Source organism: Psychromonas antarctica (genome assembly GCF_022267535.1).
GTDB classification, from domain to species: domain Bacteria; phylum Pseudomonadota; class Gammaproteobacteria; order Enterobacterales; family Psychromonadaceae; genus Psychromonas; species Psychromonas antarctica.
Genome location: NZ_JAHNZV010000014.1, coordinates 1 through 57671, shown reverse-complemented (window position 1 = coordinate 57671; position 57671 = coordinate 1). Strand labels below are relative to the sequence as shown.

The following is a 57671-nucleotide window of genomic DNA, read 5'->3' as shown; positions in this document are numbered from 1 at the left end:
TCGTTACTCTTTGAGTGATTTTTCTCCATACCGCTTACCTTTAATCACTTTATTACTCTCTGCGGGTGCGCTTTATATCGCTTCTGCATTGATCAGTAAACTGCTTCTCGACACAAAAAATAGGCGGTTTATTGCTGCTGAATGTAAAATATTGATGGTCGTTAAGGAGTTATTAAGCGTTAGTTATGTGCTGTGTTTACTCTTTATTGGCTCTCTCGTCAGTTATGACTATTACCTTAATAGTGTTCCCTTGCTTAGTTTGTTGCTTTTGCACCTTGCGGCAAAAGATAAATTAAAGTTTACAGAGTTACTCGCGTGGTTATTAATGTTGCCACTATGCGTACTTGTCGCATTCGCTATTTCGGATGTCGGTAGTGGCAGTTTTAGCGTGCAGCCTTTATATGCTCAATTAGCACGAATCGAGTTATTTGTTAGTCTGTTAACTGCCTACTACTGGTATAAACGCACTTTTGCAGACTCAAAAATAATTAAATTAGCCTATTACTTGCAGTTGCTTTGTTTTATTGTACTGCCGCTTCTTTTCTTGCCCAAAGTATTGCTCCATTTTACTGGATATATCAGTATAGCCGTGTGGATTAGCTGTTTTATCAGTCTAGCGTTAGCGCGATTTGTTCGCCACCGGGCATTAATTGTGCAAGGGAAAATTCTTACCTTAGTGGCGATTGTTCTTACTGCCGCTACTTGCCTAGCAGAAATCTGGACTGGGCTTGTTGCACTAATGCTGGGCGCTATCTTTATGGCTATACTGGCCTATAGATATCTGCAGATGGCTATCCTATCTCGCCTTGTTCTGAGGTTGCAGTGGCAGCTGGCGCCGTTCTATTTTGCACTGCTGATTGGCGTAATGGTGCACACTGCAATGAGTTTCTGGCAAGCCAATTGGGCTGTCGTTGCCGGCGTACTTTGTAGTTATTTTGCTTTGCTTATTAGTCGTCGACCGGTGCCAAAGGTACTGCATGCTGGCTATGCAGCAGCTTACGCTCTGCTATTTGTTTGTGCGATTGCTCCTTTACTGATGCACACTCAACGGCACTTTGGGATAAATACGCAAAGTCTGCTGTATATATTATGCGAAGTGAGCACGTTGACTATTTTGGCTAAACTAATTATTCATCGCGGTGCTGCGATCCGTTTACACCGAAGAATGTTGTCGTTAACACGGCTACATTGGGGATGGCATATTTTCTTGTCGTTAAATTACCTGCTTTGGAGTTATCAGCTCACAGACCTTATTGCAGCGCCACTTAGCGCTATTTTATTGGTTACCCATGCCAGCTGGTTGATGTTTATTAGTTTAAGACCTGAATATAGGCAAAGCTTCAAGCTTGCGGCGGGGGTGTTCGCCGTTGCTTGCATTAAGGTCTTATTGATTGATATGGCAAACTTTGAAGCTGTACAAAAAGTGATCGCTTTTATAATGATTGGTTCAATATTGTTAAGTGTTTCTTACTTTTACCAAAAGGCGCGGCAGCGCTTAGCGGCGTCCAGATGAAGCATCTCGAGACATTATGGGCGTAGACTTTGCATTATTTGTGCGGCTTTTATTTCCAGTTGCAAGTATTGCTCTTCGCTTAACAGCTGCTCAGCGGCCAGCATAAACGCGCTCTGAAATTCTGCCCTGTTTTTTGCTGAGTGTTGCAGTTTATTAAGCCCTTTATTATTGGCTTTTATGTCTCCAAGCCTGACTCTTACAATTTCCCGCTCCTCAGTTAAGAAAGAGATCCTGTCTTTCATTTTTCGGATGCGTGTTTGCCGTTCTCGTCCGCGCGCCATATTCTCAGCAGGCTCACTCGAAAGTTGGCTTAATGCGGATTTAATTGCGCGTTTATCAGCATCAATTGCAGACAATAGCTGTTTTAACGCAATAGGATCATAACCTGCATCCAATAATTTTTGCGTAAATACTTGTGACATGAAATCCCTCCGTTATTTTATCTATAATTTGCAAAACGTTAAATACGATAACCTATGAGTTGTGGATACGATTTTTTGCTTAATAGCGTATTAGACGAAGAATTACGCTCATTACCTATGTTAAGTTTAGTATTATTTGTAAGAGCGGTTAAAAATAACTATCTCTGACGATAGGGGGGTAAAGAAAAGGTACTTTAAAAAAAGTGAATAGTCAGTCAATATTTGCTTACGGGCGTCAACAGCTTTAATGCCTTACAATTGATAGATCTTATCAGTACAATGACAATAAATCAATAATAGGAATCATTATCATATTGAAAGATGCTAATAGCGAAACGATCAACTGGCAGTGGCTTGTTGAGCAGGCCAAAGTGCATAAAAAACGACTGATCTGGGCGAATATTATTGCCCTTGTCGCGACTGCTATGAGTGTGCCTATTCCACTATTGATGCCGCTAATGGTGGATGAAATCCTGCTTAATAAGCCAGCGGGTGGTGTTGATTTCATTAACCATTTTTTACCACTATCAGTGCAGCAGCCGGCTAACTATATCATTGTCATTTTTCTCTGCGTGATTGTCATGCGCACCCTCAGTCAGTTGCTCAATATCCTGCAAAGTCGTCAATTTACGCTGGTTTCTAAGACTATTACCTGCACTATCCGTCAGCGCATGATCGATAAATTAGGGCGGATCAGTATTCGCGAATATGAAACCCGAGGCAGTGGTGGGATCAATTCGCATATAGTGACCGATATCGAAACCATTGATAAATTTATCGGTAGTACCTTAAGTCGCTTTATTGTGAGTTTATTAACCGTTGCCGGCACGGCGGCTATTTTATTATGGATAGATCTTTACTTAGGGCTGTTTATTGTCTTAGTTAACCCTTTTGTGATCTACTTTTCACGTAAGTTAGGCGCACGGGTAAAAACCCTAAAGACAAAAGAGAATCAAGCCTTTGAAAAGTTTCAAAACCGCTTAATTGAAATTTTAGATGGTATTTATCAGCTGCGTGCTTCTAACCGAGAAAAAGATTTTTTAAAGGCGCTTAAAACAGATGCGGATGATATTCGCAGCAGTGCAGACAAATATGCTTGGCAAAGTGAAGCCGCTAGTCGTAGCTCTTTTTTATTATTCCTGTTGGGATTTGAGCTATTTCGTGCGACGGCGATGTTAATGGTGCTATTTAGCGACTTAAGCATCGGAGAGATCTTTGCGGTTTTCGGTTATTTGTGGTTTATGTTATCGCCGGTGCAGGAATTGTTAAGTATTCAATTTTCTTGGTACAGCGCTTCGGCTGCGATGAAACGTGTTAATTCGTTGCTGCAACTCGAAGAAGAATTGCGCCTGCCAAGTAAAGTGAACCCCTTTATTAATGGCCAGCCAGCAGAGGTCATTATTCGTCATCTGAATTTTGCTTACGATAATGAAAATCGGGTATTAAACGATTTGTCTCTAACTATTCCAGCCGGTCAAAAAATTGCGTTAGTGGGTGCCAGCGGCGGTGGAAAATCGACCCTGATTCAATTGTTGATTGGGGTTTATCAGCCAAGCAACGGGGATATTTTATTTAATGGTGAAAAAAGCAGTGATATTGGTTTTGATATCATTCGTGACAATATTTCAGTGGTGTTGCAGCAACCGGTATTATTTAACGATACTTTACGTCATAACCTCTCTTTAGGTGTGGATTATACGGATGCGCAGTTATGGCAAGCACTGCAGGTTGCACAGCTTGATGATGTAATGGCGCAACTCAGTGATGGATTAGATACTCAGCTTGGCCGTCAAGGGATCCGTCTTTCTGGCGGACAGCGTCAGCGCGTTGCCATTGCGCGTATGGTATTAACTGATCCTAAATTTGTTATTTTAGATGAAGCGACTTCGGCGCTCGATACTGCCACCGAAAGTGCACTGCATAGTGCGCTTAATAGTTTTTTATCCGGGCGAACGACATTGATTGTTGCTCACCGCCTATCTGCTGTAAAACAGGCCGATATTATTTATGTACTTGAGGATGGTCAAATAAGTCAGTCCGGCAGACACAGTGAATTAGTCGAAAAGGACGGTTTATATCAGACTCTCTATGGCACAGTTCAAACCTAATGGGTGTAGTTCTTTTGAATCGACGGAATGTGTTGAATAAACGCACAGAAAAAATTGCGCAACCATGCTGGCACAGGCTTATTTTTTGGGGCGCGGACTTCAGTCCGCTTACTTTAATTCTTTATTGGGTGGACTAAAGTCCACGCCCCTTATTTTGCGTTTTGGAGCGGAAAGTATTAATTGTCCCATTAATGGAGTGCATATCATTACAAAAATTCGCGTTTTTATAACATGAAATAGCGATTATCCAACTAATTGCAAGGGACTAGCGTCGATTCAAAGGAACTACACCCAAACCTAATAACAGGTTGTTTTTGCAGGGATTTGCTAAAGCTTATCAGGTCAGCGATAAAGATTTAGTTGATTTTACAGGCATTTTACATAAAAACTGAAAAGCACGACTACTACACAATTCACTCCACCTCAAAATACCAGCTAACTTTTCAGTGAGTACTTAGTTTGAGATACTTTTGAGGGGCTTTGTAAGATCGCTCTTTTGTTGAAGTATCGGCCTAATAAGGGCGGTAATAAGGAAGCTAATAACATGCAAGCCATCAGCGAATACTGATAAACGCTAAAAGACTCATTCACTAATAATAACCCCATTATTACCCCTGCTATCGGGTTACTGATGCCCGCAAAGGTAAACTCAACGACTGTCATTCGTCCTAATAACCACACATATAAAGAATAGGCCAATGCAGTATTTAATATAATTAGCCAGATCAGGCCGAAGCCGTTTAAAAGACTCAAATTGTTCCAGACAGTTATATATTGAGCAGGGGAAACCAAAGCTTGAAATATTGACACGATGGCTAGTAAGAGACCTCCTAAAATTAGTTGCCAGCATAAAATAGTCCACCAATGAACTCTATTGGTCAATGCTTTAATAATATTGCTGCCCAGCACAATGCAGCTAATTGCTGTTAGCATCGCCAGCATACCTATTGTACTTAGTTCAAGTTGGCGAGGATCAAACAATAACCCAGCACAAAATATCAATAATGCCCCAGAAAAAACTTGTATGCGTGAGGGCGATTTTTTGTTAAATATCCAGTGAAATAACATTGCAAAGACAGGTACTGAAATCATCCCCACACCCGATATGGCAGAAGGTAATGTTTGTGCCATGACAAAGAGCAAACTAAAAAATAACGCAATATTAATGCCGCCTAAACGCAATAACATCGCCCAGTCACGACGTTTAGGCTTATTAGGCTTTATCGCGAATAATAATAAACCTGCAGGCAACGCGCGTAGTGCGCCGAGTAATAAAGGTGGCCAGCCGGCGAGGCTATACTGAGTGACCGCGTAAGTGGTTCCCCATAAAAATGCTGCTAACATGGCTAATACTATATTCATTTCATTCGCTATATATCTTTACGTAAAGACAAATATTCTGCGCGCATTCTCGCTTTTTGTAAAGTATCTTTATGTTAAGATAATTTAAAAGAGAGATTAAAATAAGGAAGTAACCGTTTTGGATAAATTAGATCGGGTAGTTGAGCAATGGCAGATTGAAAAACCGCATCTGGATACCCAGCCCATGGCATTAATAGGGCGTTTATTACGCTTAAGTAAATATTTGCAAATAAAAATAGCACAATGCCATAAAAGCTTTGGATTAACATTAGGTGAGTTTGATGTCTTGGCCACACTGAGACGAGCGACTCCCGATGCGGGCTTAACGCCCTCTGAATTGATTAATGCCATGATGTTAACCTCTGGCGCCATGACTAACCGACTTGATAAACTTGAATGTAAAGCATTAATTAGTCGAAAACTGAGTCAACTGGATAAGCGTAGTGTCACGGTTTCATTAACTGGTTCAGGAAGGGAATTGATTGACAGTGCGATCGAAGCGCATGTGGCTATGCAGCATGAACTGCTGTGTTCATTTAATACGCAACAAAAGGCGCTGCTAAATGAGATCCTAAAAACTTGGTTGATACCATTTGAATCGAATGATTTATAGCCGCGGCATTAAATATGTTATGACGGCAGTAACTCATTCTGTCTCACTTTGTTGATGACTACCGGTTTCCGTTGCCGGTAGTCAAGAGCGTTTATTTTTAGTTGTGCTCTAAATACTGCTGGGTAAGGCGATTAAGACGCATTTTTTCGTCGTCAGCAATAAAACTGGCTTCGATGGCGTTAAAGGTAAATTGTGTAAGTTCAGCTTTACTCATTGGGTGTGCTTCACTGACGGCTAAAAAATTATCGCTCATATAACCGCCAAAATAGGCGGGATCGTCAGAGTTTATGGTGACACAAAGTCCTTTGCGCAGGAGTACCACTATATTGTGGTCTGCCATCTGCGCAAATACTTTGAGTTTAATATTAGAAAGTGGACAGACGGTTAGCGGAATGCGTTGTGTGACCAGTTTTGCTAGCAGAGCGGGATCGTCTGTGCAACGTACGCCGTGATCAATGCGGCTTATCTGCAATAGGTCTAAGGCATCGCTTATATTGCTTGCAGGTCCTTCTTCTCCTGCGTGCGCCACGGTTAAAAATCCTTGCTTAATCGCTTCTGTAAAAACACCTGTAAATTTTTCTGGTGGGTGGCCCAATTCGCTGGAATCCAGGCCGATAGCGAAGATCTTGTCTTTCTCAGTTTGTGCTTGTGCCAGAGTGGCAAATGCAGCGGTTTCATCTAAATGGCGTAAAAAGCACAGGATCAGCTTGCTGCTGATGCCGAGCTCAGTCACGCCTTTTTTCAGTGCTCGATCAATTCCATTAACCACCGTCGCAAATGCAATGCCGCGCTGTGTGTGAGTTTGCGGATCAAAAAATAGTTCCGTATGCAGGACATTATCTGCTTGGCAGCGCTGTAAATAGGCCCATGTGAGATCAAAAAAATCCTGCTCATGGATAAGTACATTGGCGCCTTGGTAATAGATATCTAGAAAAGATTGCAGATTATTAAAATTATAAGCTTCTCGGACCTCTGCAAAAGAGTTAAAAGGGAGTGTGATATGGTTACGTTTGGCCAGTTTAAACATAAGTTCAGGTTCAAGGGTGCCTTCGATATGGACATGTAGTTCGACTTTGGGCAGACAACGAATAAATTTTTTCATGATTCAGCTCTTAATAAATAAAAATTTTACTAAGTACTTTTCTTGTGGATAAAGAATAATAGCGACAAAGAGAAAAGCACTAACGTACTAAACTCTTCGTAATCAGGAATTAATGGCTCCTGGTAGAGACCCCCAATCCATATTATTGGGGTTATACGAAGGCAAGCTTATTAATACTCAATCTAATTGGTATAACAGGTATTACCCTTAATAAACTTAAGTTTGATATTAACGCAGTGCGTTTTACAAGTCCATCCTTGAAAGATTAGCTTACAGATGATTTTAACTGCGCTTGATATTGCTCTTTAAATTTAATCATTTTGGGGGTTATCACCATGGCGCAGTAGCCTTGTGCTGGATTTTTAACATAATAGCCTTGATGATAATCCTCCGCAGGATAAAAAACCGTTAAATTATCTAGGGTCGTCTTAATGGTATCGCTATAAACCTTTGCATCTGTAAGCTGCTCAATAAAATCTTCGGCTTGTTTTTTTTGTTGTTGATTGTGATAAAAAATAGCAGAGCGGTATTGGCTACCAATATCATGACCTTGGCGGTTAAGTTGGGTCGGATTATGGAGGCTAAAAAACAGATTCAGTAGTGCTTGATAACTTATCTGTTGATCGTCAAATTCGATTTGCACTGCTTCTGCATGGCCGCTCGTCCCAGTGCATATATCCTCATAAGAGGGCGCGTCAGTGAACCCGCCTGTATAACCGGAAAGAGCATTTTTTACGCCGTTTAAAGAGTTAAATGCTGCTTCTAGGCACCAAAAACATCCGCCTGCAAAGGTCGCTGTGGAAATTGTCATTTTATACCTCATTAAAAATTTAAATTTATTGCATTCAATAGTTCCAACAGGCTGTTTTTTAGTATTTTTATTTACTACGCCTTATCAGTTCTCCATTATTCGTACACAATTAAGGTTCATAATACTTACACTAAAAGTGATTTAACTGTTTAAGATATTCTACCGCCCATGAAAGTGACGGGTTGCTGCTGTTTTTTTACTGGTCAGAAATTGAACATCTAAATTTAGTATAACATTGGGAATAAAATAATGAGTAAGCAAATTTTTCTGCTGGTATTTTTTACGCTGACATCCTCGCTACTGCCTTCTATTAGCGTTGCCAAGGATCGCATTGTGGCCGTTTACACGGATACCGTACAGTATCACCAGCTCTCGCAAACCTTGTCACTGATCGGTAAGTTAGAGTCACATCAGTTTGTCAGTATTGCCTCGCAGGTGACGGGGAAGGTGAATAATATCAATGTGATTGCCAATCAGAAGGTAAAAAGCGGTGAGCTGCTTGTCTCTCTCGATGATGCTAAAGCGCAAGCCGCATTATTGGAGGCCACGGCTTATCTCTCCGATGAGCAGCGTAAATTAAAAGAGTATGTTACGTTAGTTAAAAAGAATGCGATCACTAAAACGCAGCTCGATGCACAGTCTGCATCGGTCAATATTGCACTGGCTAGATTAATGGCTGCGACCGCGGTTGTGGAAGACCATCATTTACGTGCGCCGTTTTCAGGCTATGTCGGTTTGATCGACTTCAGCCTAGGTAAAATGGTCAGCAGTGGTACTGAGCTGTTAACCTTAGATGACCTCTCTACTATGCAGTTGGATCTGCAGGTGCCTGAGCGTTATCTCTCACAGTTATTAATCGGTATGCCCGTTACAGCTAAAAGTAATGCTTGGCCCGAGGTTGTTTTTACTGGGCAAGCGGTGGCAATCGATTCTAGAATTAACCCAGAAACCTTAAATCTACGCGTCCGTATTAAATTTGATAATCCGCAAAATAGACTAAAGCCGGGAATGATGATGGCCGCAGTTATTGCTTTTCCTGCACTTAATGAGCCCATTATACCAGTACAAGCGTTAGAGTATTCCGGCAGTAAACGTTTTGTTTATCTTGTTAACGAGGCGGGAATAACCGCACGGCGTGAAGTGATTTTAGGCGCACGTATTGAGGATCAAGTGGTGATTGAAAAGGGGGTAAATGTCGGCGATAAAGTAGTAGTGCAAGGGTTGATCAATATGAAGGATGGCTTAAAAGTTAAAGATCTTGCTACTCAGGGCGATGCGGCAAAGGAGCACAACTAAATGTGGCTTTCGGATACTGCGGTTAAACGGCCGGTTGTGGCTATCGTTCTAAGCTTACTGCTTTGTGTTTTTGGTGGGGTTGCTTTTAATAAGCTGGCAGTCAGGGAGATGCCCGACGTTGAAAGTCCAGTTGTCACGGTGATGACCCGTTATGAAGGAGCCGCTGCCGTCATCATGGAAAGTCAGGTTACCTCGGTATTAGAAGATCAGATCACAGGTATTAGCGGCATTGATGAGATAACCTCCGTTACACGCAATGGTATGTCGCGTATCACGGTGACCTTTAATTTAGGTTGGAATCTCACCGCAGGGGTGAGCGATGTGCGTGATGCAGTGGCTAAAGCGCAGACCTCATTACCGGATCAGGCTGACGATCCTATCGTGGCTAAAAATAATGGTTCAGGTGAAGCGTCACTGTATATCAATTTAAATTCATCAAAGATGGATCGTACGCAGCTAACCGATTACGCGCAGCGCGTTTTACTGGACCGGTTTAGTTTAGTTTCGGGGGTGAGTTCAGTGGATATATCCGGTGGATTATACAAAGTGATGTATGTAAAACTTTTCCCCGATCAGATGGCGGGCAGGGGCGTGACCAGTAGCGACATTGTTACGGCGTTAAAAGCAGAAAATGTTGAAAATCCCGCTGGTGAAGTACGCAACGATACGACTGTGATGTCGGTGCGCACTGCGCGTCTCTATTCCCAGCCGCAAGATTTTGACTACTTAGTGGTGCGCACGGCGAGTGATGGCTCCCTTATCTATTTAAAAGATGTTGCTCAGGTTTATGTGGGGGCTGAAAATGAAAGTTCCTCCTTTAAAAGTGATGGTGTGGTGAATATCAGTTTAGGGATTATTCCCCAATCCGATGCCAATCCTCTTGAAGTGGCCGATGCGATGCGTAAAGAGGTTGATAACATGCAGAAGTTTCTGCCTGATGGTGCACACTTAACCGTGGACTATGACTCGACGGTCTTTATCGAACAATCGATTAAAGAAGTTTACAATACCCTGTTTATTACTGCCGGGTTGGTTATTCTGGTGCTCTATTTCTTTATCGGTCAGGCTCGCGCGACCTTAATTCCGGCCATCACGGTTCCCGTTTCATTGATCTCATCTTTTATCGCCGCTTACTATTTCGGCTTTTCAATTAATTTAATCACCCTGATGGCACTGATTTTATCGATCGGCTTAGTGGTCGATGATGCGATTGTTGTGGTGGAAAATATATTTCACCATATTGAACGCGGCGAAACGCCGCTGGTAGCTGCTTATAAAGGGGCTCGCGAAGTCGGCTTTGCGGTGGTTGCGACGACACTGGTGTTAGTCATGGTCTTTTTACCTATCTCATTTATGGATGGCATGGTGGGGTTGTTATTCACGGAGTTTTCAGTGCTGTTGGCGATGTCTGTTATTTTCTCTTCGCTAATAGCCTTAACGCTTACGCCAGTGCTGGCCAGTAAAATATTAACAAATAATGCAAAAAAAACGCGCTTTAATCAGCTAACAGATTCTTTATTTGTTCGCTTAGAGTGTTTTTATCGCTGTTTGCTGATGCGATCAATGAAATTTCGCCTACTTGCCCCCTTAATTATTTTAGCTTGTATCGGTTTGAGCTTTCTACTGATGCAGCAGGTGCCTTCACAATTTGCACCACAGGAAGATCGTGGCGTGCTGTTTGCCTTTATTAAAGGCGCTGAAGGCACTAGTTATAATCGTATGAGTGCCAATATGGATATCGTTGAAGAGCGTATTTTGCCTCTGCTTGGACAGGGAGTCATTAAATCTTTTAGTACCCAAGCACCTGCTTTTGGCGGTAATGCAGGCGATCAAACTGGTTTTGTGATTATGGTGCTAGAAGATTGGAATAAGCGCTCGGTGAACGCGCAGCAAGCCTTAAAGATTATTTCTACCGCGTTAAAAGATATTCCTGATGTGATGGTACGACCAATGATGCCCGGTTTTAGGGGGGGATCCAGCGATCCGGTGCAGTTTGTACTGGGGGGATCTGATTATAGTGAACTGCAAAAATGGGCGCAGTTATTACAGCAGAAAGCCGAAGCTGGTGGTTTCTTGCTGAGCGGTGATCTCGATTACTCTGAAAAAACACCAGAGTTGCTGGTCAGCATCGATAAAGCGCGCGCAGCGGAACTCGGGATTAGCGTAACAGAGGTCTCTACGACATTAGAGATAATGCTCGGTGGTCGCCGTGCCACAACGTATATTGACAGGGGGGAGGAGTATGATGTTTACCTGCGCGGTGATGAGCGAAATTTTAATAATGTCTCTGATCTCAGTCAGATTTATATGCGCTCGCAAACCGGTCAGCTGATAACACTGGATACGATCACCCATATCGAAGAAGTCGCCTCGGCGAACCGACTTTCACATAATAATAAACAGAAATCGATCACCTTAAGTGGCAGTATTGCCGCCGGGTATACATTAGGTGAGGTGCTTGATTTCTTAGATAATCAAGCGATTACATTACTGCCGGGAGATATTTCTGTAAGTTATGGAGGGGAGTCGAAAGATTATAAAGAGAATCAAAGCAGTGTCTTGATTGTGTTTGCCTTGGCATTGTTAGTGGCTTATTTGGTACTGGCTGCACAGTTTGAAAGCTTTATTAACCCACTGGTGGTTATGTTTACTGTGCCGATGGGGGTCCTAGGTGGATTTTTAGGGCTTTATCTTATGCAGCAGGGACTCAATATTTACAGCCAGATAGGAATGATCATGCTAATCGGCATGGTGACAAAAAATGGTATCTTAATCGTGGAGTTTGCCAATCAGCTACGCGATCGCGGTATTGTCTTGGAACAGGCGATTGTAGACGCTTCTATCAGAAGGCTGCGGCCTATTTTAATGACTGCATTGACTACCTTAGCAGGTGCTGTTCCGCTAATTCTATCCAGCGGCGCGGGATCTGAAAGCCGTATCGCGGTGGGGACGGTGGTCTTCTTTGGAATGGGGTTTGCGACATTAGTAACGCTGTTAGTGATTCCTGCTATGTACCGGTTGCTTTCGGGGAAAACGCATTCTCCCGGTTTTGTTGAGGCACAATTGCTGCAGGAACTCGATAAGCACAGTTAATCACCGCAAAATAATGGCACTTATATTGTTTTTAATAAAATAAGTGCCAAGCGTAATAAATATCGGTTAACTTGGATACAATCATTTTCTGCTGAGGACAGACAGTGTGGAAAATGGTTACTTGAAAAATCCACCTATTGAGGAGATTGGCCAAGGTGAGTGGCTTTATTTAGTTTGATGTTGTTCTACTCGGTTCCGCCCATTATGTTTGGCCAAGTAAAGAGCGGCATCAGCTTCTGCAATCATCTCTTCTAATGATTTGTTTTTTTCGAAGCGAGCAGTGCCAATGCTAACCGTTACTTGAATCTTTTGTTGTCCACAAATAATCGGAGATTGGTTCACGCACTCACGAAGACGTTCACAAATCATCAGAGTTTGCTGTTTATCCACATTCGGAAGTATCAAGGCGAACTCTTCGCCGCCATAACGGCATAAACTGTCAAATGTGCGCAGTGTTCTTTGTAAACGCTGTGCCAGCTCCTTCAGTACTTCATCGCCAATTTGGTGTCCATAAGTATCGTTAATCTGTTTAAAGTAATCGGCATCAATCATTGCCAACCCCAACCCCCAGTCTAAACGGCGACAGCGTGAGACATCCTGAACTAACTGATCGGAAAAAAACTTACGATTAAATAGGCCAGTTAAATGATCATGAGTGCTAATTTCCTGTAAATCCAGTGCCTGCTCGGTGACATTTTCGAGTAGGCGTTGAGAGATCGCGATTTCAGTCACATCATAGATAGCAATACCGACCGCGATGGTGGTGTTATCACTATTTTTAACGGGGAAGTAGGTACAGTTTTGATACATAAAATCGACATCATCGATAGAATACTGAGTACTCGGCAACTTAAGGAGATAAGCTCTTTGCTCCCAGGAAGTCACTGCTTGATTATTAAGTACCAATGTTGAACGGATCTTTTTACTTAACCACGCTTCATTGACATCAGGAAAAAAGCTGGTAAGTTTGCGATTGATGATTTCATTGGATTTTATATGGCTGTGCAGTTCCATAAAGCGATTCCAGAAGATCACATTCATACGTCTATCTAGAATAATAAAACCGATGCTCGACAGTTCCTGCAGCAGCTTGGAAAACTCAGTAAACTGACCGCTACCTTCCATTAAAGCAACCTTTCAAGAGCAACACGCAGATTTTTTAAGCTGCTTATTTTTAGTGAGATAATATTGTCGCAGTACAAATCAATATCTTTAATAAAAAACTTAATTTCAAATAATAAAGTCTGGTGTGTCTGTTGATCTTTTTGTTTAAAGAAAAAATCTTTTAATTCTATATTTTCCTTATTAAAGGCAATGATAGAGGGGTTGGTCAGTTCAATATCAAGTGTAAGTTGCTCCGCTAACCCCGATAGGCACGCACTATTTACCGCATTTGATATATCAAGTAACATCTCTTTCTGGCGCCTTTCATCAACAGCATCACTTTCTTCATAGCCAAGGATTTCTACCAAATCGGTAAAGTTATGACCACCAATTATAAACGTTGACCGGCCTTCAATATCACCGATAAAAGCTTGCTGGATAATGTTGATAATGGGACTATTCGATTCAGCTTTGCGCGCTAATGAATCGAGCTTATCCGCATCGACCATTGCCACATTAGGAACATTCAGTGTTACCCTATGCTCAAATACCTCAGACAATTTTGCGCCAGCTCGGCCCATCCCTATATTCGCCAACTCTTTTAGCGCATCAATTTGATAATCTGTAAATGTCTCTATAATCACCATTAAATCACCTCATGATATTTCAGCATGGAAAGTAAAGTCTCTGTTGTAATAGGTTTAGGAAAAAAATCAACTGCGCCTCGTTCTTTGGCTATTTGTTTAGAGCTTTCTTGAATATCGGCTGAAATAATAAATATACGGCTCTGGTAGCCGCGTTCATTAAGTGTCTGTAATACATCTAGACCATCTATATCTGGCATGGTCAGATCTAGAAAAATAATATCAAATTGTTGCAGCTGACAGACTTCTAGCGCTTCTTCGCCGCAGATCACTTCTGTCACCTCAACATCCCATTCAGAGGGGAGTGCTCGTTTAATCATATTTCGGGAAAAAGTTGAATCATCAACAATTAATAAGGATGTGGGCATCACTTGTCTCTCTCTGGTCGCTATATTACATATTATTGTTGGCTAGCTTATTTAAGCTGTCGGTTTCACCGCAGCTTACCTATTACATGACGGCTGCTATCAATTTTTGGCAAGAATGTGGAAATATATAGGCAATAGAGCGGGTGGTCAAGAATTGCCCTTAGCCAGTATGATCTGGAACAAGATAACTCGGCAATAAATAAAATGAGGCATTTACAGCGATCTGGCTACCCTGTTGTATGTTCCTTTTGTGGTGATTCTACAAAGGTGAAATATAGGATAATGCGTTGTTTTGTTAAGACAAGTTTTAGTGAATTGGTTATGATAATGTTTTAACCATCACAAGAGGTCGACAAGATGGTCAGTAATAGTCATTTTTCACAAGCCGCTACAGAATTGTTAAATCGCCGAGTGGCTAATACCAAATTGCCAAGTTTAGAAGAAAATATTCGCCCTCAATCTATTGAAGATGCATTAGCGATACAGACAGAAATGATGATGCAACGCACTGATTCTATTGGTGGTTGGAAATGTCTTTTGCCGCCAGCAGAAACTCAGTTAGTCGTTGCCCCTATTTTTGCCAATACCATTAATCAAGGGGCAACGTGTCGTTTGTTTGCTGATAATGGAGTGGCACGAATAGAGCCGGAAATCGCTTTTGTTTTAGGTCAAGATCTGCCCGCAAGAGAGCAAGATTACACGCCAGCCGATATTGATAATGCGCTATCAAGTTGTTATATGGCGCTGGAGTTGATGCAGGATCGTTTTCAAATAAACAGTGGTGTTGAGTTTCCTGAAAAGCTAGCTGATTGTTTAGTTAATCAAGGATTATATATCGGCCCGCAGATAGATAAATCGCTTGCTTACAAAGCCAGTGAAATCACGATTAATGTCTCGCAAGCAGCTAAAGCGCAGTGCTTTTCGGGTAAGCATCCCAATCAGTTACCACAACTACCACTTTACTGGTTGATCAATTTCATGAGCAAACGAGGCATTGACTTTACAGCAGGACAAGCGATTATTACTGGATCTTATGCGGGTATCGTTGAGGTGCTTTTTGATTGTCAGACGGAAATAGAATATGTCGGTTTAGGTAAATACTCCGTGGAATTTAAAACATTAGTTTAAAAATAAAAAGTAACCGCTTGTTATCGCATCAGAACTGTAAAGTACGCCGTTTTTTATTGCGTAATAATATTTTTTGTTAAAAATAAGGAGTTTACATTATGTCTGCTTCAGCCGTTGTCTGCCAACAGACAGCCAGTAAAGAACAATACCAACCGCAGCCATTTGTCGAGCTTAGCCATCCGCATTGGATTAAAAATGCGACTATTTATGAGGTAAATATTCGCCAGTACACGCCGCAAGGTACATTCAATGCTTTTATTGAACATCTACCGCGTTTACAAAAGTTAGGTGTGGATATTCTATGGCTAATGCCGATTCATCCCATTGGCGAAAAGAACCGCAAAGGGACGATGGGCAGTGCTTATTCAGTAAAAGACTATAAAGCGGTGAATCTCGATTACGGTACGTTAGCTGATTTAAAATACTTAGTAGCGCAGGCACACAGCCTAGGGATGTATGTTATTTTAGATTGGGTCGCCAATCACAGTGCATGGGATAATGTACTCACTAAAACACATCCAGAATGGTACAGCAAAGATCATAAAGGTAATTTCCAGCCAACTCCTTGGTGGGATTGGTCAGATATTATCGACTTTGATTATTCCAACGCACAGATGCGTGAATATATGACCGATGCAATGAAATATTGGCTGGAAGAGGTTGATATTGATGGTTACCGTGCAGATGTAGCGGGCGGGGTACCGACTGATTTTTGGGATAATGTGCGCCGCGAGTTAGATGCAATTAAGCCCGTTTTTATGCTAGCGGAATGGGATCAGCGTGATCTACATCGGAAGGCCTTTGATATGACCTACGCATGGTCATTACATAATGTGATGGAAGAAGTCGCTACGGGCAATAAAAATGTCTCAACTCTCTTTGTCTATTTTGCGAATCTTCTAAATTCATGGCCTGAAAATGCAATTTTAATGAATTTTGTTGATAACCACGATAAAAACGCTTGGGATAACACCATGTTTGCACGCTTTGGTGATTATCTGCATGTCTGTATTGTTTTAACGGCAACAATTGAGGGAATGCCGCTTATTTATGGTAGCCAAGAAGCTGGTTTAGATAAATCGTTAGCATTTTTCGATAAAGATCAGATCATTTGGCAGGAGCATCAAATAGGAACCATATATCAACAACTTTTCGCTTTAAAACACAATAACCAAGCTCTATGGAATGGTGACTGGGGCGGTAAAATGATCCCCGTCATTCATGATCAGCCTGATGCTGTTTTCTCCTTTGTGCGTGAAAAAGAGCAGGACAAGGTGTTTGTGCTGTTAAATTTCACTGACAAAGTGCAAAAAGTTAACTTTGTCAGTGATATTCAATATGGTTGTTATCAGGAGTTATTTAGCCAAGCTGAGGTGACTTTCGATCTGGGATCCGTTGACACTATAGAAGCGTTTGGCTATCGGGTTTATGTTAAAAAAAGCTAGCCGTTATTGGGTTGATTTAGGGCTTCCATATCAGCCCCGCTTTTTCTTATTACACGGTCGACATCTCGTTGATTAAGGATTTTAAATGCAAAACAGGATATTGCCTTTTATATTAATTTCTACCTTATTTGCTTGTCAATTTGTGCAGGCAGAAACTATTTCCCGATTACAAGCAGAGACGTTAATGGCTCAGTGTCATGTGTTTCGTAAACAACAAATACAGCCGTATAAAGAGCTTGAAATTGATAAGTGTATTAACAAACAGGGTAAAGAAGCTGATTACTGTGCCCGATTTTATAGTGGATACGGTGAAACTCAAAGCGATTCAAACGGGCAGTTACAAATAGGCCTTTTCTGGGGTTCTCCGATATGCGATAAAGCACTTATTGTTGAAAAATATTTTCAAATGTACCCGGGAAAAGACAAATATGAATATGAAAAATAGAGTGAACAGAGGGTCGAAAGGCTTTTAGTAGAAGAGTGCATTGGTATTAAATAGCTGATCATCGCATAGTAAGAACCTAAGCATTGTGATCACTTATGTAAACCTTGGCAATACACCATCTATCAGAAAATAGCCTATATTAAACGAAATCGGTGTGTTTTCATGGGCATTAAAACTGATTCTTTCCGTGGTCGTGTGGCAAATCCAGTTAACATTATTGACAGGTTTTTCTGAAACAATCACTTCCGGTTTGCTAATTGCAATGTTAATGCCTTTATTTGTCTTTGCTCTGGCAGAATAAAATCTTAACGCTGTAGCGCCAACTTCCTGTGTTAAATATTTGCCTAACTGTTGTGTAAACAGGTAGTTTACGGGTGAAGTAAGTAGCTTGAGAATATCCTTTGATTTGACTTTTGTTAAATCGGCAGTTGCCAAAGCATCGATCTTTACACTAAATGACATATGCTCTGATTTAATTGCTTTGTTATAGGGTACAGACATATCATCAAGAAAAACAAAGCGATAAAACGCGCATTCAGATAACGCAGTGTCGACATCATCACTGGCGTAAAAATAACTCGGCATGGTTACATCGCCAAACCGAGAGCCATATTTCAGTGGTGGGTATCTAAAGGGGGTAGATAGTAGATAATGCAGAGACTTTGTTCCTTCCCTGTAATTGGGTTTAACGTCATCGAGTAGATCTTCGAGCAACGATTGTTCGTCTAAATCATCAACTAGACTGGTTGTTGCCGCGTATTCTTGAGTCTCAACGATGCGAGTTACATCCGTCTTGAAGCGCTGTAACTTACCAATTTCTATTAGTGCACGCTTTATCATCGTTAAACTTTACCCCGCATCGCATCTAAATATTGATTGGTTCTAAATAGCCCATCTATTTTTAAACAAATGGATGCAGGAACGCCATTTAAAGCCCTGTTGTTGGTATTAAACCAATGATACATAAACTCTGAATTTCCACCGGAAATTGCATATAATGAACGATAAAGCCGAATAAAATGAAGCTGAAGTTCCCATGTTTTTGATTTCGGAGAAAACCCACAGTGAACATTACGATTTAAAGTGACTCTGTTTACACCGAGTAACTGAGATCTTTCTTTAACACCTAATTTTAAAGCATCGCAAGCATTGTTAAAGGCTTTCATTAACACTTCTGATTGGTTAATTTTAGGCAATGCGTTCATAAAAAATATCTCCCCCTTGTCAATATAATTTAAGTGTAGCAACGCGTGATGCAAATGCAACCAGTTGCCATAAAAAAGAACATATGCGCTGTAATTTGCTGTTTTGCTAATATTTCCGTTTATTTAGGCTAAATTTGTGGGAAATGAAGCTAAATTATATTTAAGATCATAAAGTTAAAACTCACATCATTTAATAAGTAAAATTGCTACAGCTTGAGTTTTTATGCGCATAGAGCTGCGCTTAATCAAGATTGGCTTTTCCCACATCCTCATTAGCCCTGTCATTGGATTAGGGGTATTATTGTGTCGATATATTTTACATTTAATGCCTATTATATAACCAACCTTGGTTTAACTAATTGATATTTATGCCCTTTGTTTTTTGGCATTAAATTTGCTTAGTTTAGGAAGCTAACTTGCTTATATTCATCAAGCAAAAAACAATAAAAACTTTGAAAGGGATGTTATATATGAATAACTTTAAAAAAAGCGCTCTAACAGCTGTTCTTGTTATGGCAACTGGATTTGCAAGTAATACTTACGCTGGGTTAATGATGGATATTGAAGACAATGGATTAGGCTTCGCTGAATTTAATCTATCTGGAACGGATCAAATTACTAGCGGAGGTTACAGCACAAATGGTGTTTGGTTGTTTGATCAAAATGTATTTGGAACATTCCTAAATAACACTGTTGTAGGCGGCTCTCACGGTTTGACTTCTGGCTCCGCGACAACTTTCACTACATTATCAGGTACACATAGCGTTGATGATATATACATACAAACTGGTTTGTCTTGCTGTAACTTCGGTATTCGTAGTGGCGGTGGCACTTTAAGTGCTGGTGACACTGTTTCTTGGTCTGGAACATTTACCACCGCATTGACTATGTCTATGTTTAATGACGGTGTATATGACTTTGATCACCTTGCTGCACACAGTAATGATTCTACATATTTAGCTGATGGATTGGTAATTTCTGTTAACGCACAAAGCGTTCCTGAGCCGGCAAGCATTGCGTTACTCGGACTTGCTTTAGCTGGTATTGGCTGGTCAAGAAAAAATAAAAATAGTTAATATATAGTAAATATATATTGCAACAAAGCCTCAGGTTATTCTGGGGTTTTTTTTTGATCTCGCATAAATTAAAGCTGAATTCATAACTTCCCAAATTCTTACATCAATAAATACAACAAAAGCCGCCGCTGCCATTGCTGATATAGCAGCCAAAGAAAAAAGGTTGGCTTTCCGATGCGGTTAAATTATCGCTTTAAAATCAGTTCTACCTACAATTGCAGATAGGTGCTGCTGCTATGCAGAGCGAAAGAGCGAATGATTGAGAAATGAAACGCGCTGCTTTGACTGTTTTGTAAGGTAATTTAAATTAGTAATAACAAAGGCTTATAACCGGCTGGTGTAATTTTTGTTTTTTTGTTATGTTACAGGTAACGTACTAAGAGTGATGATACTTTATGATCAATAAGAAAAAAAGACCGACACTGCAAGATGTTGCCGATATTGTCGGGGTAACAAAAATGACCGTAAGCCGTTATCTTAGAGACCCTTCACAAGTTTCTGCTGATATGCAGAAGAGTATTGCCGTCGCGCTGGAAGAATTGGGTTATATTCCAAATCGAGCACCGGATCTGCTTTCTCATGCCAAGAGTCACGCGATAGGTATACTGGTTCCGTCATTAACCAATCAGGTATTTTCCGAGGTAATACGTGGTATTGAGAGTATTACCGAAGCCGCTGGATATCAGACCATGCTGGCGCATTATGGTTATAGTCTTGAGGTAGAAGAACAGCGCATTAGTCATTTACTCTCTTACCATGTTGACGGCTTAATTCTTTCCGAAAGCCATCATAGTGTCCGTACGTTAAAAATGATTGAAACCGCAGGTATTCCGGTTATTGAGATGATGGATGTCACCTCGGCCGCAATTCAACAAGCTGTTGGTTTTGATAATATAGCGGCTAGTTATTGTATGGTATCGCAAATGATCCAACGCGGTTACCAGCATATTGTGTATCTGGGCGCGCGGATGGATGTGCGTACCCAATTAAAACAGCAAGGTTATGAAAAAGCAATGCGCGAGCACCATCTAACGCCTATTAGCGTGATGACTGAAGAACCTTCCTCATTTACACTCGGTGCTGAATTATTGCAGCAAACATTAGCACAGCACCAGCAGACAGACGGTATCTTCTGTACTAATGATGATTTAGCTATCGGTGCGGTTTTTGAGTGCCAGCGTCAGGGCATTGCTATCCCAGATAAAATGGCGATTGCTGGTTTTCATGGCCATGATGTTGGACAATCCATGGTACCTAAGTTAGCCAGTGTGATAACACCTCGTGAAGAGATTGGGCGCGTTTCTGCGCAGCAATTAATTGGGCGTTTAAAGGGGCAACCTATTGATAATAAGATCATCGATCTTGGATTTAAGATCCAGTTGGGTGAGAGTATTTAAAGGTTATCTTGTTTCTAAGTGTCGTTAAAGAAGCGCAGCAAAATAAATGCTGCGCTTTTTGCTTTTCGGGCTTTTAAGCTTGCGTTAACGCAACGGCCGCTTTAGATAGGGCTGTTATTGTATCCCAATCGCCGCTTGCAATGGCGTCATTTGGAATCATCCATGAACCGCCTACGGTTGCCACGCAGGATAATGCTGTATAGCTAGCTGCATTTTTCGGATTTATCCCCCCGGTTGGACAAAAACGTACTTGTGGCAGAGGTCCTGCAATTGCTTTTAGTGCAGCTGCTCCGCCATTTGCTTCGGCCGGAAAGAATTTAAGATGATCATATCCCAATTCCAATGCGGTTATGATTTCAGAGGGGGTTGATACGCCAGGAATCAAAGGCGCGCTACCTTTAGCTGCATGCTCTAGTAGCGTTCGGCTGTATCCAGGAGAAATAACAAATTTTGCGCCAGCTGCAACCGCGGCGTCATATTGCTGAGGATTAATAATAGTTCCCGCACCGATCATTGCCTGTGGCATCGCCTCAGCGATTGCGCGGATAGCATCAAGAGCGGCATCCGTGCGTAAGGTTACTTCAAATACATTGATCCCGCCGGCGGCTAATGCTTTTGCCATGGGCACGGCATCGGCGATATTGTTGATTACCATAACGGGTACGACAGGTGATACTGCAAAAACTTGTGCAGGTGAAATAGTCCAGTTCATGTTAAGTCCTTATATTATTGATTAAAAATAGTTGCGCCGTCTTCTGCACTGGATACGGCATGACGAAATAGCGTAAATAATTCCCGGCCTGCACCGCTATGCTCTGCGCTTAGATCCGGATGAAGCGGTGTACGTATACTGAGATCCGCTTTGATGTTGAGCGAACCGTTATTAACATCAAGACAGATAATATCACCGTCCTGAATCATGCTTAGCGGGCCATTGTGTTGTGCTTCAGGTGTCATATGAATCGCCGCGGGTACTTTTCCCGATGCGCCAGATAAACGTCCATCAGTGATAAGTGACACTTTAAAACCCGCTTTCATTATATTGCCTAAAATAGGCATCAATTTATGCAGCTCTGGCATACCGTTAGCGGCCGGTCCGTTATGGCGAACCACAACACTGACATCACGATTTAAATGCCCCGCTTGATAAGCCTTCTCGACATCATGTTGTGATTCAAAAACCATTGCCGGCGCTTCAATAAAACGGTCTTGCTCGGCAACCGCACTAATTTTAATGACGCCACGGCCTAAATTACCGGCAACAACTTTAAGTCCACCATGTTCTGAGAACACCTGCTGTGGTGCTGCGATGACTTTATCATCAGTTGAGTCGCTTGCCTCTACAAAGGTCACTTTGCCATCGACTAAAACTGGCCGCTTTAAATAGTCCTGCATAGTACCGTAGATAGGCTGCGCATCCATATTTAGCAGTCCGCGCTCAGCGAGTTGTTTCAGTAACGTCGGAACACCGCCGGCCGCTTGGAATGCATTGATATCTGCAGGGCCGTTTGGATACATGCGGATCAGAGAAGGGACTACTGCTGATAATTCATCTAAATCATCCCAAGTCATGATCAACCCTGCCGAACGTGCGATGGCAATCATATGGATAGTATGGTTGGTACTGCCCCCTGATGCGAGTAGCGCGACTAGGCCGTTTACTAATGTGCGTTCATCCATGACCTGTGCAATAGGACGATAGTCACCGCTGCCGTGGGCAATGCTGACCATATGAGAGGCGATGTGATCGGTCAGTGCATGGCGCAGCTGCGAATCCGGCGGCAGAAATGCAGATCCCGGTAACATTAATCCCATTGCTTCAAAAACCAGCTGGTTAGTGTTCGCGGTGCCGTAAAAAGTACAAGTGCCAGGTGAGTGATAGGCACTAGATTCCATTGCTTGTAGGGCTTTTTTATCCGCTTTACCGGCAGCATACTGTTGTCGTACTTTGACTTTTTGATCATTACTGATACCAGTTGACATCGGGCCAGATGGTACAAAAGCCGCAGGAAGGTGACCGAAAGACAGTGCCCCCATAATTTGTCCCGGGGCTATTTTGTCACAGATTCCAAGCAGTAAAACGGCATCAAAGGTATTATGGCTTAAGCCGATTGCAGTTGCCTGAGCGATTAAATCTCGGGAAAACATCGACAGATCCATGCCTGTCTGACCCTGTGTTACACCATCACACATAGCCGGCACTCCGCCTGCTACTTGGGCACTGTGGCCGCTGTTTTGTAGTACCTGCTTAATTTGGTCTGGGTAAGTTTTATAGGGCTGGTGAGCACTGAGCATATCATTGTAAGCGCTAATAATGCCGACATTAACGCGGGTAAAATCAAGAATCGTTGATTTCTGACTTGTACAGCACGCAGCAACGGTATGTGCTAAATTACCGCATGTTAAACTTGCTCTTTCTTTACCTTGTTTTGCTTGACGCTGGATACGTGTTAAATAGCTGTTGCGTAGATCGGTGCTGCGCAGCGCAATCTTTTTAGTGACTTGTTGAATAACATTGTTCATAACTTGGCCTTCTTTATTCTATCTGTTGCTATTGCTGGTTTTATCCGGCAGCAGAGATGCAGCGTGCGATAACTTCTTCGAAAGTACCCTCAATGCTGATGTGAATCACATTGGTTTCATCTTGCTGTGGTATTTCCAGTGTGTTGAACTGCGTTTTAAGTAGCTCTACGGGCATAAAGTGACCTTTACGGTCCTGCATGCGTCTCAATACCAGATCGAAATCGCCGTGCAGAAAAATGAAAGTGATCTTGCTGTTGCCCTGGCAGATCTGTTCGCGATATTTTTTCTTCAGTGCAGAGCAAACTATTACACCGCGTTCATTCTTTTTTTCAATACTGAATGCTACGTCATTGATGCGCTCAAGCCAGGGGTTACGATCCTCATCATCTAATGGCTGGCCGGATGTCATTTTAATAATGTTCGCTTTAGGATGGAGATCATCTCCGTCAATAAATTTTGCTTGAATAGCGTTTGCAAAAGCTTCACCGACCGATGATTTACCGGTACTGGACACGCCCATAATGACAAAACTGCTGCCTGCATTGTGTTGATTCATTTTTTGACCTCTATCTCATTTTTGTATTTTACATCGAATTTAGGGTTTTGATAATAACATGTTACCCGTAACTTAAGCAAATGTGAACACTCACACAATAATTTAAAAGGAAAGACAATGTCCGATATATCTTTGATTATGACAGCAGCAGGCTCGATCGTCCTACTACTGTTCCTGGTAATGAAAGTTCGATTACATGCAGTTGTAGCTTTGATTTTAGTGTCGATGATCGCCGGTCTGTTTTCCGGCATGAGCCCTGAAGACATTACGGTGACCATCCAAAAAGGCATGGGAGGCACGTTGGGTTTTGTTGCCGTTGTTGTTGCGTTAGGTGCTATGTTTGGCGGGGTAATGGAAGCAACCGGCGCGCTGGACCGAATTGCCAATACGCTGCTTAATAAGTTCGGCACTAAAAATTCTAACTGGGCGCTTACCTTTACTGGTTTTATCTGTGCTTTGCCGCTATTTTTTGATGTTGCTGTTGTCCTGTTAATCGGTGTTGCTTTTGCTGTTGTTCGTCGCGGCGGAGGCAGCCTTATTAAAATAGGTATTGCTTTATTAGCTGGTATTGCAACTTGCCAAGCATTTCTTATCCCGGCTCCTGGCCCGATTCTTGTGGCTTCGCAGCTCGGTGCTGATTTTGGATATATGATTTTCTTCGGTTTATTAGCTTCTATTCCTGCAATGATTTTGGGTGGACCAATTTTTGGTGCCATGATTGCTAAATCGGTTCATGTGGAGCTGCCTGAGCATGCACAAATCGGCGTGGATGATAGGGAAGGAGAAGGTACCCCGACATTTGCTCTGGCGATTGGCTTAATCGGCCTACCGTTGTTGATGATCGGGCTTAAAACCATTGCCGCGCGTTTTGTTGAGCCTACTTCAGCGGCACATGGATGGCTGGAATTTATCGGTCATCCGTTTACCGCTATTATGGTGGCATGTTTAGCTGCTTTCTATCTGCTTGGTACTAAACGCGGAATCTCTCGCAATCGTATTATGGAAATCTGTGGTAATGCACTACAGCCGGCTGGAATTATTATTCTAGTAACGGGGGCGGGTGGTGTATTCAAACAGGTGCTTGTGGACTCTGGTGTCGGCGCTGCTCTAGGTAACTTATTAGCGGGATCGGGTTTGCCGGTTGTTATATTAGCATTTATTCTAGCCGCCGCTGTGCGTGTTATTCAGGGCTCTGCCACGGTTGCTATGTTAACCGCATGTGGTCTGATTATCCCGATAATAGAGCCTTTAGGTCTGAATGGTGCGCAGCTGGCGGCTGTGACTATTGCTATCGGCGGTGGCTCAATTGTACTTTCTCATGTGAACGATTCAGGTTTCTGGTTGGCTAACCGTTATATGGGGATGACTGAGAAGCAAACTCTGCAGACATGGACGGTAATGGAAACCATCATCGGTACAACAGGTGCGGTGGTTGCGGTTGTGATCTCTTTATTCCTATAATCTCATAGGCGCTGAGGCGATGCGGCCTCAGTGCCTATACCCAAGTTACCTTAAGATCAGAACCTAGATCTTGAGGTGGTTTGGGTATATAACACAAAGTTTAATCCATAAATAGTGTTAGTAACTCGTTTAAATATCGCTGCCCTAAGGCTGTTATTTGCCAGCTATCGGCACCTTCTATGAGCATTTTTTTGGCGATTGCCTGATTAATTGCTTCCCTGATACTTTCTAAGGGGAGGCCGGTATAGGCGTTAAATTCGCTAAAGGGAATTGGCTCAAATAGACGCAAACGGTTGAGCATATATTCAAAAGCCAGCTCCTCTTTTGCCACTGTTTGTGTGTCATCTAAAAATGGCCGTGAACTATCCATGTAACCTTTCGGGTGTTTGATCTTGGTAGTGCGTATGATTTTATTTTCAAGCGCTAGGGTAAATTTTCCGTGTGCGCCACAGCCAATGCCGATATAGTCACCGAAACGCCAGTAGTTAAGGTTATGCTGACATGCGAAATCTGCTTGACTGTAAGCTGAAATTTCATATTGTAGATAACCATTTTCTGCCAACAGTTTTTGTCCTGCTTCCTGAATATCCCATAACAGATCATCATCGGGTAAAATGGGCGGATGTGAGAAATATTGGGTATTAGGTTCGATGGTCAATTGATACCAAGATAGGTGTGTCGGTTTTAGATCGATGGCTGTTTGCAGATCTTCCAATGCATCAGAGAGACTTTGATCAGGCAGCCCATGCATGAGATCGAGATTAAACGTTTTTATGCCTACCACAAGTGCTTGTTTAGCTGCATTTTTAGCTTCATCGGGGCCGTGAATTCGGCCCAATTTAGTGAGTTTCTGTTGCTGAAAACTTTGTACGCCAAAGGAAAAACGGTTTATGCCTGCCTGTTTAAAATCGCTTATTTTTTGATTTTCAATGGCGCCTGGATTGGCCTCCAAGGTGATTTCAATATTGTCTTTGAAAGGGACCTTTTTTTGTATCTCTTGCAGTAACCAGCCGATCCCTGATGCAGAGAGTAAACTCGGTGTACCGCCACCAATAAAAATAGTTTCTAGCCTTCTGCCCTGCACATAAAAAAGATCCTTACTGAGATCATCTAATAACGCCTGTAAGTACTCTTTTTCGGGGATTTCGCCGCGTAATTTATGGGAATTGAAATCACAATAAGGGCATTTTTCGATGCACCAAGGGATATGGATATACAGACTAAGTGGAGGTAACAAAAGCATTAAAGGGCCTATTGGATGTGCTTAAAGACGCCCATTTCGTGAATGGGCATGAGGTTTAGCCTAATTGCTCTTTTAAACGTGCAACTAACATCGTCAATGCTTGACCACGATGGCTCAGTTCATTTTTGCGCTCTTTATTGAGTTGTGCTGACGTACATTGCTCGCTTTCAACCCAGAAAACCGGATCATAACCAAAGCCGTTTTCGCCTTGTAGCGACTCGCTGATTATCCCTTCCCAAGTACCTTGGCAGATAATCGGTGTTGGGTCGAGCGCATGGCGCATATACACCAGCACACACTGAAAACGTGCTCGACGCTGTTCGTTACCAACCCCTTCTAGCTTATTTAATAAGAGATCAACATTATCGCGATCGCTGGCATTTTCACCCGCAAAACGAGATGAATAGATGCCGGGTTGACCGCTTAGAAAATCGACTTCTAAGCCTGAATCATCAGCAATAGCGGGTAATCCAGTTACTTTGGCTGCATGACGCGCTTTAATGATGGCATTTTCCACAAAGGTTGTACCTGTTTCTGCGACTTCTGCAACATCAAATTGACTCTGCGGTAGCACTTCAATGGCAAAGCTATTAAGCAGTTGGCTCATCTCTTTTACTTTGCCCTTATTACCGGTGGCTAATACCCATTTCTTTTTCATTTATTCGCCTGTATTTTCTTAATCAACATAAAATTTATGTTGGAATTTTAGTATATTGGTTTTATTTTGGCTGTTAATCTTAATGCTGAAATTCACGATCTCTTCGTTGGTAAAGGGGTAGATCGCCATATAATAGATGGCTTTACCTTCTATAATCTCTCTAAAATCTAAGATTTCTGTTTGCCCTAGTAAATTTTTACCGCTTCCAGAAATTTGGCTCTTAACGGCGTTAAGCTGGTTATTTTTATCTATCACGGCAATATTAATAATGCCCGTGTATTTACTGCGTTTAATCGCGTATTGGTTGGCGATATCAGGCTGTAAAAAAGTGGAGGGTAGGGCGATATAATGTACCTGTAAATTGTCAAACTCTTGCAACTGTTCGGCCGTGGTCAACTGACTAAAGCTAAACAGCATTGTGGCCGCTATTAGGCGAGAAAGTGTACGCATCATTATTCCTATTCTTTATTCTTCATTTGTAAAAAAAGGCGGCATCTGCCTGGGCTTATGAATACGTACTAATTTATGGCGACTTAATGCTCCTTTTTCGACGGTGACTGCGCCTTTAGGTACTTTAAACGCTTTGCTGAGAAATTTAACTAAATGGCTATTGGCTTTGCCATCAACAGGCGGTGCAGTAATGGCAATTTTAAGCTCGTCTCCCAATAAACCGACAAACTGATCGCGGCTTGCTTTTGGCTGTAAAACAAGACGCAGCAAAAGATCTGTTCCGTCTTGTTTTAAATACACAGTAGACATTAAAATAGTCGGCTGAGTAGATCGTTGACCAGCATCTCTAAGAACTGCAGACCAATTAAGACCACCACCATAGACAGATCTAAGCCGCCCATCGGGGGAATAAAACGACGTACAGGTGCAAGTAGAGGCTCTGTTAATTGAATCATGACCGCTTCAATAGGATTCTGTCCTCGACTTACCCAACTCAGGATTGCGCGTAAAATCAATACCCAAAAGATAAGCTTAAAGACGGCCGTTAGTAATATCACCAATCCCGATATAAGAATTACCATAGGGTTTAATGAAGCCCCTGCAATTAAAATTAGAGATACAACTTTTAAACAAGCAACCGCAAAGGCAAACAGAATAGTCGCTGTATCCCATCCGCCTAAACTAGGGATTAATTTGCGTAAAGGCGCAACGATTGGCTGTGTTGCCTTTATAATGAATTGGCTAAACGGGTTATAGAAATCAGCGCGTGCGACTTGCAACCAGACGCGTAGCAACACCACCATCAGATACAGATCAAATAGGGTGTTGACCAAAAAATTAACTGCATTCATTAGACTATCTCTCTTTCAATTTAAATGATTAAAATAATTTTTCCATCTCAGCGCCACGATCAGCCGCTGCTTGCATCGATTTTGCAACCGTCTCACTTAAGCCTAATTCATTAAAAGTGTCCAGTGCAGCTGCTGTTGTACCACCTTTTGAAGTCACATTCTCGCGCAGTGTTGAAATCGCAATATCAGCATTGTGTTTAACCATTTCTGCACTGCCTAGTGCTGATTGTAATACTAGCAGACGGGCTTGCTGCTCATCTAATCCCATTGCCATCGCTTTCGCTTGCATCGCTTCCATAAACAGGAAGAAATAAGCTGGCGCCGATCCTGATGCCGCGATAATGGCGTTAATCATCGCTTCATCTTCAACCCAGACAACTTCACCCACGGCTGACATTAACTCGCCAGAAAAAGTTTTATCCTGTTCACTGACTTGCTGCGATGCAAATAGACCGGTCATCCCTTTCTGCACTAATGCAGGGGTATTTGGCATGCAACGGATAACGGGCGTGTTATCGCCTAATAGTGATTGTATACGCTGTACAGAAATACCTGCAGCAATGGAGATGACTAATTTATTACTAAAATCGACACCTTGTTCAGCGAGCGCTTGACAAACTACGGCCATAATTTGTGGTTTAACGGCCAATACAATCACCTCAGCCCAATGAGAAGCTTCTTTATTGTTTTGAGAACCTTTAATTGCATATAACTCAGTCAGTTTTTCAGTGCTAGTGACACTGGGGTCGCTTGCACAAATAAAATCAGCGGGATAACCGCCTTTAACTAATCCGCTGATGATGCTAGCGGCCATATTGCCTGCACCGATAAAAGTAATTTTTTTATGTAACATGTTGAGACCCTTTTTAATTAGTTTCTTGAACCGAAAATGTCACTGCCGATGCGTACCATCGTACTACCGCAGCGAATAGCGCTTTGTAAATCACCGCTCATGCCCATCGACAGTGTATCAATATCTGGATAGCACTGTTGCAGTTTCTTATAGATGTTATGGAGTGCTTTAAATTGATTTTCAAGGAGGTCGATATTTTCTGTCTTTTCAGGAATAGCCATAATGCCGCGCAGTTTTAAACGTGGTAGGCTATTTACTTGTGATGCCAGTTCAATAACTTGCGATAAAGTAGTACCCGACTTGCTCTGTTCTCCGCTAATATTAACTTGCAGGCAAATATTAAGTTTGGGTAACTCGATCGGGCGTTGATCGTTTAAGCGTTGCGCAATTTTAAATCGGTCGACGCTTTGTACCCAATCAAAATTTTCAGCCACTAGGCGTGTTTTATTTGATTGTAATGGGCCAATAAAATACCAATAAATAGGTTCGTCGAAATCGCTATCGCGTTGGATTTGTTGTATTTTTTCGAAACCTTCTTGCACATAATTTTCGCCAAATTGGCGTAAGCCAGCTTGGTAAGCCTGTTTAATTAAAGCAACGGGCTTAGTTTTACTTACGGCGAGTAACTGTATTTGAGCAGTCTCACGTTGTACTTGCTCGGCCGCATGCGCTATTTTTTGCTTAACGCATATTATATTTTCAAAAATATTAGTAATCATAAATAGGATTTCAACTTATGGATATCACAGAATTATTGGCTTTTAGTGTAAAGCATAATGCATCAGATCTACACCTTTCTGCAGGTGTTCCTCCTATGATCAGGGTAGATGGTGAAGTTCGCAAGATAAATGTACCTGCATTAGCGCATAAAGAGGTACATAGTTTAATCTATGACATTATGAATGATAAGCAACGTAAAGATTTCGAAGAAAAGCTCGAGACCGATTTTTCATTCGAAATTCCTGAACTAGCGCGGTTTCGTGTTAATGCATTTAACCAAAAACGCGGTGCAGGCGCAGTGTTTCGTACTATCCCAAGCAAAGTACTGACATTGGAAAATTTAGGTGCACCGGATATGTTCAAAAAAATATCGGATTTCCCGCGTGGCTTGGTTTTAGTGACAGGGCCTACCGGATCGGGTAAATCAACGACATTAGCCGCTATGATAGATTATATTAATGACAGTCGACACGAGCATATTTTAACCATTGAAGATCCTATCGAGTTTGTCCATGAGAGTAAAAAATCACTGGTAAACCAGCGTGAAGTTTTTAAAGATACATTGAGCTTTGAGAATGCGTTACGCAGTGCGTTACGTGAAGATCCGGATGTTATCTTAGTGGGTGAGATGCGTGATTTGGAAACGATTCGTTTAGCATTAACTGCAGCGGAAACGGGCCATTTAGTGTTTGGCACGTTGCATACTACCTCTGCTGCTAAAACCATTGACCGTGTGATTGACGTTTTCCCAGCTGCTGAAAAAGGGATGGTTCGCTCTATGTTATCTGAGTCATTACGGGCAGTTATTTCACAAACACTGATTAAGAAAAATGGCGGAGGACGTGTCGCGGCTCATGAAATTATGCTTGGCATTCCCGCTATTCGAAACCTGATCCGTGAAGATAAAGTAGCGCAGATGTACTCAGTTATTCAAACAGGGATGGTACATGGCATGCAAACATTGGATCAATGCCTACGTAACTTGGTGGCTCAGGGGATTATTTCTCATGCTGATGCAGCGCAAAAAGCCGCGGATCCTAAAACTTTCTAAGGTGGATTTATGTTAAATAAATTATTAAAACAAACAGATCAAGTGAAAGCATCGGATCTTTTTCTTTCCGTAGGCTTACCGCCCACCATCAAACTTCATGGCCATTTAGAGTCGTTAACGCAAACAGATCTAAACAGTGAAGATGTTTATGCGTTGTGTGAAGAGGCGATGGGTAAAGCACGGTTTGCTGCTTTTAAGCTTAATAAAGAGGCCAACTATGCACTTTCTTCGGAAGATGCCGGACGTTTTCGAATCAGTGCCTTTATGCAAAAAGAGCAACCCGCAATGGTTATTCGCCGTATTGAAAGTAAAATCCCAAGTTTTGAGGAGCTTTACTTACCGGATCAATTAAAAGAGATCTGCATGGCACAACGTGGTCTGATTTTATTTGTTGGTGCAACAGGAGCAGGGAAATCGACAACGCAAGCGGCTATGGTCGGTTACCGTAACCAAAATTCATCAGGGCATATATTAACCATTGAAGATCCCATTGAATTTGTCCATCAGCATGGCCGCTCAGTAGTTACACAACGAGAAGTGGGTATTGATACTGAGTCATTTGACCATGCCCTGAAAAATTCACTGCGCCAAGCTCCTGATGTTATTTTAATCGGTGAAATAAGAAATCAAGAAACAATGGAATTCACGCTAACTTTTGCTGAAACAGGTCATTTATGTATGGCAACACTGCATGCAAATAATGCCAATCAGGCATTAGATCGTGTTTTGCATCTGGTTTCCAAAGAGCGTCATCGCCAATTTTTGTTTGATCTCTCTGTTAATTTACGCGCCATTGTTGCTCAACAGTTAGTGCCCACCCTTGATGGAAAAGGTCGTCGTGTGGCTTTTGAGATTTTATATAACACCCCGACAATGGCGGACGCGATACGTAAAGGTGAATTGCACCTTATTAAAGATATTATGAAAAATTCAGCAGAGCGTGGCATGATAACTTTTGACCAATCGTTATTTAATTTATATAAAAGAGGTATTATTGGTTATAGCGAAACCTTAGCACATGCAGATTCTGCGAATGATGTGCGCTTAATGATTAAATTACATTCAAAAGAGGGTAAAAACAGCTTAAATAAGGGGGCATTAGATGGTGTCACATTAGGCTTCTAATATATTTTAACCATCTTACCTCGGGTATTTATTTTGCATCTGACGTAAGATGGTTATCGATAAAAACAATTAAGGAGTCATCATGTTAGTTGTACTTTCCCCTGCTAAAACGCTCGATTATGAAAGCCCTGCGCCTTTATCCACATTTTCACTACCCGAGTTATTGTCACATAGTCAGCGCTTAATAAACCGTTGTTTAACTCTATCGATGCAAGAGATCGCCTCATTAATGAAAGTGAGCGATAAAATAGCGGGGTTAAATGTCGCACGGTTTAATGAATGGTCTACCCCCTTCACCTTAGATAATGCTAAACAAGCGATTTTTGCTTTCCAAGGCGATGTCTATACTGGGTTACAGGCACAGACACTTGGCAGCGAAACGCTCGATTATGCACAAAATCATCTGCGTATTCTTTCTGGTTTATATGGTTTATTAAAACCGCTTGATTTAATGCAGGCCTATCGCTTAGAAATGGGCACGCGCTTAGATAATGAACGCGGTACTAATTTGTACCAGTTTTGGGGGGGGGAAATTACTCAACGTTTAAATACAGCGCTGCAAGCACAGGACGATAACTTACTGATTAATTTAGCATCAAATGAGTATTTTAAAGCGGTAAAGAAAAAAGAGTTAAACGGCATTATTATCACACCGGTTTTTAAGGATCAAAAACGCGGACAATACAAAGTGATTAGCTTCTATGCGAAGAAGGCCCGTGGGCTGATGGCGCGTTATATTCTTGAACAGCAACTAAACGATATTGAGCAGTTAAAGGCTTTTGCGGTTAATGGTTATTATTTTGTAGAAAGTGAATCGACAGAAACCGAGCTAGTTTTTTACCGTGATGAGATGTAACGGCGCGTAATTTAACTGCGAGCTACGAGTCTCGAAACTCGCAGCTCGCCACGCATGGCTATTCTGGTGTTTTATCTTCTTTTTTACCTTGTCCTGCCCAGCTAGGTTTGCCCTTCGCTTTCACATTGCGGTGACGTTGTTTACCCATATCTTCTTTTTTCTTCAAGCGCTTGGCTTTTTGTTGCTTCTTCAACTCATCAAGGCGCTCTTTACCTTTTTTACTGACTGGTTTTTTTGATTTTTGCTGGCTAAGTTGCGCTTCTTTATGCGTTGGACGTAATGATTTGATTACGCGGCGTTTTAATTTTTGATCTGTGTAGCGTTCGACTTTTGCAAGCATATCAACATCATGTGCTGCCACTAATGAAATCGCTGTTCCTTTTTTACCGCCACGGGCGGTGCGGCCAATACGATGCACGTAGATATCGGCACTACGCGGCATATCGTAGTTAATAACATGGGTAATATCAGGTACATCAATACCGCGCGCTGCCACATCCGTCGCGATTAAAATATTGACTTTACCCTCTTTAAACTGAGCAAGTGCTAGGTTGCGTTTTTCCTGATCCATTTCACCACGGAGATAGCTGCAGCTGATTTTTAGCTCAGCCAGTTGCGCTACCAATTCCGCTAAGCGATCTCGTGTTTTTACAAATACGATCACTTTTTGTTGCTGTTCGTCTTCTTTAACCTGTTGTTGTAAAATCGCCGCTAATAACTTTAATTTATGCTCAGAGCTGTCTGCCAAGTGGACCCATTGCAGTATTTTACCGCTTTCTCGACGTGAAACTTCCGCAGTAAGCTGAACTGGATTTTTTAAGACATCACGTGAAAATTCGCGAAGTCCTTTACCTTCCAATGTTGCTGAAAAGAGTGAGGTATGCTTACGCCAGCGTGTTTCACCTGCGATTCTATCCATCACTTGGATAAAGCCCATATCGAGCATACGGTCTGCTTCATCAAGAATTAGCGTTTCAACTTCACGACAGTCAAAGGCTTCTGAGTCGATATATTCCATTAAACGACCCGGTGTGGCGATAACGATATCAACAGAGTCAGTGATTACTTGTTCCTGCACTTGGTAGGAAATGCCACCGATGATGTTACCAACCACTAGATCAGTGCCAGTAACCAATTGTTGAGCAACTTCACTGATCTGTACAGCAAGCTCTCGAGTCGGCGTTAACACTAATATTCGCGCAGAGCCGCCCCTGCGGCGAGGAAAGTCAATTAAACGCTGTACAGCAGGTAACAAAAAGGCCAGTGTTTTACCTGTGCCTGTTGGTGCGCTTGCCATTATATCTTGCTCGTCCATTGCGGGTGGAATAGCTAAAGTTTGAATGCTTGTTGGGCGTGTATGCCCCATTTTAGCAATGGCGGTTAATAAATGTTGGTCGAGATCAAGCGCTTCAAAAGACATGCAGTTTTCCAAATGACAATAGATATAAAAAGGCATTATAAAGCAAAGCTTACAATTGTGATAAGAATAGTTAAGATAGATGTGCGATAAAAAAATGTGCCGCTGGGACATCCAGCACAGCACTATTTTTATCGTTGGGTAGTCTTTATATCTGCTTGTCTTAGCGAGGGGGAAATTTTAGTTGCGCACTATCAATGATTCAAAAGTCATCGTTATAACGTTCATTAATTGAGATGATTTGTGCCTTGTTCTTGCGAAATGCTGCGACAACAAGGGGAGCAAAATGTAAACCTTCTTGGTCATCGATAAACTGTATTACCTCTTCAATCGGCCATGCTTTTTTATAACAACGATCATGCGCTAGTGCGTCAAACACATCGGCCAGTGATGCAATACGACCGATCAGATCAATCTCTTCACCTTTTAATCCATTCGGATAACCACTACCATCCCATTTTTCATGATGTTGATAACTAATTAAAGCGGCATATTGCAAAATCGACTGACTTGAATAGCGTACTAGCTCGTAGCCAATTTCGACATGAGTCTGCATTATTTTCCACTCCTCGGCGTTAAGTGCCCCTGGTTTATGGAGAATATTGTCGGGGATACCTATTTTACCAAGATCATGCAGCGGTGATGCGGATTTTATTTTTTCAGATTCAGCAACGCTATAGCCTAATTCGAGGGCCAAAATACGCGTTATTTCGGCAACACGGCGAATATGATTACCCGTTTCTTTAGATCGTCGTTCTATCGCTTCGCCTAATAAATAGACTATTTCACGTTGTCCCTCTTCAAGTTCGTGGCGCAGTTCCTCATTATCAAAAGAGGTTTTAGTGTTGGTCGCAAACAGATTCAGCAGTGCGATATCTTGCTCTGAGAGCGCGGAAAAACCTTCAAAATAAAAAATAATAGCACTATTTGAACTGCTGGGCATATTCATCGCAAAGGCATTGGCGGCGAATATGTGGCGTTGTTCAAAAATACACTGGGTAATTAATAATGAGGCATTATCGGGCAGTTTATCAATATCATTCAATTCGCTGAGATGTGCAAAATCACCGCGAGATTCAATGAGGTGAAAAACCGATGTATTACAATAAATACCAAGACATGAAAGTGCATAAGCGGGTGTTTGTGAACACTGTACTACCAGCTTAGATAGATAATTAATGGTTTCATCTATAAGCGTTTCATAGGTCATTGCATCAAAAAGTGCTGATGATGATTCAACAACCAATTCAAGGCCTGTTTTGTTTTTATTGAGACTGACGATGTTTTGATAAGAGCGCAGGGCGCTACACATTAGTGTATCCAGCTTTATGCCGCTTAGTTCAGTTTTGTTTTTGTAATCAGAAATGTCATATTCACGAATAATTTTTCTTTCTGGGGCTTGGCCAGGTTGCCCTGTTCGTAATACGATGCGAGTTGCTTTATTGCTCAACTCATTGCGGATTGTTCTAATCAGCCTTAAGCCCGCATCATCGGTTTCCATAACCACATCTATTAATGCAACAGCAATATCATCATGCTCTAAAAATAGTTGCTCAGCTTCATAGGCAGAATATGCACTTAAAAAGTGTAAGGGGGTATCATCCCATTCAAAGCTTGAGAGGACCAATTTAGTGACTGCGTGTACTTCTTTATCATCATCAACAATCATCACCTTCCATGGAGACAAGTGCAATGATATCGGTGTTTCAATATCATCTTCAATAAAAAGAAGATCGTCATTATTCATAAAAAGTCTCAATAAAGTCATAGAAAAAGAGATGCAAAACAGGTCTGAAATTTCAACTTTAGCATGATCTAGAGAATATAACAGCTGTAAGGAGCAAAGGGTTATTATGGGACCATTCTAACTTTCTTATCGCAACATTTTTCCCCTTTCATTGTGCTTTGTGAGTAATTTCACGTATCGAATTCACTTAATACCAGGTTTGTTTGAATTTTGGCCAGTTTTGCTGCGCATAGGGTATTTTAAAATTGCTTAACCACAGAGGGAAAACTATTTTTTAAATTAATATGTTAACGCTGTAGTGTGACACTTTAAGAAAAAAGTTAAATAAACTATCGTTTAAGAAAATCAAAGTCAATGAGGTGGGGGAAGCTAATTGTGCTTAGTTGTTTTTTTGTCTTAAAACCAACATTAGTTCGCCGATATTTTGTACCATGAAGCTTTTTATAAGTTATTTTTGTAATACTGATAAAGTCCCATTACTTTAGAGACGTACCTCTGTGTTTCGGGGTAGGGCGGAATTTGCTTATTATGCCGCCGCACTGTTCCTTCACCTGCATTATAAGCCGCTAATGCTAGTTTCTTGGTTTTAAACTCGTTTAATAATTTATATAGATATTGTGCGCCAGCATTAATACTTTGTGCAGGATCGAAAGGATCTATGACACCAAAACGTTTCGCGGTGACAGGCATTAGCTGCATTAGACCTTTAGCACCGGCCGAGGATATTGCTGTGCGTTGGTAACTTGATTCCGCGGTGATCACTGCGTGAATAAAGGCGGGCTCTAATTGATATCTATTGGCCGCTTGAAGAACCAGTGGGTGGTACTGCGTTTGTAATTTTCGACTATTGGGTATTGTTATATTTGTGTAGCTTTTCTCTTTCCAATTTTTAAATGAACCGCGGTTTTTATTGCTTTTACTGCGTAACAACAATTGGTAATTGTCGTTTACCTTGCGCTGAGAAAAAAATTGATTGCCGCTTTTATCGATATAAAGATAAATGTCAGCCCACGCGCTATTGCTTAGCAGCATGCCAAACAATAACGTGAGAAATATTTTATTGAGCTGATAAAAATTCAGTTTTTTTATTAACAAGCTAACCCCCTGTCTGTATCGCATGACTCACAGTAGAAGCTGCAGAACTTAATGCTTTAAGTGGCTCACCTGCATTAGCTAATTGCGGATCTAGTGGGTAAAGATAACGAGCGTAATCTAACACCTGTTGCGCTTTTTCTGGTTGATTATTATTCATATATGCAGCATAGAGGATAATATAGAGAAACGACTTAGGCGATGTTTCGATCGCTGCTTCTGTCCAATCGATGACTTTTTGAATATCCTCTGGTTTATTAAGCTGATGGGCCATTGAAAGGCGAAAATAATTAAGGTGGAAATTAAACCTATCTTCAAATACTAAGGGGTTAACAATATCCAGTAATAACCTAATATCAGGTTGTTTGCTGCGTTCATATGCGGTTATTTTAGAGATGGTATAAAGATTAGTGATCATGAAAATGGCAGTAAAGAGGGGAATTAATAACGCGAAAATACGCAACGCAAAAGTGGCTGGAAAGTTTTTATTTTGCATGTGCTGCGCTTCATTACTGATATAAAAAACCACTACGATCAGTACCAGCCAGTGTAAAGCCGAGTGGTATAGAGGATATTCTGTCTGTGTATGCAAAGCAATTGGCGTAACTAGTGCGAGTAATACCAATGCACGTGGGAGTTTGAAAACACGCAGTAAGCGTAGAAACGAAATAACCAGAAGGAGAATGGCTACTATCGGTAAAATGCCGCCTTCGACTGCCCAGAATAAGGTGTCGTTATGGGGGTGAGTAAGCTGTTGTCCTACTGCTGTTAACTCGCCTTTTTTTACCAAAGCAGCTTGTGTGATAAGATAATTTTTTTCAAAGCCACCATAACCGTAACCCATTAAGGGGTTTTCTTTTATCATCTGCCAACTATGTTGATACATAGTTAAGCGTATCCCACCTTCTTTAAGATTATCAACATTTCTAGCGGCCAGTGCATCGCCTTTGATCATTGCAAATCCCAGTCCTAATAGGAGTGCGAGGAGGAAAATAGCGAGTCTTTTTTTATTGCTTTGCCATGCCCAAGGGATAAATAAAAGCACTGCTATCAGCACGCCCAAATAACCAGTGCGAGACATAGTAATGGTGATCACCCACATGTTCAGCAGGACTGTGATGAGTAAAAACAACTGCAGTTTTTTGTTAGTGATCTGTTGCAATAGATAACCCGCTAGGATCAATGTGGTCGCCATAAAAGAGGCAAGCACATTGGGCTGCTGGAAAATTCCATAAGGGCGTCCATAGCCAATATCATAGCCAAAATAGTTGTTTGCAGGCAGCAGATAATCTTGAGTTAGGCTGTAACAAGCTTGTAAAAATCCCGCCAGAACAATTAAGACTAACAGTCGTTGTATCTGCTCGCGCTTAAACTGAAACTGCTGCAAACTCACAAACAGTAAAAAACCCGCAAATAATCCTAATAAGCGAGTATAGCTTTGATCGGCTAGTGCATTATTAGGGTAAAAAACGGGTAGTAGAAACAACAAAAATGCAGCTAAAAAAACAATGCTAAAACGTGAGTAGACTATCTTCTTTTGTACGGTTATTTTCCATAAACCCAAACCGATAAGGATAGAAAAGAATATCCATACGACATTATTTTGTGCGAGTTCTAGGCCACTTCCTCCTTGATTATGTTGAAAATAATGCGCACCCAACCCCATTAAAAGCGCAAAAGTGACAAAAAAAGCACGTGTTAGTTTTTTTTCTAAATCCATTAGCGTTTAATTTCCATTGCGGTTGTGATCCAAAATAGGTTTGAGGAATTGCCCGGTGTAGCTACCCGCGACTTCTGCCACTTCTTCCGGTGTGCCTGTTGCAATAATCTCACCACCACCGTTACCGCCTTCTGGACCCAAATCTATAACCCAGTCGGCTGTTTTTATCACATCTAAGTTATGTTCGATAATGACGATAGTATTACCATGATCACGCAGAGTATGAATGACTTTTAATAGTTGGGCAATATCGTGGAAGTGTAAACCCGTGGTTGGCTCATCAAGAATGTACAGGGTTTTACCTGTATCACGTTTTGATAACTCTTTTGCTAGTTTGACACGCTGTGCTTCCCCGCCAGATAATGTCGTTGCTGCTTGTCCTAAACGGATATAAGAAAGTCCTACGTCCATTAAGGTTTTTAGTTTTCGCGCGATCACCGGCACCGCTTCAAAAAATTTAAAGGCATCTTCAACGGTGAGATCTAATGTTTCATGAATATTTTTGCCTTTATATTTAACCGACAGCGTTTCTCGGTTATAACGTTTACTACCGCAAACATCGCAAGGCACATAAACATCCGCTAAAAAGTGCATCTCCACTTTAATGACGCCATCTCCTTGGCATGCCTCACAACGGCCACCTTTTACATTAAAGCTAAAGCGTCCGGGTTTGTAGCCACGTGCTCGTGATTCTGGCGTTGCCGCAAACAGTTCACGAATTGGGGTAAATATTCCAGTGTAAGTTGCAGGATTTGATCGTGGTGTGCGGCCAATAGGGCTCTGGTTGATATCGATTACTTTATCGAGATGTGCCAAGCCAGTTATTTTTTTATAAGGGGAGACGCTGCTATTGGCTTTATTGAGCTTGTTTTGTGCAAGCGGATAGAGTGTTGCGTTTATTAAGCTGGATTTTCCTGATCCGGATACGCCTGTAATACACGTTAAAACGCCAATGGGTAAATCTAAATCGACTGACTTTAAGTTATTACCGCTGGCGCCGCTTAATTTGATCCACTTATCGCTTAATTTAGTGCGCTGTTCTGGGATAATTATTTTTTTCCGCCCACTTAAATAATCTGCAGTAAGTGAGTTTTTAGCGTGCAGAATGGTTTGATAATCTCCCTGTGCAATAATTTCCCCACCATGAATGCCGGCGCCAGGACCAATATCGATAATATGATCGGCCTGGCGAATCGCATCTTCATCATGTTCAACGACGATCACCGTATTACCTAAATCGCGCAGATGGGTGAGCGTCTTAAGTAAGCGCTCATTATCGCGCTGATGTAGGCCAATAGAGGGCTCATCTAATACGTACATGACACCCATTAAACCAGCACCAATTTGGCTGGCAAGGCGAATGCGCTGCGCTTCCCCACCAGAAAGCGTCTCTGCGCTGCGATCCAAGCTAAGATAATTAAGCCCTACATTCACTAAAAAACTCAACCGTTGTAAAATCTCTTTAAGAATTTTATCGGCAATTTTAGCTTGCTGCCCCTGCAGGGTGAGGTTATTAAAAAAAGTTTCAGCTTCAGAAATGGCTAGTTGGGAAATATAGGGTAAGTTTACATTGTTGATATAAACATGGCGTGATGCCTCTTGAAGACGGGAGCCTCCACAACTTGAGCACGGCTGACGATTCATATATTTTGCTAAATACTCGCGCATGGCAGTGGAGTCTGTTTCACGATAACGGCGTGTACGATTAGGGATAATACCTTCAAATGGGTGCAGACGGGAAACAATGTCTCCTCTGTCGTTGCTGTAGGAAAAAGATATTTTTTCACTGCCGGAGCCATACAATATAATCTCTTGCTGCTTTTTGCTGAGATTTTGAAAAGGCGAATCAATTGAAAAATGGTAATGAGCGCAAACCGCTTGTAAGATCTGAAAATAGTAATTGGATTTGCTACCCCATCCTTCAATCGCGCCATCACTCAGGCTCAATGCTTTGTCGGTGACTATTAATTGGGCATCAAAATACTGCTCTACGCCGAGCCCATCACAGGTAGGGCAGGCACCCGCCGGATTATTAAAAGAAAAAATTCTCGGCTCTAATTCACTAATACTATAACCGCAATGCGGGCAGGCAAAATTGGCAGAGAAAATCTGCTCCGGTTTATCCTCTTCCATAAATGCCAGCACAGCTGAGCCGTTACTTAAATTCAGCGTTGTTTCAAGGGATTCTGCTAAGCGCTGTTTTAGATCTTCGCGTACTTTAAAACGATCAATAACGACTTCTATGGTATGTTTTTTGTGTAATTCCAGCGTTGGTGGATCGCTTAAATCACAAATTTCCCCATCAATACGGGCGCGTAAAAATCCTTGTGCAGCTAAGGTTGCAAATGTTTTAGTGTGTTCACCTTTACGCTCTTTAATAATCGGAGCCAGCAGCATCATTTTACTGCCAGCCGGATTGCTTAAAATTGAATCCACCATCTGACTGACTGTTTGTGCGTTGAGCGTGACATTATGTATTGGGCAACGTGGATCGCCAATACGTGCGAATAAGAGACGCAGATAATCGTAAATTTCAGTAATCGTGCCGACAGTTGAGCGAGGGTTATGGGATGTCGATTTTTGTTCAATAGAGATAGCCGGAGAAAGCCCCCCGATATGCTCAACATCGGGTTTTTCCATTAAAGATAAAAACTGGCGGGCATAGGCAGACAGAGACTCGACATAACGGCGTTGACCTTCTGCATATAAAGTATCAAAGGCAAGTGAGGATTTACCCGATCCAGAAAGTCCGGTTATAACAATTAACTTGTCGCGAGGAATGGTGAGATCAATGTTTTTAAGGTTGTGAGTTTTTGCACCACGAATTTCAATATTATTCATAATTCTCTCGATGTTAACTTTTATCATTTAGCCAAGAATAACATATTAACTGTAAATTAAAACAGTGTTAAGGAGCGATTTATAACGACCTTTACCTTTTGCTGTAGATGCTGTTGAACGCTGTTAAAAATATAATGCTCATCCGCTTAATTAGATGGTCAGAAATTGTGTAGGAAAATTAATGAGAGCAAGGCGTTTGATTGATAAATATCTGTTTAGCGAGATTGATAACAACGCAGAGTTCATTGATTTTAAAAAAGTCAGGGTGTTCAGATAGTGTTTATAACACTTTATACGAGCCAGCAGAATAAATAGATCATCCTATTGGCTGTTTGTTAAATCAGGCGTTGCGGTTAAGGGAAAGAGAATAAATTTTCATGCTTATGCATTCAACTCAGGTAACAACGAAGAACAATTAAAAACTTAAAAAAATAGACCACAGAGGACACAGAGTTAAAGGAGGAAAACATAAAAGCTTATAACTTCTGTATATTGTCTTTTCTCTGTGGCGCGGGTAACGCCTCTGTGCGCTCTGTGGTCGTTATTTTTATATAAATGTAATACGCCTATTAACCTGAGTCATCTACATAAGCATGTAAATTTTTCTTATTTCAACATTGTTGCTTTATGACAACGACTGCATTTTTGCCGCCATCAGTAATGCCGTTATCAATATATTTATCAGCATCATCGGGTAAAAGCGTAAATTCATTGCCATCTTCCGCTGTTACTTTATAGATAAACTGAAAATCGTTACGATCTGCTAGTGAGATAGCTTCAGAGTGTTTGAACTTGCCATTCTTGAATTTTTTAAGTTCAATGGGAGCCCAATTGTTATGATCAGAAAGCAGCACAATACGCTGTGCACCTTGAGCATCTTCTTTTGCTATCTCAAATGTCACTTTGACTTGTGGTTTAGATTTTAAATACTGCTTGGTTATTGGCATAATCAATTCCTTTTAAATATTTATATTTTTTAATTTACTGTAAATAATGGTTAAATTCTAGCTTATAATTGTGCATTTATTTATTTAAGGTCAAATTGTTGGTTAATAATTGACTGAGTAAAGGTTTTTTTAAGATAAAAGCCACGTGGTCTTACTTTGATAAGCTCTCCTTCTCTCCCAACAGCGTCGGTTAAACAGCGTCCATTGGCCGCTTTTGGCCTTAACTGCATGACTTGCCCATCTCGTGCGCTAATCGACTCTATTCGCCCAAGTGCAATCTTTTCCATTATTTCATTCCAATCAGCGGCGAGTAAAAAAGCCTGTTGCTGATTAGCTGACCATAAAAAGCCGTTGCCGACGATACGTTTTTCAAGTGGCACACTGCGTTCCCCCTGAACTGGCACCCATAATACTCTACTGAGTTTATTGCGCACATTGGAATTTTCCCAGGTTAACTTACAGGTATTCAAAATGGGGGCTGAGCAAATAAAGGTTGTTTCTAAGACTCGGCCCTGTTGATCGATCGGAATGGTTTTTAGTTCGATGCCTAAATGTTTAAAATCTTGCTCTGGTTTACTGCCCGCTGTAGCACCTAAATGCCATTCTATTAATTGTCCGACCCAGCCTTTATTGCTACGCAGATCTTTAGCCATGGTAATATTCGCCAACTCCGCTAACTCGGCAAGTGAGTGCCCTGCAATATTCTCACACAGTTGTAACAGCTCTTCAATTGAATTTGGGGTCATATTTTTACCCTTTCGTATTTAGCAGACCACTATAATGAAAGCACAATATTCTTTAATATCATCAAGTTAATATCTTATATATTACAGTGTTGAGCATTGTGTATCTTACCTTATTTTTGATTATTCAAGGTTATCCATACTTTTATCCTGAAACTCACACAGACTTATCCACTTTTATAGTGGATAAGTGAATATTTAAAAGAGCGAGGGTCAATAAGCTGGTTTATTATAACTAAAGTTGGTTAAAAAACCGATCTGTGTCTAATATTTAATCGAAATGCGGCGTTGAAATTGCAGGTGATTATTTTTTAGACGAGAGAGATATACACATTGATTTGTGCATTACTACTACTGGATCTAATTACAGATAGGAATTAAATAACAAAATAAAACACTCGTAACTAACTGTTATTTAGGTGATAATAAAAACCTCTTTAAGGCGAATAAAAGTCTTTGCTAGGGTGAAAATGCTCCCTTATATTTAAGAGCATTTATTATACACAAAGTTATGCACAGTTTTCGTGGATAGCTATTCTATTCAATGCAACCATAAAAAATTATCCTGATAGTTAGCCTACAAATTTACGCTTATCGGTTTGATGGCGGGGATAATCTATGAAAGAATGGATGCTTAATTGCAATCGTATCTATTACGTTAATAAAGGGGGGAATACGCCTACTTAACTATCACTGTAATGGATCTTAACCTTTAAAAGGCGTCTTAGTGATTGATACTGACGGTTATCGCCCAAATGTTGCTATCATCATCTGTAATACAAATGGACAGGTTTTATGGGCAAAACGATTTGGGCAACATTCATGGCAATTTCCTCAAGGGGGGATTAAAGAAGGAGAAACGCCAGAGCAAGCTATGTACAGGGAGTTACATGAAGAGGTTGGTCTAATGCCTGAACACGTAACTATTTTAGCAAGCAGTCGTAGTTGGTTGCGCTATAAATTACCTAAACGATTAGTGCGCTGGGATTCTCCTCAGCCTGTGTGCATTGGACAAAAACAGCGTTGGTTTTTGTTACAGTTAATTTCAGATGATAAGCAAATTGGATTTGATGCTTGTGGTCATCCTGAGTTTGATGATTGGCGTTGGGTCACTTATTGGTACCCTGTGCGTCAGGTGGTGTCGTTTAAACGGGAAGTTTATCGTAAAGCATTAAAAGAATTTTCAGCAATCGCTTTTTCTTTAATGACGACAAATATAGAAAACAAAAGAAGTAAACGCAGTCGTCGTCCCGCCTTTTATAAAAATAGGTAATGTATTTTTCTCCCTAAAGGATTGTATATGTTGAGTCAGTTGCGTCATATCGTCGAACAAGTTGGAGAAGCAAAAAATTTAACGGCTGCTATGGAAGCGCTGGTAAGACAAACTCAATTAACTATGGCGGTGGATTGTTGCTCGATTTATATTACAGATAATAAGAATGAGCAGCTTAATTTAATGGCCAGTAAAGGTCTCGCCAGCCATGCGGTTGGTAGGACTTACCTTAAATTTGGAGAGGGAATAGTTGGCCTGATCCATGAAAAAGGTGAACCTTTAAACTTGGCGAATATCAGGGAACACCCGCGTAACCAACATTTGCCTGATGTGCAAGAAGATCGCTTTAACTCTTTTTTGGGCACCCCCATTATCCATAAACGGCAAGTTCTAGGGGTGTTAGTCGTACAGCAAAAAACACCGCGTTTATTCAGTGAATTGGAAGAATCTTTTCTGATTACCTTGGCGATGCATTTGGCCAGTGTGCTCGGTAACTCGGAATTACGTTTAGCGCTTGCGCAGTCCATGCAGCCGAGTGGCGCTATTCATCTACAAGGCTCTCCAGCTAGTTCGGGAATAGCGATAGGTAAGGCTTATGTTGTTCGTCCTGCATTCACCCTAGCAGAAGTACGTATTGAAAAAAGTCATTCAATAAGTAAAGAAATTTTACTGTTTGATATGATAGTCAAAAAATGCAGTGATGAATTCTCAGACCTTGCTTTAACTTTAAAAGATCAATTATCAAAAGATGTATTTGCGTTATTTGATATCTATTCTCATGTATTAAAAGATAAACTCTTCTTGAACGCAATTCGCGCGCAAATTAATGAGCATCAACTGAGCGCGTCAAGCGCGATAAAAGTGGTTGCTGAATCTTATATTAAACAATTTGAAGCGATGAGTGATAACTACCTAAGTGAGCGCGCTTCGGACATTAGGGATGTGGCACAGCGTCTGTTATACCACCTTACTCAGCAAGTCGAAGAAGAGATACCCTTACCTGATAAGCTTATTTTGGTGGCATCAGAAGTCACCTTGTCAATGTTAGCCAGTATTCCCACCGATAAATTGCAAGGCATTGTTTCGATTAAAGGCGGTGCGAGCTCTCATGTTATCATTTTGGCGCGTGCGTTAGGTATCCCAGCTGTAGTCGGATCGCCACTTCCATTAGATAGTATGAATCAAAAAGATGTAATTATTGATGGCTACTCAGGTTGTACTATTTTATTTCCTGACCACGTTTTACTGAGTCACTACCAGCTTTTATTAGACGAAGAAAATGAACTCAAGAAATTAATTGAGCAGGGAGAATGTAAAAGTGCGACGACGTTTGATGGTCATAAAATTTCGATTCTACTTAACACGGGATTAAATGCTAATCAGCATGCCACTATTGTCGGCCATTTTGAGGGGATCGGCTTATACCGCAGTGAACTGCCTTTTATGCTAACCACTTCATTTCCGACGGAGCAAGAGCAAACGCACTCATATCAAGGGTTATTAAGTCAGTATGCGCAGATGCCTGTTACCATGAGAACCTTAGATATCGGCGGTGATAAACCACTCAGTTATTTTCCTATTGTGGAAGAAAATCCCTTCCTTGGCTGGCGAGGTATTCGCTTAACCTTAGATCATCCAGAAATATTTTTAGTACAAATCAGAGCCATGTTAAGAGCCAGTCTAGCACATCAGAATTTACGCATTATGTTGCCTATGATCAGCGCAATAGAAGAAGTGATTGAAGCTAAACGTTTGATTGTTAAGGCATGGCGAGAAATTTTAGATGAGTTCAAGTTAACCTCTGATACTTTTCCATTACCTGATATAGGTGTCATGGTGGAGGTTCCCGCTTGCATCTTCATTATTCCGCAATTAGCGGAAATAGTCGATTTTGTCTCAATTGGCAGCAATGATTTAATTCAATATCTGCTTGCTGTGGATCGCAATAATAGTCGTGTTGCAGCGCTTTTTGATAGCTATCATCCTGCTGTTTTACATGCTTTAAAACTTATTATTGACAGCTGCCATCGTTATCATCTCGAGGTGAGTCTCTGTGGTGAGCTTGCGGGGGATCCTATTGGTGCATTGATTTTATTAGGAATGGGTTATAACCGTTTAAGTATGAACGCAACCAATATGGGAAAAATAAAATACTTGATTAATGCACTTTCTCGCAAAGAATTAGCACAATGTGTTGAACAAGCTTTAGTAGCCCAAAATGGCGCTATGATCCGTGCTATTTTTGTTGATCACCTAGAAACCAAAGGATTGGGAGGATTTATACGCGCAGGTAAATAAAATCAACATTACGCTTATTTAGCTCAAATTAGCCTTCACTGCGAAAGTAGTGGAGGCTTTTTATTGTGCGTTAGGTTGAGGGGCTATGGCGCTTTCTGTTCTGTTCGGGAAAGTTGTAAGTGCAAAATGTTTGGTTAATATACTATTTGAGAAACATATAGTTTGACAGCCAAACTAAATGCTGTAACTATTACCCAAGATATTTTGATGCAAAGGAAGCCAATGAGTAAATCAACACATTCAATCGCCTTATGGCAGCACAAGCATGATTTTTCACAAACGAATAATCATGGCGAACGAAATACACTTTATGTTTTGTATCTGACCGTGATTACTATGCTGGTAGAAATTATTGCCGGTACTGTGTATGGCTCGATGGCATTACTGGCCGATGGCTGGCATATGGGAACACACGCTGCGGCTTTTTTAATTACCTTGTTTGCTTACTACTATGCACGGAAAAATAAAGATAATCCGCGTTTTGCTTTCGGAACAGGCAAAGTCAGCGTATTAGGGGGATTTAGTAGCGCCATCACACTTGGCTTAGTCGCTTTGATCATGGCTGTGGAATCTGTGCTGCGTCTATTTAATCCTGAACAAATTCACTTTCAGGAAGCTATTTTAGTCGCCACATTAGGTTTGCTGGTAAATGTGGTCAGTGTGTTTCTGCTTAAAGATAGTCACTCCCACTCTCATGAACATCCCCATGCTCATGAGGAACATGCCCATCGGCATGAAGATGATGGGCAAACACCCGCTCATGATCATAATTTACGGGCCGCTTATTTTCATGTGCTTGCTGATGCTCTCACCTCAATTTTAGCGATTACGGCGCTATTAATGGGACAATATTTTGCCTTAAATAGTTTAGATCCTATTATTGGTATTGTTGGCGCAATCATTATCAGTCGTTGGTCATGGGGACTTTTAAAACAGATGGGGCCGATTTTACTGGATAAAAGCATCGACACTGACTATCAAGCCAAAATCATTAAATTGATTGAAGATAAAGAAGATCATCAGGTTGCTGATATCCATATCTGGTCAATCAGTGCTGACCATTATGGCGCAGTGATTTCAATTGTATCGCACCACCCCTTTAGCGTTGAATATTATAGAAATCTGTTAACCCCATTTACGCGTTTAAGCCACCTCACTATTGAAGTAAATACTTGTACCCAGGTAGAATGTTTGCAAGCCCATTGAAGTGATTAAATAATGAAATCTACTAAAGAAAAACTTAACCATGCCTTTATTGAATTTTACGAGAAGTTCTCGGCATGGGAGCTTGATAGCGTTAAAAATAGCGGTCTTTCTCTAACCTTGGTACATGCGGTTGAAATTTTAGGTGCATTTGGTGCCATGCCCATGAAAAAACTGGCCGAGAAAGTGGGGGTTACGACGGGGACATTAACAGTCCAAGTGGATAAACTGGTCGACGCGGGGTTAGTGCAGCGTATTCCTCAGCAAACTGATCGGCGTTCAATTTTTGTTGGCCTAAGTGAAAAAGGGCGAGCACTTTTCGCTGAACACGATAATTTACACCTACAACTGACCACTCAGTTAACGGCCTCTTTTTCTGATAAAGAGATCTCTCAACTATTAAGTCTATTTGATCGTATGAATACTAAATTCTGAAATCACTTATAAAATTAATAGGAAAGCCCGCCTTATTTATAGTGTGGGCTTTTTTTTGTACTAAATTTAGCTGTTTAGCGAAATAGCAGTTTGTCGTTACGCCTGCTTATTACTCTTGTGCGCTGCAAAGTTTACAAATAATTATTGGCATATGCCATTTATTCGGTTAAGTTAGCGGTACTAGTTATTATTGAGTGTTTCAATGCGACCAAAAATAAAGCGTCATATCTGTGCACATAACTGTGCCAAATTTAGTTTATTTAAGCCTAATGGCGTAGCAAGCTCCGTTCTTACTAAAATAAAAATTGAAGCCGATGAGTTTGAAGCAGTTCGCTTGGTCGATCTTGAAGGACTTTCGCAACAGGATGGCGCGCAGCAGATGCGCGTTTCTAGGCAAACATTTGCCAATATATTAAAAAGTGCTCGTAAAAAAATAACGTCGGCATTAGTCAATGGTGATGCGCTGTTATTGGGTTAACTCACTTATAAGGGATCAAAATGATTTATGCAATTGCCACCACAGAGAGCAAACTTGCTCATAAATTTTCAAAAACGGAAATTTTTACTTTTTATAACGAGCAAAAGGAGGTGATCGCTGTTTATAAGAATCCCGCTTTAGGTATTCCCGGCTGCTCTGCTAAAAAATTAATTATTGATCTGCTTCATAAAATGGCTTGTGATGTAGTCATTGTTAGAAAAATCGGTGAAAAAACCTTGGCAAGGTTATTAAATGCAGGTTTTAAAGTGGAGCAGGGTAATACGCGCAATAGTGTTCTAGAATTACTAGAAGATGCAAGGTTGCATAAACATTCTTTAACCAGTCCAGAGCAGGGCGTAAAGAGTAAATGTAGTTAAGGGGAAAAACAATGGTATTTATTATGACTTTTTTTGTTTTTTTGCTGGTGGTTGTGGCGATGGCAGTCGGCGTTATCTTTGGACGAAAACGTATTCAGGGAAGTTGCGGTGGCCTTGCTACTGTTGGTATCGATAAAAGCTGTGATTGTGAAACGGTCTGCGATCAGGATCAGAGTTTGTATCAGATATCTGAGCCGACAGTCCGAGATCAGTAATATTCATCTTATTTTATATTGAAGTAAGAGCTGTTGTGACAAAGCCACATTGGGTCTAATCGTTGACATTTAGTTATTCTATTTAACTTCCGCGCGTTTTTCTTCTATACTGCCTGCATCTTGTCGGAGCGCCTTAGGGCTGAGACCACGGATATAAATAAAATAATTTATATCTTTATGTGGAATCCGTGGAACCTGATTGGGGTAATGCCTGCGAAGGGAACAAGGTGAAGACGCTTATGATCGGCGCTCTTTGCACTTTCCACTGAATTTTCGACAAGCACTCTTTTAACTATTAAAGGAAAGAATGCTATGTCTAATCAAGTAAACTCAAATTTAAAAACGATCAGTCGTAAAGGACTGTCCCGCAAAGAATGCCGCCTCGCTGCGCAGAAATATATTCAAAATCTAAATAATGAGTCCTATCCTAATTCTGAGAAGATTTATATTAAAGGTGAAATTCATCCCATTAAAGTCGCGATGCGACAAATTCATCAGGCAGATACATTTGTCAGTGGCAGTGATGAAAATCCTGTTTTTGAGAAAAATGAGCCCATTCCTGTTTACGATCCATCGGGTCCTTATACGGATCCTAACAGTAAAATTGATGTGCATATTGGGCTAGCCAAATTGCGTGAAGCTTGGATAACAGCTCGTGACGATGTGGAAACATTAGATAATGTGAGCTCCGATTTTGCCAATGCGCGTTTGGCCGATCACTCCTTGAATGAGTTGCGATTTGCACATATACCTAATCCCCAGCGTGCAAAAAAAGGGCGTTGTGTGAGTCAGATGCATTATGCTCGTCAAGGAATTATCACGCCAGAAATGGAATATGTTGCTATTCGTGAAAATATGGGACGGGATCGCATAAAATGCGAAGCGTTGCATTTTCAGCATAGTGGTCATAGTTTCGGTGCCAATCTACAGGAAAAAATTACGCCTGAATTTGTTCGTCAGGAAGTCGCTAATGGTCGTGCCATTATTCCTTCTAATATTAACCATCCTGAACTTGAACCGATGATTATCGGCCGTAACTTCCTTGTAAAAGTAAATTCAAATATTGGTAACTCCTCCGTCAGTTCATCTATTGAAGAAGAAGTTGAAAAATTAGTTTGGTCAACCTTATGGGGAGGCGATACGGTGATGGATCTGTCAACGGGACGAAATATTCATGAAACCCGTGAATGGATTTTGCGTAATTCGCCAGTACCAATCGGCACTGTGCCTATTTATCAAGCACTTGAAAAAGTCAATGGGGTAGCAGAAAACCTTACTTGGAACGTGTTCCGCGATACCTTAATTGAACAGGCTGAGCAGGGCGTTGATTACTTTACTATCCATGCGGGGGTATTACTGCGCTTTGTGCCTTTAACAGCGAAACGGGTCACTGGTATTGTTTCCCGTGGTGGTTCTATTATGGCGAAATGGTGTTTATCGCATCATAAGGAAAACTTCGCTTATCAGTATTTTCGTGAAATTTGCGAAATTTGTCAGCAATATGATGTGGCACTTTCTTTAGGTGACGGCTTGCGTCCTGGATCTATCGCTGATGCCAATGATCAAGCGCAATTCGCCGAATTAGAGGTACTTGGTGAATTGACTAAAGTTGCTTGGGAATATGATGTGCAGGTGATGATCGAAGGACCGGGTCATGTACCGATGCAGATGATTAAAGAGAATATGGATAAACAGTTAACAGACTGCTTTGAAGCGCCTTTTTATACGTTAGGACCGCTGACGACTGATATTGCGCCGGGTTACGATCATATTACTTCCGGCATTGGTGCGGCGCAAATCGGTTGGTATGGCTGTGCTATGTTATGTTATGTCACCCCTAAAGAGCACCTCGGATTACCGAATAAAGATGATGTCAAAGTAGGATTAATTACTTACAAATTAGCGGCACATGCTGCTGATTTAGCCAAAGGACATCCAGGGGCACAAATTCGCGATAATGCTCTGTCCAAAGCACGTTTCGAATTTCGCTGGGAGGATCAGTTTAATCTCGGTTTAGATCCGGTTACTGCACGTGAATATCACGATCAAACACTACCGCAGGAATCAGGTAAAGTAGCGCATTTCTGTTCTATGTGTGGTCCTAAATTTTGTTCAATGAAAATTTCTCAGGATGTACGTGATTTTTCCAAGCAGTTAGAAGAAGGGGAAATCTCGGTGAAATTACTTGATGAAACGATTACTATTTCCGTTGAAAAAGAGCGGGTTGAACAAGGGATGGCAGAAAAAGCGCAAGAATTTAATAACGCTGGGGCACAAATATATCAGCCTATTTCACAAACAGAGAAGGTCTAATATGAGTCAACTTGTTTGGACGATTGGCAATTCAGATTGTAGTGCAGGGGCAGGGATCCAAGCAGATCTCCATACTTTTAAAGACTTAGGCGTAGATGGTTGCAGCGTCATTAGCGTCATCACGGCACAAAACTCCTTAAGAGTTAGTTTAGTCGAAAGCGTTTCTGAGCAGATGTTTGCTAATCAGTTAGATAGCTTAGCTGAAGATAAACCCGCAAAAGTGATTAAAATTGGCCTGCTTGGCAGTGCTCGTCAGGTGCAAATTCTCGCCGAAAAATTGATCAGTTTTAAAGGATCTTGGGCGCTTGCTCCCTATGTTATTTATGATCCGGTGATGCTTGATCCCAGTAGTCACAATATGCAAGAAGAGGGCATTATTGATCTAATTAAAACGCAATTGCTACCGCTGATTGATTTGTTAACCCCCAATGCAAGTGAGCTGCTGGCTTTATCTGGCCATGCCTTAATCAGCGGTGAGTCATTTAAACCTGCCGTTGACAAGTTAATCACCATGGGCTGTCAAAGTGTATTAATTAAAAGCGGGCATTTTTCACCTGTTGAAGGTATCGCGTTAGATTACTGGAGTGATGGTCAGCGTGAAATTGCGCTAAGCAGTGAGCGCTTAAGTGATGTGCACAGCTATGGCAGTGGCTGCACATTCGCTAGTGCGATTGCCGCCGCCATCGCATTAGATTATTGTATTGAAGATGCCCTCGTGATTGCTAAAGCTTACCTTAACCAAGGGTTAAAAGCGGCCAAACCCCTTGGCAGCGGTGAAGGGGCGGTGGCGCACTGCGGCTGGCCAAGTAATAAAAGCGATTTTCCCGAGATTGTTTTGCCGGAATCAAAAATAGGTTATGAATTAGATCTTCCCGGGACACTGGAAGCGGGGATTGGTTTTGCCTCCTGCGGTACCCTAAAGCTAGGGCTCTATCCTGTTTTAGATAGCATAGAATGGTTAGAAAAAGTGCTTAAGTTAGGCGTGCAAACGGTGCAATTGCGTATTAAAGATAAAACTGATGTACAAGTTGAAGCGCAGATTATTGACGCAATTGCTTTGGCTGAAAAATATCAGGCGCGCCTGTTTATCAATGATTACTGGCAACTGGCGATTAAACATCAGGCCTATGGCGTGCATCTTGGGCAGGAAGATATAGAGCTTGCTGATTTGGCGATGATTGCCGATGCGGGTCTGCGTTTAGGGCTCAGTTCACACGGTTATTATGAACTGCTGCGCGCCAAGCAGTTAAAACCAAGTTATATCGCTTTAGGCCATATTTTTGCAACACAAACTAAAGAGATGCCCTCGCAGCCCCAAGGTTTAAAATGCTTGGCGCAATACGCTCAGCTATTAGCAGATATTCCCACCGTGGCGATTGGCGGTATTAATTTACAGCGCGCGTCTGCCGTGTGGAATACAGGTGTGGGGAGTATTGCGGTAGTGACTGCGATTACGCTAAGTGATGATCCCAAAGCGGTCATTGATTCATTTAATCAAGTGATGCAATAACGGTATTCTTCACTCACACCATTAGGCCAAGGTCACTATGCTAACTGAATCTGAAATATTACGTTATAGCCGTCATCTGTTACTCGAAGACGTGGGAGAGATAGGGCAGCAAAAGCTTAAAAATGCCAAAGTACTGATTATCGGTATGGGCGGATTAGGCAGCCCTGCGGCTATGTATCTAGCTGCTGCGGGTGTGGGTACGTTGGTTATTGCTGACTTTGATCAACTTGAGGTGAGTAATTTACAACGCCAGATAGGTTACCAAACAGCGGATACCGGTAGCGACAAAGTCAAATTGATGAAACAACGGCTTAATAGCATTAATCCGGAAATAATCGTGCGTTGCATTAATCGGAAAATGGATGCAGAGCAATTATCGCTTGAATTAATGATGGTCAATTTGGTACTCGATTGCACTGATAATATGCATTCTCGGCACCTGATTAATGCTGCTTGCGTGCAAGCTAAAGCCTCCTTAATTGTAGGGGCTGCCATGCGCTTTGAAGGGCAACTTATCTTTTTTGATCATAATCAAAGTGACGCTGCTTGTTATCACTGTTTATTTCCAAAGAGTGAAGAGCAGGTACTTAATTGTAGCAATTCAGGCGTTATTGGACCTGTTGTTGGCACTATCGGTACGATGCAAGCGCTCGAGGCGATTAAATATATTCTAGGGTTACCTTCAGGCATAAAAAACAGGTTGAAATTGTTCGATGGTAAAACCCTGGATTGGCAAACTTTTACAGTAACAAAAGATCCAAACTGTAGCGTATGTGGACAAAAAAAATGAATGTAATAGTAAATGGAAATATTTTTGAAATTGCTCCCAATAGTCGTATTGAAGGGCTTCTTAAAAGTTTAGATAAACCGCTTAATGGCAGCGCGCTAGCTGTTAATGGCGAAATCATCAGTCGCACTAAGTGGGCTGAATACAGACTTTGTGAGGGTGATAACATCTCCCTTTTCCAAGCAATAGCCGGAGGCTAAGTATGTTATCTAATAAAATAAACAGCAATGATCTGTTAGTGATTGGCGACAAAAAATTTACTTCGCGACTGTTTACAGGCACCGGAAAATTTAACGATCAAAAGACCATGGTTGCGGCGTTACAGGCTTCGCAATCACAGCTGGTGACGATGGCCCTAAAGCGCGTGGATATGGACCATAAAGAGGATGATATTCTTGCCCCTTTAATTAAAAATGGTTTGAATCTATTACCCAATACGTCTGGTGCGCGTAATGCGAAAGAGGCGATATTTGCCGCGCAACTCGCCCGCGAAGCATTGCAAACCAATTGGATTAAACTCGAAATTCATCCGGATCCTAAATATTTATTGCCCGATCCTATCGAAACTTTAAAAGCGGCTGAATTTCTAGCTAAAGATGGTTTTGTGGTGCTGCCTTATGTGCATGCAGATCCGGTTTTATGCAAACATCTACAAGCAGCTGGGTGTGCCGCTGTGATGCCATTAGGTGCGCCAATTGGTTCGAACAAAGGCATTCGTACCCGTGAGTTTTTGGAGATTATTATTGAGCAGGCAACTATTCCTGTGATTGTTGATGCGGGCATTGGTCGTCCTTCAGATGCCGCTTTTGCTATGGAGCTGGGCGCAGATGCGGTACTGGTGAATACGGCCATCGCCGTGGCTGGCGATCCTATTGCTATGAGCCGTGCATTTGCTAAGGCTGTTGAGGCAGGGCGTCAAGCCTATCTCGCCGGTTTGGCGGGGCAATATCAGCATGCTGTCGCATCCAGTCCACTGACTGCTTTTTTAGAAGCGGGATTGCTAAAGGAGTCAGTGTAGATGAACTTTAGTGAGCACATAAAGAACTATCAATGGGATGATGTTCGCCTGTCCATCTATGCAAAGAGCGCGAGCGATGTAGAGCGTGCCTTGGCGAAATCCCGCCTAGATTTAGAGGATTTTAAAGCTTTGATTTCCCCAGCCGCAGCCCCTTTTTTAGAGCAAATGGCACAAAAATCTCAACAACTGACACAGCAGAGATTTGGTAAAACACAGCAGTTCTATATCCCCCTTTATCTGTCTAATATGTGCAGTAATATCTGTACTTATTGTGGTTTTTCAATGCACAATAAAATCCGCCGCACCACCTTAGACATGCAGCAGGTAGAGCAGGAGTGTAAGGCGATAAAAAAAATGGGTTTTGAGCATATTTTATTAGTGACCGGTGAATCGGAACGCACTGTCGGTATGGACTATTTTAAGCGGGTATTGCCGGTTATTAAAAAATATTTTTCTCATATCAGCATCGAGGTACAACCATTAGATCAAGAGCAATATGAAGAGTTGAGAGAATATGGGGTCGATGCCGTGTTGGTCTATCAAGAGACTTATCATCCGCTCACTTATGCACAGCATCACCTTAAAGGCAAAAAGTCCAATTTTAACTACCGCCTCGATACCCATGATAGGCTCGGTAAAGCAGGCATACATAAAATGGGGTTAGGCTGTTTAATTGGACTGGAAGAGTGGCGTACGGACTGCTTTTATGTGGCTGCGCATCTTAATTATTTAGAGAAAAAGTATTGGCAAAGCCGTTATACTCTCTCTTTTCCACGTTTGCGTCCGTGTGCTGGTGGCATGGAAATAAAATCTGAAATGGATGACAAACAGTTAGTACAGCTAATTTGTGCTTACCGTTTATTTAACCCTGAAGTGGAACTGTCGCTTTCTACGCGCGAGTCTGAATCCTTTCGGGATAATGTTTTACCTTTAGGCATTACTACCTTAAGCGCAGGCTCAAGTACGCAGCCCGGTGGTTATGCAGAACAGTCTGTAAAGGCGCTTGAGCAGTTTGAAATTTCAGATACACGTTCACCGTTGCAGATGGCTAAATTAGTTAAAAATCAAGGTTATGAAGTGGTCTGGAAAGATTGGGATCACAGCCTAACGGGACAATAATTTTTTAAAGAGAGCTGAAATGACAGATAAAAAAAGCCAACAAATGCCACAAAGTTACGCGACCTTAATCGAGATCAAGCAGGAGCCCACTGAGCTATGTAAAATATTAAAGCTTGAGAGTCTGGTCAGTGGCGGCGGTGAAGCAAAGCTAGCGATCAGTGAAGGTTACGTCTTGCTTAATGGCGAAGTGGAAACGCGTAAACGTAAAAAAGTTTATGCAGGTGATCTGCTCACTTTTAATGGTCAGCACTATCAAATCGTCTTGCAAGGACAAACCCAACCGCGCGAATTTGTCTTGCCGCTGCAAGATCCGAAAATGCCAGCAGCTGAAATAGAACAAGTCAGCGCGGGCGAGCACAGTGAAAATGTTATAAAAACTAAAAAAGCGCGTAGGGCGATTAGTTTTTAGCTGAATACGGTGAGCTTACGGCAGCGTAGCTCAACTTCCATTTTTTGTTCTGATTTAATACGGGTAACTCATCCATCAGGACTTAATTATGTCAAATCCAGAGCAACTTAGTAGCGTTATTATTGCATTTGAGCAGTGGCGTCACCATAAAAATGGACGTCAAACACCAGCCCTTTTACGTCAACAAGCGGTCGCATTGCTAGATAATTATTCTTCTAGCCGAATTACTTCGGCATTACGAATCAGCGGT

54 protein-coding genes and 2 riboswitches (1 of these 56 running past the window's edge) are annotated in these 57671 nt (G+C 41.6%); of the genes, 28 read left to right on the top strand and 26 right to left on the bottom strand.

Going from position 1 to position 57671, the window contains the following annotated elements:
* On the top strand, positions 1–1513 hold the 3' end of the coding sequence (locus tag KSO91_RS05945; protein ID WP_238742033.1) for a DUF2339 domain-containing protein. Its footprint begins 1610 nt before the window's first position; 1513 of the gene's 3123 nt are visible here — the last part of the coding sequence; its start codon lies off the left edge, out of view; it ends in the stop codon at positions 1511–1513.
* 14 nt (positions 1514–1527) lie between these two features.
* On the opposite strand, the gene KSO91_RS05940 is transcribed toward KSO91_RS05945, so the two are convergent.
* Positions 1528–1935 carry a hypothetical protein gene (locus KSO91_RS05940; protein ID WP_238742032.1) on the bottom strand — a complete coding sequence of 136 codons (408 nt, stop codon included), beginning with the start codon at positions 1933–1935 and terminating at the stop codon, positions 1528–1530.
* Positions 1936–2249: 314 nt separating this feature from the next.
* Here KSO91_RS05940 and KSO91_RS05935 point away from each other — a divergent pair, with 314 nt between their 5' ends.
* On the top strand, positions 2250–4043 hold the full coding sequence (locus KSO91_RS05935; protein WP_238742031.1) for an ABC transporter ATP-binding protein: 1794 nt from the start codon (positions 2250–2252) through the stop codon (positions 4041–4043).
* 435 nt (positions 4044–4478) lie between these two features.
* On the opposite strand, the gene KSO91_RS05930 is transcribed toward KSO91_RS05935, so the two are convergent.
* Positions 4479–5405: a DMT family transporter gene (locus KSO91_RS05930; RefSeq protein ID WP_238742030.1), complete on the bottom strand. Its 927-nt coding sequence runs from the start codon at positions 5403–5405 to the stop codon at positions 4479–4481.
* A 118-nt stretch (positions 5406–5523) separates the two neighbouring features.
* On the opposite strand from KSO91_RS05930, the gene KSO91_RS05925 reads away from it, so the two are divergent.
* Positions 5524–6018, top strand: a complete 495-nt coding sequence (locus KSO91_RS05925; RefSeq protein ID WP_238742029.1) for a MarR family winged helix-turn-helix transcriptional regulator — start codon at positions 5524–5526, stop codon at positions 6016–6018.
* A gap of 97 nt (positions 6019–6115) precedes the next feature.
* Here KSO91_RS05925 and KSO91_RS05920 read toward each other — a convergent pair whose 3' ends face one another.
* On the bottom strand, positions 6116–7120 hold the full coding sequence (locus tag KSO91_RS05920; protein ID WP_238742028.1) for an adenosine deaminase: 1005 nt from the start codon (positions 7118–7120) through the stop codon (positions 6116–6118).
* Positions 7121–7199: 79 nt separating this feature from the next.
* Positions 7200–7299, bottom strand: a riboswitch (purine riboswitch).
* Positions 7300–7385: 86 nt separating this feature from the next.
* Positions 7386–7931 (bottom strand): peptide-methionine (S)-S-oxide reductase MsrA, encoded by a 546-nt coding sequence (msrA, locus tag KSO91_RS05915; protein ID WP_238742027.1) that lies wholly within the window; start codon positions 7929–7931, stop codon positions 7386–7388.
* Positions 7932–8180: 249 nt separating this feature from the next.
* On the opposite strand from msrA, the gene KSO91_RS05910 reads away from it, so the two are divergent.
* Complete coding sequence (locus tag KSO91_RS05910) at positions 8181–9227, top strand: efflux RND transporter periplasmic adaptor subunit (protein WP_275113919.1); 1047 nt, start codon at positions 8181–8183, stop codon at positions 9225–9227.
* Complete coding sequence (locus KSO91_RS05905) at positions 9228–12320, top strand: multidrug efflux RND transporter permease subunit (RefSeq protein WP_238742026.1); 3093 nt, start codon at positions 9228–9230, stop codon at positions 12318–12320.
* Positions 12321–12485: 165 nt separating this feature from the next.
* Here KSO91_RS05905 and KSO91_RS05900 read toward each other — a convergent pair whose 3' ends face one another.
* Genes KSO91_RS05900 through KSO91_RS05890 form a run of 3 tightly spaced genes read right to left on the bottom strand, consistent with a single transcriptional unit; the run spans position 12486 to position 14436 of the window.
* Positions 12486–13445 carry a sensor domain-containing diguanylate cyclase gene (locus KSO91_RS05900; RefSeq protein WP_238742025.1) on the bottom strand — a complete coding sequence of 320 codons (960 nt, stop codon included), beginning with the start codon at positions 13443–13445 and terminating at the stop codon, positions 12486–12488.
* Positions 13445–14071 carry a chemotaxis protein CheC gene (locus KSO91_RS05895; RefSeq protein WP_238742024.1) on the bottom strand — a complete coding sequence of 209 codons (627 nt, stop codon included), beginning with the start codon at positions 14069–14071 and terminating at the stop codon, positions 13445–13447. The genes KSO91_RS05900 and KSO91_RS05895 overlap by 1 nt, the downstream gene beginning before the upstream one ends.
* The gene (locus KSO91_RS05890) at positions 14071–14436 is read right to left on the bottom strand and encodes a response regulator (protein ID WP_238742039.1); all 366 of its coding nucleotides are present in this window, start codon (positions 14434–14436) and stop codon (positions 14071–14073) included. The genes KSO91_RS05895 and KSO91_RS05890 overlap by 1 nt, the downstream gene beginning before the upstream one ends.
* 357 nt (positions 14437–14793) lie before the next feature.
* On the opposite strand from KSO91_RS05890, the gene KSO91_RS05885 reads away from it, so the two are divergent.
* From KSO91_RS05885 to KSO91_RS05875, 3 genes are all read left to right on the top strand, one after another.
* Positions 14794–15564, top strand: coding sequence for a hydratase (locus KSO91_RS05885; RefSeq protein WP_238742023.1), 771 nt, complete (start codon positions 14794–14796; stop codon positions 15562–15564).
* A 98-nt stretch (positions 15565–15662) separates the two neighbouring features.
* Positions 15663–17009 carry an alpha-amylase family glycosyl hydrolase gene (locus KSO91_RS05880; RefSeq protein WP_238742022.1) on the top strand — a complete coding sequence of 449 codons (1347 nt, stop codon included), beginning with the start codon at positions 15663–15665 and terminating at the stop codon, positions 17007–17009.
* Between the two features lie 85 nt (positions 17010–17094).
* Positions 17095–17454 (top strand): hypothetical protein, encoded by a 360-nt coding sequence (locus KSO91_RS05875; RefSeq protein WP_238742021.1) that lies wholly within the window; start codon positions 17095–17097, stop codon positions 17452–17454.
* A gap of 93 nt (positions 17455–17547) precedes the next feature.
* Here the strand turns inward: KSO91_RS05875 and KSO91_RS05870 are convergent, their stop codons facing one another.
* Together KSO91_RS05870 and KSO91_RS05865 are read right to left on the bottom strand one after the other, a co-directional pair.
* Positions 17548–18294, bottom strand: coding sequence for an RES family NAD+ phosphorylase (locus KSO91_RS05870; protein WP_238742020.1), 747 nt, complete (start codon positions 18292–18294; stop codon positions 17548–17550).
* A gap of 2 nt (positions 18295–18296) precedes the next feature.
* Entirely contained in the window at positions 18297–18620 is a 324-nt protein-coding gene (locus tag KSO91_RS05865) for an MbcA/ParS/Xre antitoxin family protein (protein WP_238742019.1), read from the bottom strand.
* A gap of 509 nt (positions 18621–19129) precedes the next feature.
* Between KSO91_RS05865 and KSO91_RS05860 the strand changes: the two genes are divergently transcribed.
* Together KSO91_RS05860 and gntR are read left to right on the top strand one after the other, a co-directional pair.
* Entirely contained in the window at positions 19130–19735 is a 606-nt protein-coding gene (locus KSO91_RS05860; RefSeq protein ID WP_238742018.1) for a PEP-CTERM sorting domain-containing protein, read from the top strand.
* Between the two features lie 398 nt (positions 19736–20133).
* Entirely contained in the window at positions 20134–21132 is a 999-nt protein-coding gene (gene gntR, locus KSO91_RS05855; RefSeq protein ID WP_420830938.1) for a gluconate operon transcriptional repressor GntR, read from the top strand.
* A gap of 73 nt (positions 21133–21205) precedes the next feature.
* Here gntR and KSO91_RS05850 read toward each other — a convergent pair whose 3' ends face one another.
* From KSO91_RS05850 to KSO91_RS05840, 3 genes are read right to left on the bottom strand one after another with little or no spacing between them, the layout of a single operon-like run.
* The gene (locus tag KSO91_RS05850) at positions 21206–21844 is read right to left on the bottom strand and encodes a bifunctional 4-hydroxy-2-oxoglutarate aldolase/2-dehydro-3-deoxy-phosphogluconate aldolase (protein WP_238742016.1); all 639 of its coding nucleotides are present in this window, start codon (positions 21842–21844) and stop codon (positions 21206–21208) included.
* Positions 21845–21858: 14 nt separating this feature from the next.
* The gene (gene edd / locus KSO91_RS05845; protein ID WP_238742015.1) at positions 21859–23655 is read right to left on the bottom strand and encodes a phosphogluconate dehydratase; all 1797 of its coding nucleotides are present in this window, start codon (positions 23653–23655) and stop codon (positions 21859–21861) included.
* Between the two features lie 40 nt (positions 23656–23695).
* Entirely contained in the window at positions 23696–24211 is a 516-nt protein-coding gene (locus KSO91_RS05840) for a gluconokinase (protein WP_238742014.1), read from the bottom strand.
* A gap of 117 nt (positions 24212–24328) precedes the next feature.
* On the opposite strand from KSO91_RS05840, the gene gntU reads away from it, so the two are divergent.
* Positions 24329–25672 (top strand): gluconate transporter, encoded by a 1344-nt coding sequence (gntU, locus tag KSO91_RS05835; protein WP_238742013.1) that lies wholly within the window; start codon positions 24329–24331, stop codon positions 25670–25672.
* A gap of 100 nt (positions 25673–25772) precedes the next feature.
* Here the strand turns inward: gntU and hemW are convergent, their stop codons facing one another.
* The 7 genes from hemW to KSO91_RS05800 are packed head-to-tail and all read right to left on the bottom strand — an operon-like array spanning position 25773 to position 30443.
* Entirely contained in the window at positions 25773–26915 is a 1143-nt protein-coding gene (gene hemW, locus KSO91_RS05830) for a radical SAM family heme chaperone HemW (RefSeq protein WP_238742012.1), read from the bottom strand.
* A gap of 55 nt (positions 26916–26970) precedes the next feature.
* Positions 26971–27573 (bottom strand): XTP/dITP diphosphatase, encoded by a 603-nt coding sequence (locus KSO91_RS05825; RefSeq protein WP_238742011.1) that lies wholly within the window; start codon positions 27571–27573, stop codon positions 26971–26973.
* Positions 27574–27591: 18 nt separating this feature from the next.
* Positions 27592–28026, bottom strand: a complete 435-nt coding sequence (locus KSO91_RS05820) for a DUF4426 domain-containing protein (RefSeq protein ID WP_238742010.1) — start codon at positions 28024–28026, stop codon at positions 27592–27594.
* 12 nt (positions 28027–28038) lie between these two features.
* Positions 28039–28332, bottom strand: coding sequence for a DUF167 family protein YggU (yggU, locus tag KSO91_RS05815; protein ID WP_238742009.1), 294 nt, complete (start codon positions 28330–28332; stop codon positions 28039–28041).
* Positions 28332–28874, bottom strand: coding sequence for a YggT family protein (locus tag KSO91_RS05810; protein WP_238742008.1), 543 nt, complete (start codon positions 28872–28874; stop codon positions 28332–28334). The genes yggU and KSO91_RS05810 overlap by 1 nt, the downstream gene beginning before the upstream one ends.
* Before the next feature lie 28 nt (positions 28875–28902).
* Positions 28903–29727 carry a pyrroline-5-carboxylate reductase gene (proC, locus tag KSO91_RS05805; protein ID WP_238742007.1) on the bottom strand — a complete coding sequence of 275 codons (825 nt, stop codon included), beginning with the start codon at positions 29725–29727 and terminating at the stop codon, positions 28903–28905.
* Between the two features lie 17 nt (positions 29728–29744).
* Positions 29745–30443 (bottom strand): YggS family pyridoxal phosphate-dependent enzyme, encoded by a 699-nt coding sequence (locus KSO91_RS05800; protein WP_238742038.1) that lies wholly within the window; start codon positions 30441–30443, stop codon positions 29745–29747.
* A gap of 20 nt (positions 30444–30463) precedes the next feature.
* Here KSO91_RS05800 and KSO91_RS05795 point away from each other — a divergent pair, with 20 nt between their 5' ends.
* The 3 genes from KSO91_RS05795 (at position 30464) to yaaA (ending at position 33479) form a co-directional block, all read left to right on the top strand.
* On the top strand, positions 30464–31498 hold the full coding sequence (locus KSO91_RS05795; RefSeq protein WP_238742006.1) for a type IV pilus twitching motility protein PilT: 1035 nt from the start codon (positions 30464–30466) through the stop codon (positions 31496–31498).
* A gap of 9 nt (positions 31499–31507) precedes the next feature.
* A complete protein-coding gene (locus KSO91_RS05790) occupies positions 31508–32623 on the top strand; it encodes a PilT/PilU family type 4a pilus ATPase (RefSeq protein WP_238742005.1) in 1116 nt (371 codons plus the stop codon).
* Positions 32624–32705: 82 nt separating this feature from the next.
* Positions 32706–33479: a peroxide stress protein YaaA gene (gene yaaA, locus KSO91_RS05785; protein ID WP_238742004.1), complete on the top strand. Its 774-nt coding sequence runs from the start codon at positions 32706–32708 to the stop codon at positions 33477–33479.
* 58 nt (positions 33480–33537) lie between these two features.
* Here the strand turns inward: yaaA and srmB are convergent, their stop codons facing one another.
* The 7 genes from srmB to mutH form a co-directional block, all read right to left on the bottom strand.
* Positions 33538–34899, bottom strand: coding sequence for an ATP-dependent RNA helicase SrmB (gene srmB / locus KSO91_RS05780; protein ID WP_238742003.1), 1362 nt, complete (start codon positions 34897–34899; stop codon positions 33538–33540).
* Between the two features lie 199 nt (positions 34900–35098).
* Complete coding sequence (locus tag KSO91_RS05775; protein ID WP_238742002.1) at positions 35099–36643, bottom strand: response regulator; 1545 nt, start codon at positions 36641–36643, stop codon at positions 35099–35101.
* 441 nt (positions 36644–37084) lie between these two features.
* Positions 37085–37738, bottom strand: coding sequence for a lytic transglycosylase domain-containing protein (locus KSO91_RS05770; RefSeq protein ID WP_238742001.1), 654 nt, complete (start codon positions 37736–37738; stop codon positions 37085–37087).
* A gap of 1 nt (position 37739) precedes the next feature.
* Positions 37740–39455 (bottom strand): PglL family O-oligosaccharyltransferase, encoded by a 1716-nt coding sequence (locus tag KSO91_RS05765; RefSeq protein WP_238742000.1) that lies wholly within the window; start codon positions 39453–39455, stop codon positions 37740–37742.
* A gap of 6 nt (positions 39456–39461) precedes the next feature.
* Positions 39462–42296, bottom strand: a complete 2835-nt coding sequence (gene uvrA / locus KSO91_RS05760; protein ID WP_238741999.1) for an excinuclease ABC subunit UvrA — start codon at positions 42294–42296, stop codon at positions 39462–39464.
* Positions 42297–42907: 611 nt separating this feature from the next.
* Positions 42908–43243, bottom strand: coding sequence for an early set domain-containing protein (locus KSO91_RS05755; RefSeq protein ID WP_238741998.1), 336 nt, complete (start codon positions 43241–43243; stop codon positions 42908–42910).
* A gap of 80 nt (positions 43244–43323) precedes the next feature.
* Positions 43324–43989: a DNA mismatch repair endonuclease MutH gene (mutH, locus tag KSO91_RS05750; RefSeq protein WP_238741997.1), complete on the bottom strand. Its 666-nt coding sequence runs from the start codon at positions 43987–43989 to the stop codon at positions 43324–43326.
* Between the two features lie 724 nt (positions 43990–44713).
* Between mutH and rppH the strand changes: the two genes are divergently transcribed.
* The 14 genes from rppH to KSO91_RS05680 all read left to right on the top strand — a co-directional run bounded on the left by rppH (position 44714) and on the right by KSO91_RS05680 (position 57421).
* Positions 44714–45259, top strand: coding sequence for an RNA pyrophosphohydrolase (gene rppH, locus KSO91_RS05745; protein ID WP_238741996.1), 546 nt, complete (start codon positions 44714–44716; stop codon positions 45257–45259).
* Positions 45260–45286: 27 nt separating this feature from the next.
* Entirely contained in the window at positions 45287–47557 is a 2271-nt protein-coding gene (gene ptsP, locus KSO91_RS05740) for a phosphoenolpyruvate--protein phosphotransferase (RefSeq protein ID WP_238741995.1), read from the top strand.
* 222 nt (positions 47558–47779) lie between these two features.
* Positions 47780–48763, top strand: a complete 984-nt coding sequence (gene dmeF, locus KSO91_RS05735) for a CDF family Co(II)/Ni(II) efflux transporter DmeF (RefSeq protein WP_238741994.1) — start codon at positions 47780–47782, stop codon at positions 48761–48763.
* Between the two features lie 12 nt (positions 48764–48775).
* Positions 48776–49195: a MarR family winged helix-turn-helix transcriptional regulator gene (locus tag KSO91_RS05730; RefSeq protein ID WP_238741993.1), complete on the top strand. Its 420-nt coding sequence runs from the start codon at positions 48776–48778 to the stop codon at positions 49193–49195.
* Positions 49196–49397: 202 nt separating this feature from the next.
* Positions 49398–49673: a DUF134 domain-containing protein gene (locus KSO91_RS05725; RefSeq protein ID WP_238741992.1), complete on the top strand. Its 276-nt coding sequence runs from the start codon at positions 49398–49400 to the stop codon at positions 49671–49673.
* A gap of 20 nt (positions 49674–49693) precedes the next feature.
* Positions 49694–50050 (top strand): NifB/NifX family molybdenum-iron cluster-binding protein, encoded by a 357-nt coding sequence (locus tag KSO91_RS05720; protein WP_238741991.1) that lies wholly within the window; start codon positions 49694–49696, stop codon positions 50048–50050.
* Between the two features lie 11 nt (positions 50051–50061).
* On the top strand, positions 50062–50265 hold the full coding sequence (nqrM, locus tag KSO91_RS05715; RefSeq protein WP_238741990.1) for a (Na+)-NQR maturation NqrM: 204 nt from the start codon (positions 50062–50064) through the stop codon (positions 50263–50265).
* 114 nt (positions 50266–50379) lie between these two features.
* Positions 50380–50504, top strand: a riboswitch (TPP riboswitch).
* A 73-nt stretch (positions 50505–50577) separates the two neighbouring features.
* Positions 50578–52578: a phosphomethylpyrimidine synthase ThiC gene (thiC, locus tag KSO91_RS05710; RefSeq protein WP_238741989.1), complete on the top strand. Its 2001-nt coding sequence runs from the start codon at positions 50578–50580 to the stop codon at positions 52576–52578.
* A gap of 1 nt (position 52579) precedes the next feature.
* A complete protein-coding gene (gene thiE, locus KSO91_RS05705) occupies positions 52580–54088 on the top strand; it encodes a thiamine phosphate synthase (RefSeq protein ID WP_238741988.1) in 1509 nt (502 codons plus the stop codon).
* A gap of 37 nt (positions 54089–54125) precedes the next feature.
* On the top strand, positions 54126–54878 hold the full coding sequence (locus KSO91_RS05700; RefSeq protein ID WP_238741987.1) for a HesA/MoeB/ThiF family protein: 753 nt from the start codon (positions 54126–54128) through the stop codon (positions 54876–54878).
* On the top strand, positions 54875–55075 hold the full coding sequence (gene thiS / locus KSO91_RS05695; protein ID WP_238741986.1) for a sulfur carrier protein ThiS: 201 nt from the start codon (positions 54875–54877) through the stop codon (positions 55073–55075). Before KSO91_RS05700 ends, thiS begins: the two co-directional genes overlap by 4 nt.
* Before the next feature lie 2 nt (positions 55076–55077).
* Positions 55078–55893, top strand: a complete 816-nt coding sequence (locus tag KSO91_RS05690; RefSeq protein WP_275113917.1) for a thiazole synthase — start codon at positions 55078–55080, stop codon at positions 55891–55893.
* The gene (thiH, locus tag KSO91_RS05685) at positions 55894–57012 is read left to right on the top strand and encodes a 2-iminoacetate synthase ThiH (RefSeq protein ID WP_238741985.1); all 1119 of its coding nucleotides are present in this window, start codon (positions 55894–55896) and stop codon (positions 57010–57012) included.
* 19 nt (positions 57013–57031) lie between these two features.
* The gene (locus KSO91_RS05680; RefSeq protein ID WP_238741984.1) at positions 57032–57421 is read left to right on the top strand and encodes an RNA-binding S4 domain-containing protein; all 390 of its coding nucleotides are present in this window, start codon (positions 57032–57034) and stop codon (positions 57419–57421) included.
* Positions 57422–57671 lie beyond the last annotated feature (250 nt).

What these genes read in the sequence shown, in the direction of transcription:
- KSO91_RS05730 (WP_238741993.1), top strand. Translation starts at nt 48,776, where the DNA reads ATGAAATCTACTAAAGAAAAACTTAACCATGCCTTTATTGAATTTTAC.
- KSO91_RS05910 (WP_275113919.1), top strand. Translation starts at nt 8,181, where the DNA reads ATGAGTAAGCAAATTTTTCTGCTGGTATTTTTTACGCTGACATCCTCG.
- KSO91_RS05870 (WP_238742020.1), bottom strand. Translation starts at nt 18,294, where the DNA reads ATGATAAAGCGTGCACTAATAGAAATTGGTAAGTTACAGCGCTTCAAG.
- KSO91_RS05795 (WP_238742006.1), top strand. Translation starts at nt 30,464, where the DNA reads ATGGATATCACAGAATTATTGGCTTTTAGTGTAAAGCATAATGCATCA.
- KSO91_RS05850 (WP_238742016.1), bottom strand. Translation starts at nt 21,844, where the DNA reads ATGAACTGGACTATTTCACCTGCACAAGTTTTTGCAGTATCACCTGTC.
- KSO91_RS05880 (WP_238742022.1), top strand. Translation starts at nt 15,663, where the DNA reads ATGTCTGCTTCAGCCGTTGTCTGCCAACAGACAGCCAGTAAAGAACAA.
- mutH (WP_238741997.1), bottom strand. Translation starts at nt 43,989, where the DNA reads ATGACCCCAAATTCAATTGAAGAGCTGTTACAACTGTGTGAGAATATT.
- KSO91_RS05765 (WP_238742000.1), bottom strand. Translation starts at nt 39,455, where the DNA reads ATGGATTTAGAAAAAAAACTAACACGTGCTTTTTTTGTCACTTTTGCG.
- KSO91_RS05840 (WP_238742014.1), bottom strand. Translation starts at nt 24,211, where the DNA reads ATGAATCAACACAATGCAGGCAGCAGTTTTGTCATTATGGGCGTGTCC.
- gntU (WP_238742013.1), top strand. Translation starts at nt 24,329, where the DNA reads ATGTCCGATATATCTTTGATTATGACAGCAGCAGGCTCGATCGTCCTA.
- thiC (WP_238741989.1), top strand. Translation starts at nt 50,578, where the DNA reads ATGTCTAATCAAGTAAACTCAAATTTAAAAACGATCAGTCGTAAAGGA.
- KSO91_RS05865 (WP_238742019.1), bottom strand. Translation starts at nt 18,620, where the DNA reads ATGAAAGCCTTTAACAATGCTTGCGATGCTTTAAAATTAGGTGTTAAA.
- KSO91_RS05905 (WP_238742026.1), top strand. Translation starts at nt 9,228, where the DNA reads ATGTGGCTTTCGGATACTGCGGTTAAACGGCCGGTTGTGGCTATCGTT.
- KSO91_RS05890 (WP_238742039.1), bottom strand. Translation starts at nt 14,436, where the DNA reads ATGCCCACATCCTTATTAATTGTTGATGATTCAACTTTTTCCCGAAAT.
- KSO91_RS05825 (WP_238742011.1), bottom strand. Translation starts at nt 27,573, where the DNA reads ATGAAAAAGAAATGGGTATTAGCCACCGGTAATAAGGGCAAAGTAAAA.
- hemW (WP_238742012.1), bottom strand. Translation starts at nt 26,915, where the DNA reads ATGCTTTTGTTACCTCCACTTAGTCTGTATATCCATATCCCTTGGTGC.
- KSO91_RS05920 (WP_238742028.1), bottom strand. Translation starts at nt 7,120, where the DNA reads ATGAAAAAATTTATTCGTTGTCTGCCCAAAGTCGAACTACATGTCCAT.
- KSO91_RS05680 (WP_238741984.1), top strand. Translation starts at nt 57,032, where the DNA reads ATGACAGATAAAAAAAGCCAACAAATGCCACAAAGTTACGCGACCTTA.
- yggU (WP_238742009.1), bottom strand. Translation starts at nt 28,332, where the DNA reads ATGTCTACTGTGTATTTAAAACAAGACGGAACAGATCTTTTGCTGCGT.
- msrA (WP_238742027.1), bottom strand. Translation starts at nt 7,931, where the DNA reads ATGACAATTTCCACAGCGACCTTTGCAGGCGGATGTTTTTGGTGCCTA.
- KSO91_RS05860 (WP_238742018.1), top strand. Translation starts at nt 19,130, where the DNA reads ATGAATAACTTTAAAAAAAGCGCTCTAACAGCTGTTCTTGTTATGGCA.
- KSO91_RS05820 (WP_238742010.1), bottom strand. Translation starts at nt 28,026, where the DNA reads ATGATGCGTACACTTTCTCGCCTAATAGCGGCCACAATGCTGTTTAGC.
- KSO91_RS05720 (WP_238741991.1), top strand. Translation starts at nt 49,694, where the DNA reads ATGATTTATGCAATTGCCACCACAGAGAGCAAACTTGCTCATAAATTT.
- KSO91_RS05690 (WP_275113917.1), top strand. Translation starts at nt 55,078, where the DNA reads ATGTTATCTAATAAAATAAACAGCAATGATCTGTTAGTGATTGGCGAC.
- KSO91_RS05895 (WP_238742024.1), bottom strand. Translation starts at nt 14,071, where the DNA reads ATGGTGATTATAGAGACATTTACAGATTATCAAATTGATGCGCTAAAA.
- KSO91_RS05875 (WP_238742021.1), top strand. Translation starts at nt 17,095, where the DNA reads ATGCAAAACAGGATATTGCCTTTTATATTAATTTCTACCTTATTTGCT.
- KSO91_RS05755 (WP_238741998.1), bottom strand. Translation starts at nt 43,243, where the DNA reads ATGCCAATAACCAAGCAGTATTTAAAATCTAAACCACAAGTCAAAGTG.
- thiE (WP_238741988.1), top strand. Translation starts at nt 52,580, where the DNA reads ATGAGTCAACTTGTTTGGACGATTGGCAATTCAGATTGTAGTGCAGGG.
- dmeF (WP_238741994.1), top strand. Translation starts at nt 47,780, where the DNA reads ATGAGTAAATCAACACATTCAATCGCCTTATGGCAGCACAAGCATGAT.
- KSO91_RS05900 (WP_238742025.1), bottom strand. Translation starts at nt 13,445, where the DNA reads ATGGAAGGTAGCGGTCAGTTTACTGAGTTTTCCAAGCTGCTGCAGGAA.
- KSO91_RS05775 (WP_238742002.1), bottom strand. Translation starts at nt 36,643, where the DNA reads ATGAATAATGACGATCTTCTTTTTATTGAAGATGATATTGAAACACCG.
- nqrM (WP_238741990.1), top strand. Translation starts at nt 50,062, where the DNA reads ATGGTATTTATTATGACTTTTTTTGTTTTTTTGCTGGTGGTTGTGGCG.
- KSO91_RS05930 (WP_238742030.1), bottom strand. Translation starts at nt 5,405, where the DNA reads ATGAATATAGTATTAGCCATGTTAGCAGCATTTTTATGGGGAACCACT.
- KSO91_RS05700 (WP_238741987.1), top strand. Translation starts at nt 54,126, where the DNA reads ATGCTAACTGAATCTGAAATATTACGTTATAGCCGTCATCTGTTACTC.
- thiS (WP_238741986.1), top strand. Translation starts at nt 54,875, where the DNA reads ATGAATGTAATAGTAAATGGAAATATTTTTGAAATTGCTCCCAATAGT.
- KSO91_RS05885 (WP_238742023.1), top strand. Translation starts at nt 14,794, where the DNA reads ATGGTCAGTAATAGTCATTTTTCACAAGCCGCTACAGAATTGTTAAAT.
- thiH (WP_238741985.1), top strand. Translation starts at nt 55,894, where the DNA reads ATGAACTTTAGTGAGCACATAAAGAACTATCAATGGGATGATGTTCGC.
- yaaA (WP_238742004.1), top strand. Translation starts at nt 32,706, where the DNA reads ATGTTAGTTGTACTTTCCCCTGCTAAAACGCTCGATTATGAAAGCCCT.
- uvrA (WP_238741999.1), bottom strand. Translation starts at nt 42,296, where the DNA reads ATGAATAATATTGAAATTCGTGGTGCAAAAACTCACAACCTTAAAAAC.
- edd (WP_238742015.1), bottom strand. Translation starts at nt 23,655, where the DNA reads ATGAACAATGTTATTCAACAAGTCACTAAAAAGATTGCGCTGCGCAGC.
- KSO91_RS05725 (WP_238741992.1), top strand. Translation starts at nt 49,398, where the DNA reads ATGCGACCAAAAATAAAGCGTCATATCTGTGCACATAACTGTGCCAAA.
- KSO91_RS05940 (WP_238742032.1), bottom strand. Translation starts at nt 1,935, where the DNA reads ATGTCACAAGTATTTACGCAAAAATTATTGGATGCAGGTTATGATCCT.
- ptsP (WP_238741995.1), top strand. Translation starts at nt 45,287, where the DNA reads ATGTTGAGTCAGTTGCGTCATATCGTCGAACAAGTTGGAGAAGCAAAA.
- srmB (WP_238742003.1), bottom strand. Translation starts at nt 34,899, where the DNA reads ATGTCTTTTGAAGCGCTTGATCTCGACCAACATTTATTAACCGCCATT.
- KSO91_RS05810 (WP_238742008.1), bottom strand. Translation starts at nt 28,874, where the DNA reads ATGAATGCAGTTAATTTTTTGGTCAACACCCTATTTGATCTGTATCTG.
- KSO91_RS05790 (WP_238742005.1), top strand. Translation starts at nt 31,508, where the DNA reads ATGTTAAATAAATTATTAAAACAAACAGATCAAGTGAAAGCATCGGAT.
- proC (WP_238742007.1), bottom strand. Translation starts at nt 29,727, where the DNA reads ATGTTACATAAAAAAATTACTTTTATCGGTGCAGGCAATATGGCCGCT.